Annotated in this window: 51 protein-coding genes and 4 pseudogenes (1 of these 55 running past the window's edge); 17 read left to right on the top strand and 38 right to left on the bottom strand. The window is 59.8% G+C overall.

All coding sequences use genetic code 11. The features are described from left to right. The 3 genes and pseudogenes from EKA13_RS05005 to EKA13_RS05015 all read left to right on the top strand — a co-directional run. Positions 1–568 (top strand): pirin family protein (locus EKA13_RS05005; protein WP_141685662.1); only part of this gene is annotated, 568 nt, incomplete at its 5' end. A 57-nt stretch (positions 569–625) separates the two neighbouring features. Beyond that, positions 626–1108 (top strand): annotated as a pseudogene (locus tag EKA13_RS05010) (isochorismatase family protein); the annotation flags it as partial. Positions 1109–1259: 151 nt separating this feature from the next. Continuing rightward, the gene (locus EKA13_RS05015) at positions 1260–1529 is read left to right on the top strand and encodes a DUF1652 domain-containing protein (RefSeq protein ID WP_065758303.1); all 270 of its coding nucleotides are present in this window, start codon (positions 1260–1262) and stop codon (positions 1527–1529) included. 173 nt (positions 1530–1702) lie between these two features. On the opposite strand, the gene EKA13_RS05020 is transcribed toward EKA13_RS05015, so the two are convergent. From EKA13_RS05020 to EKA13_RS05030, 3 genes are all read right to left on the bottom strand, one after another. Continuing rightward, positions 1703–2170 (bottom strand): hypothetical protein, encoded by a 468-nt coding sequence (locus EKA13_RS05020; protein WP_065758304.1) that lies wholly within the window; start codon positions 2168–2170, stop codon positions 1703–1705. A gap of 246 nt (positions 2171–2416) precedes the next feature. Then, a complete protein-coding gene (locus EKA13_RS05025) occupies positions 2417–3607 on the bottom strand; it encodes a hypothetical protein (RefSeq protein ID WP_065758305.1) in 1191 nt (396 codons plus the stop codon). Between the two features lie 126 nt (positions 3608–3733). Further along, positions 3734–5353: an NADP-dependent glyceraldehyde-3-phosphate dehydrogenase gene (locus EKA13_RS05030; protein WP_065758306.1), complete on the bottom strand. Its 1620-nt coding sequence runs from the start codon at positions 5351–5353 to the stop codon at positions 3734–3736. 435 nt (positions 5354–5788) lie between these two features. Here EKA13_RS05030 and EKA13_RS05035 point away from each other — a divergent pair. Continuing rightward, positions 5789–7735: pseudogene (locus EKA13_RS05035) on the top strand (bifunctional diguanylate cyclase/phosphodiesterase). A 63-nt stretch (positions 7736–7798) separates the two neighbouring features. Here the strand turns inward: EKA13_RS05035 and EKA13_RS05040 are convergent. The 10 genes and pseudogenes from EKA13_RS05040 to EKA13_RS28755 all read right to left on the bottom strand — a co-directional run. Next, complete coding sequence (locus tag EKA13_RS05040) at positions 7799–9076, bottom strand: transporter (protein WP_065758307.1); 1278 nt, start codon at positions 9074–9076, stop codon at positions 7799–7801. Between the two features lie 46 nt (positions 9077–9122). Continuing rightward, on the bottom strand, positions 9123–9866 hold the full coding sequence (locus tag EKA13_RS05045; protein WP_065758308.1) for a hypothetical protein: 744 nt from the start codon (positions 9864–9866) through the stop codon (positions 9123–9125). A 34-nt stretch (positions 9867–9900) separates the two neighbouring features. Continuing rightward, on the bottom strand, positions 9901–10581 hold the full coding sequence (locus EKA13_RS05050; RefSeq protein ID WP_065758309.1) for a C39 family peptidase: 681 nt from the start codon (positions 10579–10581) through the stop codon (positions 9901–9903). A 61-nt stretch (positions 10582–10642) separates the two neighbouring features. Beyond that, positions 10643–11701, bottom strand: coding sequence for a heme utilization protein (locus EKA13_RS05055; RefSeq protein ID WP_065758310.1), 1059 nt, complete (start codon positions 11699–11701; stop codon positions 10643–10645). 60 nt (positions 11702–11761) lie between these two features. Then, complete coding sequence (locus tag EKA13_RS05060) at positions 11762–12334, bottom strand: adhesin (RefSeq protein WP_065758311.1); 573 nt, start codon at positions 12332–12334, stop codon at positions 11762–11764. A gap of 1 nt (position 12335) precedes the next feature. Then, complete coding sequence (locus tag EKA13_RS05065; protein WP_065758312.1) at positions 12336–12794, bottom strand: hypothetical protein; 459 nt, start codon at positions 12792–12794, stop codon at positions 12336–12338. 281 nt (positions 12795–13075) lie between these two features. Beyond that, entirely contained in the window at positions 13076–13600 is a 525-nt protein-coding gene (locus EKA13_RS05070; RefSeq protein WP_065758313.1) for an AAA family ATPase, read from the bottom strand. After that, entirely contained in the window at positions 13597–14163 is a 567-nt protein-coding gene (pnuC, locus tag EKA13_RS05075) for a nicotinamide riboside transporter PnuC (protein ID WP_065758314.1), read from the bottom strand. Before pnuC ends, EKA13_RS05070 begins: the two co-directional genes overlap by 4 nt. 78 nt (positions 14164–14241) lie before the next feature. Continuing rightward, positions 14242–15030: a methyl-accepting chemotaxis protein gene (locus EKA13_RS28750; protein WP_371917174.1), complete on the bottom strand. Its 789-nt coding sequence runs from the start codon at positions 15028–15030 to the stop codon at positions 14242–14244. A 66-nt stretch (positions 15031–15096) separates the two neighbouring features. Continuing rightward, positions 15097–15876: pseudogene (locus tag EKA13_RS28755) on the bottom strand (cache domain-containing protein); the annotation flags it as partial. Between the two features lie 284 nt (positions 15877–16160). Between EKA13_RS28755 and EKA13_RS05085 the strand changes: the two are divergent. Beyond that, positions 16161–16991 carry an undecaprenyl-diphosphate phosphatase gene (locus tag EKA13_RS05085; protein WP_065758364.1) on the top strand — a complete coding sequence of 277 codons (831 nt, stop codon included), beginning with the start codon at positions 16161–16163 and terminating at the stop codon, positions 16989–16991. Between the two features lie 4 nt (positions 16992–16995). Then, positions 16996–17427 carry a DUF1294 domain-containing protein gene (locus EKA13_RS05090; RefSeq protein ID WP_245704304.1) on the top strand — a complete coding sequence of 144 codons (432 nt, stop codon included), beginning with the start codon at positions 16996–16998 and terminating at the stop codon, positions 17425–17427. 22 nt (positions 17428–17449) lie between these two features. Here the strand turns inward: EKA13_RS05090 and EKA13_RS05095 are convergent, their stop codons facing one another. Together EKA13_RS05095 and EKA13_RS05100 are read right to left on the bottom strand one after the other, a co-directional pair. Next, positions 17450–17794: an MmcQ/YjbR family DNA-binding protein gene (locus EKA13_RS05095; RefSeq protein WP_065758316.1), complete on the bottom strand. Its 345-nt coding sequence runs from the start codon at positions 17792–17794 to the stop codon at positions 17450–17452. After that, positions 17787–18695 carry a LysR substrate-binding domain-containing protein gene (locus EKA13_RS05100; protein ID WP_065758317.1) on the bottom strand — a complete coding sequence of 303 codons (909 nt, stop codon included), beginning with the start codon at positions 18693–18695 and terminating at the stop codon, positions 17787–17789. Before EKA13_RS05100 ends, EKA13_RS05095 begins: the two co-directional genes overlap by 8 nt. Positions 18696–18829: 134 nt before the next feature. On the opposite strand from EKA13_RS05100, the gene EKA13_RS05105 reads away from it, so the two are divergent. Together EKA13_RS05105 and EKA13_RS05110 are read left to right on the top strand one after the other, a co-directional pair. After that, positions 18830–19441, top strand: coding sequence for an FMN-dependent NADH-azoreductase (locus EKA13_RS05105; protein WP_065758318.1), 612 nt, complete (start codon positions 18830–18832; stop codon positions 19439–19441). A 129-nt stretch (positions 19442–19570) separates the two neighbouring features. After that, positions 19571–20602 (top strand): alpha/beta hydrolase family protein, encoded by a 1032-nt coding sequence (locus EKA13_RS05110; protein WP_065758319.1) that lies wholly within the window; start codon positions 19571–19573, stop codon positions 20600–20602. Here EKA13_RS05110 and EKA13_RS05115 read toward each other — a convergent pair. The 6 genes and pseudogenes from EKA13_RS05115 to EKA13_RS05140 form a co-directional block, all read right to left on the bottom strand. Then, the gene (locus EKA13_RS05115; protein ID WP_065758320.1) at positions 20596–21789 is read right to left on the bottom strand and encodes an MFS transporter; all 1194 of its coding nucleotides are present in this window, start codon (positions 21787–21789) and stop codon (positions 20596–20598) included. The two genes, EKA13_RS05110 and EKA13_RS05115, sit on opposite strands and share 7 nt — an antisense overlap. 168 nt (positions 21790–21957) lie before the next feature. Then, a complete protein-coding gene (locus EKA13_RS05120; RefSeq protein WP_065758321.1) occupies positions 21958–23547 on the bottom strand; it encodes an ABC-F family ATPase in 1590 nt (529 codons plus the stop codon). Between the two features lie 20 nt (positions 23548–23567). Further along, positions 23568–23801, bottom strand: a pseudogene (locus EKA13_RS05125) (site-specific integrase); the annotation flags it as partial. Between the two features lie 225 nt (positions 23802–24026). Next, entirely contained in the window at positions 24027–24473 is a 447-nt protein-coding gene (locus EKA13_RS05130) for a hypothetical protein (protein WP_065758323.1), read from the bottom strand. A 167-nt stretch (positions 24474–24640) separates the two neighbouring features. Then, positions 24641–25543, bottom strand: a complete 903-nt coding sequence (locus EKA13_RS05135; RefSeq protein WP_065758324.1) for a GGDEF domain-containing protein — start codon at positions 25541–25543, stop codon at positions 24641–24643. A 535-nt stretch (positions 25544–26078) separates the two neighbouring features. Further along, on the bottom strand, positions 26079–27071 hold the full coding sequence (locus EKA13_RS05140; RefSeq protein WP_065758325.1) for a TerC family protein: 993 nt from the start codon (positions 27069–27071) through the stop codon (positions 26079–26081). 904 nt (positions 27072–27975) lie between these two features. Between EKA13_RS05140 and EKA13_RS05155 the strand changes: the two genes are divergently transcribed. The 4 genes from EKA13_RS05155 to EKA13_RS05170 all read left to right on the top strand — a co-directional run bounded on the left by EKA13_RS05155 (position 27976) and on the right by EKA13_RS05170 (position 30619). Further along, complete coding sequence (locus EKA13_RS05155; RefSeq protein ID WP_065758326.1) at positions 27976–28416, top strand: hypothetical protein; 441 nt, start codon at positions 27976–27978, stop codon at positions 28414–28416. Positions 28417–28742: 326 nt separating this feature from the next. Further along, entirely contained in the window at positions 28743–29078 is a 336-nt protein-coding gene (locus tag EKA13_RS05160) for a hypothetical protein (RefSeq protein WP_065758327.1), read from the top strand. 201 nt (positions 29079–29279) lie between these two features. Continuing rightward, positions 29280–29975: a metallophosphoesterase gene (locus EKA13_RS05165; RefSeq protein WP_065758328.1), complete on the top strand. Its 696-nt coding sequence runs from the start codon at positions 29280–29282 to the stop codon at positions 29973–29975. A gap of 17 nt (positions 29976–29992) precedes the next feature. Next, positions 29993–30619 carry a LysE family translocator gene (locus EKA13_RS05170; protein ID WP_065758329.1) on the top strand — a complete coding sequence of 209 codons (627 nt, stop codon included), beginning with the start codon at positions 29993–29995 and terminating at the stop codon, positions 30617–30619. Positions 30620–30625: 6 nt separating this feature from the next. On the opposite strand, the gene EKA13_RS05175 is transcribed toward EKA13_RS05170, so the two are convergent. The 13 genes from EKA13_RS05175 to EKA13_RS05235 all read right to left on the bottom strand — a co-directional run bounded on the left by EKA13_RS05175 (position 30626) and on the right by EKA13_RS05235 (position 46753). After that, the gene (locus tag EKA13_RS05175) at positions 30626–33061 is read right to left on the bottom strand and encodes an autotransporter family protein (RefSeq protein ID WP_065758330.1); all 2436 of its coding nucleotides are present in this window, start codon (positions 33059–33061) and stop codon (positions 30626–30628) included. A gap of 132 nt (positions 33062–33193) precedes the next feature. Continuing rightward, positions 33194–33469, bottom strand: a complete 276-nt coding sequence (locus EKA13_RS05180; RefSeq protein WP_065758331.1) for a peptidylprolyl isomerase — start codon at positions 33467–33469, stop codon at positions 33194–33196. A 39-nt stretch (positions 33470–33508) separates the two neighbouring features. Next, positions 33509–35479, bottom strand: a complete 1971-nt coding sequence (locus EKA13_RS05185; RefSeq protein ID WP_065758332.1) for an acetoacetate--CoA ligase — start codon at positions 35477–35479, stop codon at positions 33509–33511. A 106-nt stretch (positions 35480–35585) separates the two neighbouring features. After that, positions 35586–36356, bottom strand: coding sequence for a 3-hydroxybutyrate dehydrogenase (hbdH, locus tag EKA13_RS05190; protein WP_065758333.1), 771 nt, complete (start codon positions 36354–36356; stop codon positions 35586–35588). Positions 36357–36366: 10 nt separating this feature from the next. Beyond that, positions 36367–37758 (bottom strand): GntP family permease, encoded by a 1392-nt coding sequence (locus tag EKA13_RS05195; RefSeq protein WP_065758334.1) that lies wholly within the window; start codon positions 37756–37758, stop codon positions 36367–36369. A gap of 267 nt (positions 37759–38025) precedes the next feature. Further along, positions 38026–39408: a sigma-54 interaction domain-containing protein gene (locus tag EKA13_RS05200; protein ID WP_065758335.1), complete on the bottom strand. Its 1383-nt coding sequence runs from the start codon at positions 39406–39408 to the stop codon at positions 38026–38028. A gap of 39 nt (positions 39409–39447) precedes the next feature. Further along, entirely contained in the window at positions 39448–40470 is a 1023-nt protein-coding gene (locus EKA13_RS05205) for an ABC transporter permease (protein WP_065758336.1), read from the bottom strand. Beyond that, a complete protein-coding gene (locus tag EKA13_RS05210; protein WP_065758337.1) occupies positions 40470–41528 on the bottom strand; it encodes a microcin C ABC transporter permease YejB in 1059 nt (352 codons plus the stop codon). The genes EKA13_RS05205 and EKA13_RS05210 overlap by 1 nt, the downstream gene beginning before the upstream one ends. Further along, entirely contained in the window at positions 41525–43381 is a 1857-nt protein-coding gene (locus EKA13_RS05215) for an extracellular solute-binding protein (protein ID WP_065758338.1), read from the bottom strand. Before EKA13_RS05215 ends, EKA13_RS05210 begins: the two co-directional genes overlap by 4 nt. Positions 43382–43526: 145 nt before the next feature. After that, on the bottom strand, positions 43527–43808 hold the full coding sequence (locus tag EKA13_RS05220) for a peptidylprolyl isomerase (RefSeq protein WP_065758339.1): 282 nt from the start codon (positions 43806–43808) through the stop codon (positions 43527–43529). A gap of 33 nt (positions 43809–43841) precedes the next feature. Continuing rightward, complete coding sequence (locus tag EKA13_RS05225) at positions 43842–44948, bottom strand: 3-deoxy-7-phosphoheptulonate synthase (protein WP_065758340.1); 1107 nt, start codon at positions 44946–44948, stop codon at positions 43842–43844. 549 nt (positions 44949–45497) lie between these two features. Further along, positions 45498–46163, bottom strand: coding sequence for a response regulator transcription factor (locus tag EKA13_RS05230; RefSeq protein ID WP_065758341.1), 666 nt, complete (start codon positions 46161–46163; stop codon positions 45498–45500). Between the two features lie 44 nt (positions 46164–46207). Continuing rightward, positions 46208–46753: a PQQ-dependent catabolism-associated CXXCW motif protein gene (locus tag EKA13_RS05235; RefSeq protein ID WP_065758342.1), complete on the bottom strand. Its 546-nt coding sequence runs from the start codon at positions 46751–46753 to the stop codon at positions 46208–46210. Positions 46754–46919: 166 nt separating this feature from the next. Here EKA13_RS05235 and EKA13_RS05240 point away from each other — a divergent pair, with 166 nt between their 5' ends. Next, positions 46920–47561, top strand: a complete 642-nt coding sequence (locus EKA13_RS05240) for a response regulator (RefSeq protein WP_065758343.1) — start codon at positions 46920–46922, stop codon at positions 47559–47561. Here EKA13_RS05240 and EKA13_RS05245 read toward each other — a convergent pair. Beyond that, the gene (locus tag EKA13_RS05245) at positions 47558–48211 is read right to left on the bottom strand and encodes a pentapeptide repeat-containing protein (protein ID WP_065758344.1); all 654 of its coding nucleotides are present in this window, start codon (positions 48209–48211) and stop codon (positions 47558–47560) included. The genes EKA13_RS05240 and EKA13_RS05245 overlap by 4 nt on opposite strands. 115 nt (positions 48212–48326) lie before the next feature. Then, complete coding sequence (gene exaA / locus EKA13_RS05250) at positions 48327–50198, bottom strand: quinoprotein ethanol dehydrogenase (RefSeq protein ID WP_065758345.1); 1872 nt, start codon at positions 50196–50198, stop codon at positions 48327–48329. A gap of 266 nt (positions 50199–50464) precedes the next feature. Here exaA and pedF point away from each other — a divergent pair, with 266 nt between their 5' ends. Genes pedF through EKA13_RS05265 form a run of 3 tightly spaced genes read left to right on the top strand, consistent with a single transcriptional unit; the run spans position 50465 to position 52597 of the window. Then, complete coding sequence (gene pedF / locus EKA13_RS05255) at positions 50465–50902, top strand: cytochrome c-550 PedF (RefSeq protein WP_065758346.1); 438 nt, start codon at positions 50465–50467, stop codon at positions 50900–50902. A gap of 3 nt (positions 50903–50905) precedes the next feature. Continuing rightward, the gene (locus EKA13_RS05260) at positions 50906–51661 is read left to right on the top strand and encodes a quinoprotein dehydrogenase-associated SoxYZ-like carrier (protein WP_065758347.1); all 756 of its coding nucleotides are present in this window, start codon (positions 50906–50908) and stop codon (positions 51659–51661) included. Positions 51662–51670: 9 nt separating this feature from the next. After that, complete coding sequence (locus tag EKA13_RS05265) at positions 51671–52597, top strand: quinoprotein relay system zinc metallohydrolase 1 (RefSeq protein ID WP_065758348.1); 927 nt, start codon at positions 51671–51673, stop codon at positions 52595–52597. 76 nt (positions 52598–52673) lie between these two features. Here the strand turns inward: EKA13_RS05265 and EKA13_RS05270 are convergent, their stop codons facing one another. Continuing rightward, positions 52674–53825, bottom strand: coding sequence for an acyl-CoA dehydrogenase family protein (locus EKA13_RS05270; protein WP_065758349.1), 1152 nt, complete (start codon positions 53823–53825; stop codon positions 52674–52676). A gap of 16 nt (positions 53826–53841) precedes the next feature. Further along, positions 53842–54921: an enoyl-CoA hydratase/isomerase family protein gene (locus tag EKA13_RS05275; RefSeq protein ID WP_065758350.1), complete on the bottom strand. Its 1080-nt coding sequence runs from the start codon at positions 54919–54921 to the stop codon at positions 53842–53844. A 338-nt stretch (positions 54922–55259) separates the two neighbouring features. Here EKA13_RS05275 and EKA13_RS05280 point away from each other — a divergent pair, with 338 nt between their 5' ends. Then, positions 55260–56285, top strand: the 5' portion of a protein-coding gene (locus EKA13_RS05280; protein WP_065758351.1) for a porin. 156 nt of this gene lie beyond the right edge of the window; only the first 1026 of its 1182 coding nucleotides appear in the window; its start codon is at positions 55260–55262; the stop codon falls past the right edge of the window.

Below are 56285 nucleotides of genomic sequence, written 5' to 3' on the forward strand. Positions count from 1 at the left end.
CGCTGCGACGTTTGCGGCCACCGGCGGTACCCTGGAAATGGTGCAGTTGTGGGTCAACCTTCCGGCACGCGACAAGCTCGCAGCGCCGGGCTACCAGACCCTGCTCAATGGCGATATCCCGCGTGTGCCATTGGCCAACGATGGGGGAAGCCTGCGGGTGATCGCCGGTGAGTACCTTAGCCATAAAAGCCCGGCCCGCACCTTCACGCCCATGAACGTCTGGGACATCCACCTGAACGCCGGGGCGTCATTGTCGCTGCCGCTCGAGGTGGGCCATAGCGCGGCGTTGGTAGTGTTGCGCGGCGAGGTGAGGGTCAACGGCGAGCAGGGCGCTGGTGCGGCACAACTGGTGCTGTTTGAGCGTGACGGCGATGAGGTGCTGCTGGAGGCAACTCAGGATGCCAGTGTGCTGCTGCTCAGTGGCGAGCCGATTGACGAGCCGATCGTCGGTTACGGCCCGTTCGTGATGAACAGCGAGGCCGAAATTGCCGAGGCGTTTGACGACTTTCATGCCGGTCGCTTCGGCCAGATGACCAAAGGCAAGGCCGGCGACCACAACGCCGACTAGTCTGGTGTATCCGTATTGCGATCCGCATGCCATACCTCAACGACAAGGAACAAGGCCATGAGCGTCCCTTGCAGCCGTCTGGACAAGCACAATGCAGCGGTTTTGTTGGTTGACCATCAGGCCGGGCTGCTGTCGTTGGTACGTGACATCGAACCGGACAAGTTCAAGAGCAATGTGCTGGCGCTGGGTGATCTGGCAAAGTATTTCAACCTCCCGACCATCCTCACCACCAGTTTTGAAAGCGGCCCCAACGGCCCTTTGGTGCCGGAACTCAAGGCTCAGTTTCCCGAGGCGCCGTACATCGCCCGGCCAGGACAGATCAATGCCTGGGACAACGAAGACTTCGTCAAGGCGGTCAAGGCCACCGGCAAGAAGCAACTGATCATTGCCGGTGTCGTGACCGAGGTGTGTGTGGCGTTCCCGGCCCTGTCGCCGATTGCCGAAGGCTTCGAGGTGTTCGTGGTGACCGATGCGTCCGGTACCTTCAATGAGATCACCCAGCCATTGGCCTTTTCGCGGCGCTGTGTCGGGGCTGTACAGGGTTGTACAAAGCAGTGAGTCAATGCTGTTGTTGTACAAGAATAATGGCGGTGCATGACGCTCCTGCCAGGCATCGTATTTATCAATTTGAAATGCGCGGAAAACAGGGGGATTACTGGGTTTTCAACCACCTTGTACGCAGGAGTTGATCATGTCATTACACGGCATTTGCAGCCTGGAATTACGTCAGGTCATCGAACAGGCTTTTTTGCCTTCTCACTGCGTGGTGTCCTGCCTTGATGACGGCTCGCTGACCATCCAGTTGGAGCAGGATGCGCACGGTCGTGCATTGACCGTCGCCGGTATTCGCGCCGATGAATTGTCCAGCAGTCGGGCCTTGGCGGAGCTGGTCGCTCATGTACAGTCAGAGCGGCAGCATTCGGGCCAACCGGTTGAAGCCGTACCGAAGATACACCCGTAGCGCACACCTGGGTGCGGTTGCTCCCGGGAAGGCACCACAGTGCCCGAACAAGTGTCCGCTGCGCGTGTTGCTGCGGGTAGCTGAGGGCTCATAAGGTCAGGAAGCTGTCAGGAACTGAGGCTCACATGCAGCAATGGGCTAGCCCTTGTGCACACCTGATGAAGAGTGCCGGGTTATCGATAGGGGTTGGCCAGTGCCTTGGACAGGCTTTTTTCAGCTGTTGACAGTTTCATCTCGTTTTCTGTCCGGCGTAACAGCTGGGTGGCCTTGTTCAGGTCGCTGGTCAGGCAGGCTAATACTGTTTGCAAACCATTGATTTTCGCCTCACGCGATTTTATCGGCAGCATGTGATCATTCATCACGGCCTTGAGCTCATCCATCGTCTTGTTGATCCGCTCCTGGATTTCCCGAACCGACTTCAACACCTTCTTCACGTTATCGGGCAGGTTGCTGGCGTCGATGTCAGCGTTCTTGGCATTCGCTTGTGCCGACTTGTTCGTGCCCGCTTCTGACAGGTTGACCTGCACACTTTCCAGCGTTGCGGGCCTTGCCGGGCTGGCAGCCAATCCGGCATGTACCGCTTGTGAAGTGATTTTCCCGTGGGCGATGGGGGGCAAGACGGCGGCGTTGATGGAAGCCATGTTCTCTCCTGTGATCAGTTGGCAGCATGAGTGCTGGTCGGTGCAGGAGGAAAGCATACCCTCGTGATTGGGCACATTCGGTCACGTCAGGCGGATTGGGAAAAATCCTACGCAGATTGAGGAATGCGTTACCGGTCGCTGGTGGCGGGGCTGTGTGAGTGTCCCATGTATGTTGCAGCAGCACCCAAGGCTGCTGGGCGTCGTAAAAAGATGGCGATCAGCCAATCACCGGTTCATGGCTACGCCTCAATCGCGTTCGCGCATGAAAAAGCCCGCCACGTACTTGCGGAAGGTGTCCAGGCTCTTGAAGTCGGCGTAACGCTTGAAGTGTTCGACCTCCGGTTCCGGGCCCAAGGGTTGTTCGGTCAGTGATACGGACAACACGCGGTCCTGGTCGGAGCTGAGCACCAGCTCATCCATGACCTCGGCGCCGATGACCGGTCGGCGCATGATGACCTTGACCCCCTTGCTGGCCATCCAGTCGATCAGCGACTGCAGCATCTTCAATGGCTCGCGCTCTTCGTCGCGGTAGATCGGAAACAACTGCCCGCGCGAGAGTACGGGTACGCTGGCGACATGGATCAGTTCGTAAAAGTGGCTGCCTGCACGGATCGGGGAATAGATCGCCAGCGCCAACAACGGCCCCGGGGTCTTGCTGCCACCCCAGAGCAGGTGATGCCCCTGGAAGTCGAAGCCGTCTTCGCTACGGTCGTTGAATACCTTGCGTGCCTTGATCTGGTTGACGCAATCGAGGATCAAACCATAGCGCCGGTGGTTGCCAAAGGCTGATGATTCTCGCAGGCGTGCCTTGAGCATCATCATGTGCTTCATGTCCAGGCGGGTTTCCAGGTAGTTGCTCGCCGGTACCCGCTCGACCAGCGGGTAACGGCTGGCGACTCCGCGCAGCTCGGCGAACTGTCCGCTCAGGTCTTTCTTCAGGTGTGTGGCATAGACGTTCAGGCCGCTGGCTTCGATCAGGGTCAGCAGCAGGGACAGCAGTTTTTGCTGTTCGCGTTTTTCGCCCGTGCCGCTTGCAGTGCTGGTGTCCTCGTCGCGAGGAAAGTCCCCGATCAAGCGCAGTGGCGTATCAGGGGGCAGCCATGCCGCTGGAAACTGAGTATGTTCGCTACGTGTGCTTTCACCCTCGCGTGCTGCCTTGCCGAATGGACAGTCGACAGCATGTTCGGGGGTGCCTGGGTTGTTCTTCAGAAACAGCGTGCCAGTGTTGCTATTGAGGGTGACATTGAGTATCGGCATCACCTGTTGCTGGCATCCGCATCCCAACCAATGGCCAGCGGCGCGCACCTTCATCAGGAACTGGTTGGCCTGTAACAGGCGATGACCTTCCAGGCTGCCTTCGACAAAGCGACAAACCAGGTCGTACTCGGCGGCGGTAAGGGTTCGCACCAGCGTAGTGTTTTTATCGATGATTCTCATGCACGGTCCTGGCCAGAAATCCTTTGTCGGCAAGGTAAGCGAAATGCACCGCAACGTCACCTGTCACCCACGCAAGGCAGTGATTCTCACGATGGGCAACGGGATTGTCAGCGGTGCTGCTGTCGTTCAGAAAATATAGTCGGTAGTGAGGAAGCTCGACTCGCGGTTACGGATAATGTCGCTGATCAGTTGCTTGTTGCTTTCTTGGAATCGGGTTGCAACCAGTGTACGGATCGAGAACACGCGTAGCGCGTCATGGACCGACAAGGTGCCCTCGGCAGAGTTTTTTCGGCCATTGAACGGGTAGGTGTCCGGGCCGCGCTGGCACTGGGCATTGAGATTGATACGGCCCACCTGGTTGGCAAAGGTATCGACCAGGCTGCCAATCTGCGCAGAATTATTGCCGAACAGGCTCAGTTGTTGGCCGAAGTCCGAGTCCAGTACATAGTCGATCACGGTCTGTAGATCACGGTAGGGCACAATCGGTACTACCGGGCCGAATTGTTCCTCGTGGTACACGCGCATGTTGGCGTTCACTGGGTAGAGCAGGGCCGGGTAGAAGAACGAACCGCGGCTGTCCCCACCATTGGGGTTGATCACCTCGGCGCCTTTGGCGAGGGCATCGGCAACCAGGCCATCGAGGTATTCGATTTTTCCCGGCTCAGGCAGTGGCGTCAGGCTGACACCGGCCTCCCAGGGCATACCGGGCTTGAGCGCGGCCAGTTTCTGCTGAAATTTATCGAGGAACTGCTCGACCACCTGTTCGTGCACAAAGAGGATCTTCAGTGCAGTGCACCGCTGGCCGTTGAATGACAGCGCACCAGTCACTGCCTCGCTGACGGCGTTGTCCAGGTCGACGTCCGGCAGCACGATCCCCGGGTTTTTCGCATCCAGCCCCAGGGCTGCGCGCAGGCGGTGCGGGCGCGGGTGAAGCTTTTTCAGGTCGCTGGCGGCCTTGTTGGTGCCGATGAACGCGAAGACATCAATCTTGCCACTGGCCATCAGCGCGCTGACGGTATCGCGGCCACGGCCATAGATGACGTTTATGACCCCGGCAGGGAAGCTGTCGCGGAACGCCTCAAGCAACGGGCGGATCAACAGCACACCGAACTTGGCCGGTTTGAACACCACGGTGTTGCCCATGATCAGCGCTGGAATCAGGGTGGTGAAGGTTTCGTTCAAGGGGTAGTTGTAAGGCCCCATGCACAGCGCAACGCCCAAGGGCGCACGGCGTATCTGCCCGAGGGTGTCCTGCTCCAGTTCAAAGCGGCTGGAGCGGCGGTCCAGTTCCTTGAGCGCGTTGATGGTGTCGACGATGTAGTCGCAGGTGCGATCGAACTCTTTCTCCGAGTCCTTCAGGTTCTTGCCGATTTCCCACATCAGCAGTTTGACCACGGCTGAGCGCTGTTCGCGCATGCGTGCCAGGAACGCTTCGACGTGCTGGATGCGTTCGGCTACGCGCAGTGTGGGCCAGGCGCCGCGACCCTTGTCGTAGGCGCGTACGGCGGCATCCAGCGCAGTCAGCGCGGTCTCGGCATCCAGTAGTGGCGCGCTGCCCAGAATCACCTGCTGTTCGCCGTCAGGGCCTTTCAGCCAGATCGGGCTGCGCACGGTCGCCAGCGGGCCATGCCACTGTTGCAGTTGGCCGTCGACCAGGTAATCGCGCTGCTCCAGCGGTTCACTCAAACGCCAGGCTTCAGGCACTTCGGTGGCGTTGGGGAACAGTGAATCAAGCAGATGGTTCATGCGTAGCACCTCTTGTTGGAATGTGGGTGAAACGATTCAGTTGCAGCATAGCGCCAGCCTGTAAAAAAAAGCCAGTACCGCTCAATGTTGTTCGAAAAAGGTCGATAAACTGTCGCCCCGTCAGTGAAAAGCAGGCGTATGACAACCAGAACCGTAACGTTTGCTCGTATCTGGAGTTGGCCCCGCAGCATGCGCATGCCTTTGTTCAGGCTATTACCGATCGGTTTCGCGGTGGTGGGCATCGGTTTGTCGGTGACATTGGGCTATCTGGATGTACAGCGCCAGGAAAGCGAGTTGATGGGCAATGCCAGTGCGCGGCTTTCAGGCTTGCGTGCCGGCCTTGAGGCTCAACTACGTTCTGCGTTCGGCGAAACCGAAGGGATTGCTCAGCTCATCAGCGCTGATGGCACCATCACGCCTGAACATTTCCACAACATGGCTCGTCAGGCCATCGCTTCAGTGCCCTATATACGGCACATCGCTGTGGCACCCTCGGATGTTGTCGCTGATGTCTTCCCACTGGAGGGCAATCAACGTGTCCTCGGTCTGGACTATCGGACATTGCCGACGCAATACCCGATGCTACAGCGTGCGCGGGACAGTCATCATGCGGTGCTGGCCGGGCCCGTTGACCTTTATCAAGGCGGGCGAGGGCTGATCTACCGGCGTCCCGTGTTTGTCGGTGGCCCGTCGGGCAATACCTATTGGGGCAACCTCTCGATCGTTGCCGATACCGACCGCCTGCTCAAGGCCGCGGGCCTGGATCAAGACGGCGCGTTTGAACTGGCCTTGCGGGGCGCCGACGGTCGCGGGGATCAAGGCGCGGTCATTTGGGGTCAGGCTACGTTGTTCAACGAGCCTGGCGTGACGCTCAACGTTGATGTGCCGGGTGGGCATTGGCAGTTGGCAGCAACCCCTCAGGGCGGTTGGCCGACGATGAGCCTGTTCGCTTCGCCGCTGTTTATGTTCTCCCTGGCCTGCACCGGCGTGTTCTGCTTGTTCGTAGCGCAGTTGATCCGTAGCAACCAGGTGATTCATCAGCGTAACGATGAGCTGAAGCGCTCGCAGGCTCAGCTTGAGCAGTCGGCGCATTATGATGCCGTGACGGGGCTGCCTAATCGGCTTTTGTTCCAGCAGCGCCTTGAACTCGCCATGGCCAACGGCGAGCGCTTGGGCGTGTTGATACTGGATATCGACGGTTTCAAACTGGTCAACGACAGCCTCGGTCACCCGTTGGGCGATCTACTTCTTCAGCAGACAACCCAGCGTTTCTTCGGGCTGCTCACGGCTCAGGATACAGCGTGCCGTTTGGGCGGCGATGAGTTTGCATTTGTGTTGTGTTGCCCGTAGGACGAGCAGGTCATGGCGCAGGTGCAAGGGTTGCTGCTGGCCATGCAGCAGCCCTTCGACCTCAAGGGTACGGCCGCGCTGGTCACAGGCAGTATAGGTGTCGCCTTCTACCCCGAGCACGGGCACACCTGTGACAGCTTGCTGCGCCATGCCGATACGGCGATGTACGCAGCCAAGGAGAGCGGTCGTAACACCTATCGCACCTACCATCCCGACATGACCCAGCAGTTGCAGCAGCGGATCTTTCTTGAAGGCGCGTTGCGCCGAGCGTTGCAGCAGAATGAATTCGAACTGTGGTACCAACCCAAGATCGACCTGTTCAGTGGTCGTGTCGAAGGTGCAGAAGCGTTGTTGCGTTGGCGTGATCCAGAGCGCGGCCTGGTGTCTCCGGCAGATTTCATTCCCCTGGCCGAACGTACTGGTCTGATCATTCCGCTCGGCGAGAAAGTGCTCGATCTTGCGTGCGCTCAGCTTGCCTGCTGGCGTGCGCGTGAACGCTTGCCCGGGCCGTTGGCAATCAACGTGGCGGCGTTGCAGATTGAGCGCAGCAACTTTGTCGAGAGCCTGTCTCGTGCCTTGCAACATTACGATCTTCCCGCAACATTGCTGGAGGTGGAAATTACCGAGAGCTTGCTCATGGAGAGCCCGCAGCACGCCTGCGAGATTCTTACGCAGTTGCAGCAGATGGGCGTGGCAACGGCTGTCGACGACTTCGGTACGGGCTACTCTTCGCTGGCCTACCTGAAAGTGCTGCCGATTGATCACCTGAAAATCGACCGCACGTTCATCAAGGACCTGCCTGATGATGACGATGGGGTTGCAATAACCCAGTCGATCATTGACCTGGGGCACGCGTTGGGCTTTCGCATTACGGCAGAAGGTATCGAGACACATGCCCAGTATGCATTTTTACGCAATGCCGGGTGTGACCAGGGGCAAGGGTACCTGATTGGTCGACCCATGCCGGCCGACAGCTTTGAGCGCTGGTTGGCCGAGCAGCCGAACAGTCAGCAACCGACGCTGCATTTTTGACTGCAGCGCTCAGGTTGGCCTTGTGGACGCTAGCTGCAGGCGACCACAAGGCGTGATTGATGCTTAGAAGTAGTACGGGAATTTCAGACTGAAGGTAAAGTCCGGGGCGTCGTCGGTCAGGCCGATCGACAGGTTGGGGACGATGGTCAGTTTATCGGTGGCTGCCAGGGTCATGCCAACGTTGAAGTAGGCGGCGTTGGCATCGCTGCTGGGCACAGTGACCCAGCCATCATTGGTATCCGTTTGATTGATTTTTGATTTTTTGACAATCAGGTCGGACACCGAGAATGACATACTCATTTTTTCGTTAAGCGCAAAAGCGATGCCCGCACCCAGCTGGAAACTGTCACCCAGCCTGACCTTGCCTGGGTGGCTCACGCCCACGGTAGAGCTGATATCGCTGAACGACTCCTCCAGGTTATGGGTGTAACTCAGGCTGCCGAACAGCACCGCCGGGTCGAATGTCTTGACCAGCGAGATGCCCGGTGTGATCGACCAGACGCCGTTGCCGGTCGGCAGGTCCTCGGGGTAGAACAGGCTGTCGTTGTTGGGATCCTGGAGTAGCTTGATACCAAAGGGTTCCTGGCCGGTTGGCGCTTTGACCCGAAGGGTAAAGACCGCATCTGGCAGGCTTTCCGATTCGTCGAGGAACTTGTACGCCACGCCAAAGTTGACATCACCGATGGTGGGGTCACGGGTAACGGTTTGTTCGGTAATACCTTGAGCGTTGTTTTGAGCACCACCGGATTGGTAGGTGGATTCGCGGTAGACCACGGGTACGTTCAGGTCGAATTGCCAACGCTGATTGAGGTTGTAGCGCCCGGTAACGTCGAGGGTCCAGTTGTCGGCCTTGATCCGGTCGAGGTTGATATTACCGAGGAAGATCGAGTCCAGCGCCAGGAAGCCGTTGAGAATCAGCTGTCGGGTATCGTAGCGCGCGTAGGTAATACCGGTTTCAACGCTGAACTTGCCGCCACCAAAAAAGCCGCTGGCTTCGTCATAGAGGTTGGAGACACTTTGCGCCGGTTGCGAATCGTCTTTCAGCGACTCACCGTAGGAGCTGCCAGTACCTGCAGCAGCAACGGTCTGGCCCGTGCTCGGTTGCGAGGCAGGTGAGCGTGTCAAGCGCTTGGGCGGCGGCGTCGCAGGTTGCTCTTCGACTTGGCGAACGCGTTGTTCCAGAACCATCAGCGCCTGCTGTTGTGCGTCATAGCGCTGGCGCAGTGCCTGCAGTTCCTGTTTCAACGCTTCTACCTGAGGGTCCGGCGCCGCCTGGAGGAACGTCGCCGGGATTAATGTGCTTAAACATACGGCAGCTTTCAGTGAAAACGAACGATGCATGGGTTACCCGTCCCTTTCAACTACGAATATTGAGACAGAGCGTAGTTCAATATCCTGAGATGCGAAGGCCCTTGAGTTGATCAAGGTTGCAGTTCAGCGCGCCAGCCGTGGGCATGTTGTCACGCAGGACCACATTGAGCTGGGTCATGTTGCTGACAACATTGTTCCCGCCCAGCAGCACTGCTGCCTGCGACAAGCCGCCTTGGGCCAGGCTCTGTACGGTATAGCCCTGATTGTTGCTGGCGTTGATGCCCATCTTGATGCCATTGGCGCCTGCCGAGATGTTCAGGGTGCCAGCGCCGTTGCTGCCGCTGATACTTGACCCGCCTGCCAGCACCTGTCCTGAGGGGGTTCCATTGGCTGTTGCTGCCTTGCCCTCTTTCACGTTGATGGAGACGTTGTTGTACGCGGTGTTGTAGTCACCGGCGGCCTGCAATGTCTGGGTAACGCCCTGGGTGTTGTTTAGCCCTGAACCACCGGACACGCTACCGGTACCTGGGGTCATGGAGTTGCCAGTGCCTTTGTCGTTGATGAGCGAGACGTAGAACTGTGGCTTGAAGGTGTTTTGCTGAACATGCAGTGTGGCCGTTGCACCGATGCGGTCGCCATTGGCATTCTGCCAAGTGCTGTTCATTACAACACCAAAGCTGATGATGCGGCCCGGCATTACATAGCGCCCGCGCAGACCGGCTAACTCGCTGTCTTTTACCTCGATCGGTTTAAATACCTGCGCCTGGGCAGGCAAACTGGCTGCCAGGCAGGCGGCAACCAGCAAGGTTGAAGTCTTCATCGGGTATCTCCCCAGAGCTTCATGCCCCTTGTCATTAGAAAAAGTCACTCTGAATGAAGCCGAACTCCATCAATTCCGCATCCTGGACCGGATGGAAGTTGTTGATGTGGTTCTTGGCACTCAGAGGTACGGGCGGGTCGAGCAGGGCGTTGGCCTTGTCGTACCCAGGGCCGATCACGGCGAAAATGATCCCGTTCCAACCCTTGATGAAGTCGTCGAACGCATAACGCTTGTGGCCAAGTACCGGGTCGCCAACGTATACCCAGTCTTTTTCGGTGCGCTGCAGCACCACAAAATGCTTGTAGCCACGAATGTCCATCAGCACCACAACGGGAATGCTGACACTTGAAAGGCTCTCTGGTGCGATGCGGTAACCACGGGCGCGCATGCCAATGCTCTCGACGTAGCGTTTCATGTCGAGCATCGAGAAACCTTGGGTTTTCACCAGTTCCTGATCGGAGTTGGCCAGCATGCCCTCAATGATGTGGGCCTCGTCCACGTCCAGCCAGTAGGCTTGCTTGAGTACGGTTGCCAGCGCTGCAGCGCCGCAGCTGAAATCGGTTTTCTGTTGCACCAGGTCCGCGAAGCGCCGCTCGCGCATGCTTTGAACCGGCTTGTAAATGACCGTACCACCGGGCAGGGCGGCGATGGGCATCTGTGCAGCTTCGGCCACGCTGGCCAAACCTAGCAGTGCCGCTAGCAGGGCAATTCGCATGGTATTCACACCCTGTGAAAGCAAGGAAAGGGGCCCCGAAGGGCCCCGTTCACTGTTGCGTCTACAGGCAAGCCTTGCAGCCTGCAGCGATGGACAGCGAGTTGCTTTGTTGGTTGGCCGAGCCAGCCGAGACGTTGGCACCGACGTTGCCCGACACGCCGTTCAGCGAGTTGGTCAGCGAAGCGCTGTTGGTCACAGGGTTGATCCAGCCGCTTGGGGTCAGCACTTGATAGGTGGCTACCCCACTCAGCACAAAGCTGCCTTCTTCATGGAACTTGAGCGGTTGTTTGTCGTTGTCATGACCACCGCCACCACCACGACGGTCGTCGTAGTTGTGGCCGCCACCACCATGATGGTCGTCGCCGCCGACCCAGCCTTTGCCGTCGCCTTGGTAGGTGCCCGAAGCGTAGAACGAAGAGTTGAGTGTTTTGGTGTCGTAGGTGCGGTCAGCTTCGTTGGTGACTTTCAGGCCAGTGGTGGTCTGAGTGGCATTCGCTGTGGCTGAGGCCACACGGCCCCCGGATACGGCGATCGCCATGTTGTTTTTCTGTTGGTTGAAGTCGCCAGCGGTTACGTTAATACCAATGTTACCCGAGCTGCCGTTGGCCGAGTTGTTGAGGGCGGCAGCGTTCTGGGTCGAGTAGTTTTTAACGGTGTTGCCGGTGTTATTTTGAGTCGCGGTGGAGTCGGCGATAGCGCTACCGAAGATGAAACGCTCATCGGCTGTGGCGATAGCGGCAACGTTGTCTTGTTGGTTACCGTCACCCGCGGCCACGTTAACGCCCAGGTTACCCTGAGAGTTGTTGGCCGAGTTGTCCATCTTGGCGGTATTTTCAGTGGCTTGGTTGGTGACACTGTTCCCATAGTTGTTTTGGGTGTCGCCAACTTTGGCCAGGGAGCCGGCATTGATCAGCAGGCCCAGCAGAACGTTATCATGGCCACCGTGGCCGCCGCCATTGTGACCACCGTTATGGCCGCCATTGTGACCACCGTTATGACCACCGTTATGGCCGCCATTATGGCCACCGTGGTCGTCGTTACGTCCGCCAGCGTGTGCAGCAACAGCCATGACCGCTGCGAGTGCGAAAACCAGAGGCTTAAGTGCCATTTTAGGTTTCATGGTGTTTCTCCGCATTTTTTTAGGTAGTTAAGTGTTGTTGTTACTCGGTTACCTGTCGGGTCAGTCCGCAACCCGTACGCTCAGGGTGTTTGCCATTCGGTTGCCCACCCCGGCGCTCTGATTCAACTGGATCACTCCACGGCTGCCGGTGAAGGCCCTATCGCTGTTCGCGATCTGGCGGCTGCCGGGTGCTTGATCAGTTGGGTCGGAGCCTTTTGTCAGCGCCACGTTCTGTTGATCGAGGACGCTGTCGTCGATGCGTTGCGGAACGGCACTGATGCTGACCCGAACGGCATTGACTTGTTGTGTATTGGCACCGGCCGACTGGTTGATACCCAGCGCGCCGCTGCCATTGCTGAATGAGTTGCCACCAATACCGGCCCGGGCATCACGTGCCTGGCTGGTGGCAGTGTCGATGTGCTGACGAATCTGGGTTGAGGCATTGGCGTTGGTGCCGATGGCAATAGCCCGACTGTTGTTCTGTTGCTGCTGATCGCCCGCTGCCTGGTTGACCGCGATATTGCCGCGGTAGCCTTGGCCGCTTGTGTCGATAGTGGCGTGGTCCTTGACTGGCGATCCGGCCAGCGCGAGGCCGCTGCTGCACAGGGCCAGGAACAGGAGTGAGTACCTCATTTCAGCGGCCTCCAGTCAGGATCTGCAGCGGCGCCATGCCACGCTGAACGTTTTGATTGACCTGATTGGAGATGCTGTTACCGCCACCGCTGCCCGCCCCGGAGCCGCCGGCCATGCCAGGCAGACGCACCTGTTGCGCTGCGCCCAGGCCGCGAACAGTGCCGGAGTTGTCTGGGGTCAGTACGCGCGTCATCAGTGATGAACCGCTGGCAACACTGGCGAAGTCGCCGTCACTGAGTTCATTATTGGTTTGGGCGATTACGCGTTTGGACGGATTGGCGCTGACGGTAGTCGGGTGCGGGTCTGGTGTACCGGTGGGACGTACCGCAGGGCGGGCCTGTACATCGCGTTGCAGAACGATGACTCCATTCCCGGCAGCCTGAACGGGCAGGCAGAAGGTGGCGCTCAATGCGCATCCCATCAGCAGAAGATGAAGCAGCTTGCTGTTCTGATTCCCCACGGCGGCGGTTCCTTCTTCAAGTTCGCTGGCCCTATCAGCGTTGCGAGAAGGAGAGCAGAAGGCGTGCCGCTTTTGGTTTCTTTCGAAATATCAAAGGGTTATGGGTGCGGGAGGACGGCGAGGGCAGAGCGTTGTAACGGTGGTGAGACAGATGTTGCCCCTCTGGGCACCCTGTACCCTGTTACGCCAGGTTTACACTGCTCGGCAATCAAGGAGTCAACCCATCAACCCCGGGGGTTAGCGCAGGTGGGAGTGTATCGCTGATGTAACAACCCAATGGCTTAGCGGGACAGCAAATCTGAAACCGCATCAATAACCGCGTTTTTTCGTCGGGTCCAGTCACCGTCGATGGTGATGAACGGTTGTTGATGTTGCTCCAGCCAGGCGCGGCTTTCCTCGAAAAATGCCAGGCGCTGGGCCAGTTCCGGTTGGCAGCGCTGTCCGTCATCTACCCATTCAACTGACGTTGGGCTGAGCAGCAGGTGCAGATCGTAGCGGCGCTCAAGCAACGCTGATTCGACCCAGTGTGGGCAGTCACCGAACAGCGTGCGGCTCCAGAGCAGGTTGCTCAGCAGATGGGTGTCGAGGATCAACAGCTCAGGCGCTCTGCCGCGCGCTTCATCCTCCCAGGCCAACTGGCCACGGGCGATGGTCGGGATGTCGGCGTAGCAGGTGTCACGTCGCTCGCGGTCAATGAAGTGGCGTACGTATTCGCCAACCAGTTCGCCACCGAAACAGGCCTGGATTTCGCTGCCAAGCCAGCTCTTGCCGCTGGACTCGGGGCCGCTCAGCACCAACACTTTCACGCGTTCACCAAGGCAGGGTCGCGTTGCCACTCACGCCAGCCCTGGACTGCGATCAGGGTGAACAGGGCATAGAGTGCTGCCGTCAGGTAAAGCGTCTTGTACATAAACAAACCGACGAAGATGACGTCCAGGACAATCCATAGCGCCCAGCATTGCAGGCGCTTTTGCGCCATCCATAATTGCGCCACCAGGCTGAAGGCCGTCAGCGTGGCATCCAGCCAGGGTTGCGCCGCATCTGTCCAGGTGGCCATGGCCGCACCCAAACCCAGGCTTGCCAGTGCGCCCAGGCCCAGACCAAACAGCAGCGGGGCAGGTTGCAGGGAGCTGACCTGGCGTGCCTCGGCGAGGCGCTCGGGGCGTGTCCATTGCCACCAGCCGTAGACCTGCAACAGTGCATACACCAGTTGCAGCAGCATGTCGGAGTACAGTTTCACCTCGTAAAAGACCACGCTGTACAGCAGCACCATCACCAGACCAATCGGCCAGCACCAGGGGTTCTGTTTGACGGTGAGCCATACGGCAATGACGCCGAGCACGGCGGCGAACAGTTCGAGGCCGGACATCGGCATTCCTTGAGGCGGGTTCGAAAGAGGCGGGGATTGTAACCTGTGGCGCAGAACACGCCACAGGTGCGCGGGGCTTTAGACGTGGAACTGGCGCAACAATTGTTCAAGGCGCTCGCTGAGCTGGCGCAATGCCAGGCCGGCACTGCTGGACTGTTGTGCTGCACTGGCGGTTTGCCGAGACAGGTCGGCAGTTTCGGTCACGTTGCGATTGATCTCTTCAACCACATGGGATTGTTGCAAGGTGGCGCTGGCAATCGAGGCGTTCAGGGCATTGAGGTTGAGTAGCACCTGGCTGATTGCATCGAGGCTGGCACCAGCTTCACTGGCCTGCTCAACCGTTTGGCGCGAAGCGGTGCTGCTGGCACCGATGGCCTTGACTGCCGCTTCGGACTGCCCCTGCAGGTGTTCGATCATGGTCTGGATTTCGGCGGTGGACTGCTGAGTGCGCTGCGCCAGCAGGCGTACCTCATCGGCAACCACCGCGAACCCGCGGCCTTGCTCACCTGCGCGGGCCGCCTCGATGGCCGCGTTGAGCGCCAACAGGTTGGTCTGCTCGGCAATGGCCCGGATCACTTCCAGAACGCTGCCAATCTTCGTGCTCTGGTTGGCCAAGGCCTGAATGACTTCAACGGCTTCATCAATGGTGCCGGAGAGTTCACCGATACGTTGCAGGCTGCCCTGGATGCTCTGCTGCCCCTGTTCTGCACGGTGCTGGGCGTCTTGCATCTCGGTGGAGGCTTGTTCGGCGTTCTTCGCCACATCCTGTACCGCGTAGGTGACCTCGTTGATGGCGGTGGCGACCAGTTCCATCTGCTGCGACTGTTGTTCACTGCGCAGCTCGGCCTGGTTGGCGTTGTCGCCCATCTCGACTGCCGAGTGGCCCAGCGCACGTGCAGCGTCATGCAATTGGCCGACCACCTGCTGCAGCTGTGCCGTGAAGCTGTTGAAGTGTGTCCCCAGTTGCGTAATCTCGTCGCGGCCATGGGTGTCCAGGCGGCGGGTCAGGTCGCTTTCGCCGCTGGCGATGGTGGCCATGGCATCGACTGCCTCCTGCAAGGGGCGGGAAATACTGCGGGCGATCACTGCGACCAGCAGTCCCATGATCAGCGCAATAGCCAACCCCAGCAGCGAGGCATCACGCAGTTGCCGGTTGAACTCGGCTTTCATGTCATCGATATAGATGCCTGAACCAATGATCCAGCCCCAAGGCTTGAACAGTTGGATATACGACGTTTTCTGTACCGGATCGCTCGCCCCGGGTTTAGGCCAGCGGTAATCGATGCTGCCAGCCCCCTTGTCCTTGGCCAGCGCAACCATGGCATTGAACAAGGCGAAGCCGTCTGGGTCCTTGATGCCTGAGAGTACCTGGCCGTCGAGCTTGGGGTTGGCCGGGTGCATGATCATCTTCGGCTCGAGGTCGTTGATCCAGAAGTACTCGTTCTGGTTGTAGCGCAAGCCGCGTACAGCGTTCAGCGCCTGTTGCTGAGCCGCATCGCGGGTCAGGCTGCCGCTTGCCTCAAGCCCTTGGTAGTAGGTCAGGATGCCCGCAGCAGTTTCGACCACATGGCGGGTTTTTTCGGCCTTGGCCTGGTACAGGTCACCGTGAATCTGGCGCAGCATCAACAGCCCCAGGGCAAATAACATCACCACCGCCACCACCAGGATGAGCCAAAGCCTGCGGCTGATCGACATATTCCGTAGAGTCTTCATGTAGGTCACTCAGGTATTTTTATTGTCTTGTGCATCCAAGCACGTTTTTACTGCCCTTACCTAGTCGACCAAGGGCTAAGTGCTTGATCCAGAGGCATCTGTTGCGTAGATCAGCAGCGTTTATCCGGCAGGTCTGCTAGCATTTCGGCGCCAAAGCGATAAACCTTGAGGAGCGTGAACCTTTTCCGTGGTTTCACGATCCACTGTCGCTGTGATTTACCGTGCATACACCACTCTAGAAAACATGAAGGGGCCTGCCTTGAGCAGCGCTTCACGGGGGAATGATGGATTTTTGGACCGCCATGCAGGCTGTAATACTTGGGATTGTCGAGGGCTTGACGGAATTTCTGCCCATCTCCAGTACCGGCCACCAGATCGTTGTTGCCGATCTGATCAATTTCGGCGGTGAACGTGCCATGGCCTTCAACATCATCATCCAGTTGGGGGCGATCCTGGCAGTGGTCTGGGAATTTCGGCGCAAGATCTTCGATGTGGTTGTTGGGCTGCCGCGCCAACGCCAGGCGCAACGCTTCACTGCCAACCTGCTGATCGCATTCACGCCGGCAGTGGTCCTGGGTGTGCTGTTTGCCGACCTGATTCATCACTACCTGTTCAACCCGATTACCGTTGCGACGGCGTTGGTGGTGGGCGGCGTGATCATGCTGTGGGCCGAGCGTCGGGAGCATGTGGTGTCTGTCGAGCATGTAGACGACATGCGCTGGAGCGATGCCTTGAAGATCGGTGTAGCCCAATGTCTGGCGATGATTCCAGGCACTTCGCGTTCAGGCTCCACCATCATTGGTGGTTTGCTGTTCGGGCTGTCGCGCAAGGCAGCGACCGAGTTCTCATTCTTCCTGGCCATGCCGACCATGGTGGGTGCAGCCGTGTATTCGGGCTACAAGTACCGTGCACTGTTCCAGGCCGGTGACTTCCCGGTGTTTGCGCTTGGCTTTGTGGTCTCGTTCATTTTTGCCATGATCTCGGTGCGTGCGTTGCTGCGGTTCATCGCCAGCCACAGCTACGCCGTTTTTGCCTGGTACCGGATTGCCTTCGGCCTGATCATTCTGGCCACCTGGCAACTCGGGCTGGTCGACTGGGCAACGGCGCAGAGCTGACAGGGTGCGTCAGGCTGCTATCAAGCCGCGCCCTGCCCCAGTCCGAGGCGCGGTTCAACACCTCAAGCTCAAACTGTCGTTGTTTGCCGGTATCTGCCTGTTGCCGTCCTGGGGTGTGCTGCAGATGCTGCTGGGCGGGCATTCCTGGTTGCCAGCAGTGCTCTACCCGGCAGCCAGCCTGCTCAGCGCCTTCCTCTATTGGAACGACAAACGCAAGGCGCGCAACAATACCTGGCGGACCCCGGAAAAATGGCTTCACGTCGTTGAGCTGTGTGGCGGTTGGCCAGGCGCCCTGGTGGCTCAGCAGGCCTTTCGGCACAAGACCCGCAAACTGTCGTTTCAGTTGATCTTCTGGGCAATCGTCGCCGCGCATCAGGTGTTCTGGCTCGATTATCTGGTGCTGGCGGGGCACGGGTTGGGCAGGCTGTTTCAGTAAGCGCTGAGCCTGCCTGCGCCAATCAGAGCAACAAGCCCGCTTGCAAACGCCTCGGTAAGCGTCGTACCACCAGTTGGTGCGACCGTTGCAACAGATCGCACAGTTCTTCACGACCCATGGGGTAGGGCTGCTCCATGCTGACCCAGTGCGCGCGAGCCAGATACGGTGCCGGGCGAATACCGGGCCTGTCCACATAGCCAAGGAACAGCTCGTTGTCGACCTTGAAGGCCAGGTCGGCTCGGCCCAGGTTGATCAGGGCGAACATCTTGTTGCCTGCCACAGAGAACACCCGGACGCCCCCCCATTTGTAATCATCCTGTACGCCCGGCAGGCTCAGGCAAAACTGCACCACGTCGTCTTCAGACATAACGCTCTCCACAGGCTTCAAATGAAATGATCAGGTGATCAATCCAGGCGCGTACGGCAGGTAGTACACCTCGCCTGTGCGGGTAGACCGCCTGCAGATAGCCGCTGGGTAGCGACCACTCGGGCAATAGACGGATCAGTTCGCCGCGGGCGAGTTCTTCTTCGCAATGCATGATTGGCAGGGCCGTGAACCCCAGGCCGGCAACGGCGGCGGATTTTCGTACGACAAAGTCATCAATTCCAAGCCTCGCCTCCAGCGCCAGGTCTTCGCGATTGCCCTTGGCATCCAGCAGGCGCAGGTGAACCAGACGGTCAGCCTCCAGCGCGCCCAGCACGGGGAGATTGATCAAGTCCTGTGGTTGCTCGATGACATGCTCGGCTGCGAAGTTCGGTGCTGCGACCAACAGCATTTGTGCCTGGCGCAAGCGCCGCGTGACCAGGGTAGGGTCTTCGTCGCCCTGGTCGCGTACGCGCAACGCAACGTCAATACCCTCGGTGATCACATCAACCCGACGATTGAGCAGCACCATGTCCAGCTGTACCTGTGGGTAGCGTGCCAGGAAGCTGCTGATGACGTCCGGCAAGAATGCATGGGCCAACGCAACTGGTGAGGACACGCGCAAGCGCCCGCGTGGTTCGCTGACCATGCTTGCAACCGCTTCGTCGGCCATCTCCGCCTCCAGCAGCATGGCCTGGCAATGACGCAGGTAGCGCTCGCCAACCCCGGTCAGCTTCAGTTGTCGGGTCGTGCGTTGCAGCAGGCGAGTCCCAAGGCGTTCTTCCAGTTCGGCAATGCGTCGGGATAACCGGGACTTGGGTATACCAAGCAGGCGCCCGGCCGCAGAGAAGCCTCCGGCCTCAACCACCCGGGCAAAGTAATAGAGATCATTGAGGTCTTGCATAGCTTGCCCTGCACTGTTCTGTATGTAGGACAAACTAACGCATTTTTGCCAACTAATCCTCTATTCGCTGTTTGGGTAGGATTCTCTCCATCGTGATCGCCGCCTCGCGGTCTTAAAAATCCAGGAGAACACCCATGAAACTGTTGCACATCGATTCCAGTATCCTCGGCGACAATTCGGCTTCCCGTCAGTTGAGCCGTGAAGTCGTGCAGGCCTGGCAGGCTGCTGATGCCAGTGTTGAAGTGACTTACCGCGACCTGGCCAGTGACGCCATCAGCCATTTTTCCGCGGCCACCCTGGTCAGTGCTGGTACGCCAGAAGAACTGCGCGATGCCGCCCAGAAGCACGAAGCTCAACTGAGCAGCGAAACACTGCAAGAGTTTCTGGATGCCGATGCCGTGGTGATTGCCGCACCGATGTACAACTTCAGCGTTCCCAGCCAACTGAAAGCCTGGATCGACCGTATCGCTGTTGCCGGTAAAACCTTCCGCTACACCGAGGCTGGCCCTGAAGGCCTGTGTGGTGGCAAGAAAGTCATTGTCGTATCCACCTCGGGTGGCCTGCATGTTGGCCAGCCAACCGGTGTCGGTCATGAAGATTTTCTCAAGGTGTTCCTGGGCTTTATTGGTATCACCGATGTCGAGTTCGTCCGCGCTCATGGCTTGGCATATGGCGATGAACACCGCAGCAATGCCATGAGTGCAGCGCGTGCTCAGATCGATAACGAGCTGTTTGCAGCTGCCTGATTTGGAGTAACCACCGCATAAGCCGACTGCCGGGGTAACCGGTAGTCGGTTTTTTCATTCAGTTTTCATCTGGCGCGCAGTGCGCCAGCCTATGCTGATCGCTGGCAATAAAGGGACAAGGTGTCAGCCATGCAGCGTCTGTCTGGTTTGTTCATCCTCGCGGTGATCGGGATCGTGTTGTCGCTGCCGGGCGAGGCGGGCGAGCGCTGGCATGTGGGGTTGCACCGGATGATCCTCGCCGACCCGCTGGACGAACAGCCGATGCAGGCGTTGGCCTTTTACCCGGCAACCGGGCCAGCACATTGGAGCCGGGTTGAAGGCTATCGGGTGGAAGCCGGTTTTGAGGCGCCCATTGCGATGGGGCGTTTCCCGCTCTTGATGCTTTCCCATGGCAATACCGGTACGCCATTGGCATTGCATGACCTGGCAACGGCACTGGCACGCAAGGGCTTTGTGGTGGTGGCGGTGGTGCACCCGGGGGACAATGCCCAGGATCACAGCCGACTGGGCACCCTGAGCAACCTCTATGGGCGTCCGCTGCAGATCAGCGCGGCCATCAGCGCAACCCTGAACGACAAGCTGCTGGCGCCCTATGTGAACGCCGAGCAGGTCGGGGTGATTGGGTATTCGGCGGGTGGTGAAACCGCGTTGATCCTTTCCGGCGCACGCCCGGAACTGGACCGCCTGCGCCGTTATTGTGAAGAACGCCCACTGGATGCTGACGCCTGCAAGATGCGCGGGCAACTGATCGCCGACCGTGACGACCTGCTGCCCGCCGCAGACTCAAGGATCAAGGCATTGTTGCTGATGGCACCGTTGAGCCTGATGTTCGGTCGTCATGCCCTGGCCGGGGTGAAAGTACCGGCGCTGATCTACAGTGGTGATCGCGATCAGCTGTTGGCAATCGACAAGAACGCCGCTGCGCTGGCGCGTAAACTGCCCCGCACTCCTGATTACCGGCTACTGGCCGGTGCAGGGCATTTCATTTTCATGGCGCCTTGCGATGAAGCCCAGCGTGTGCACATGGCCGCGCTATGCACCGACGCCGAGGGCGTCGACCGTGCCAGCATTCATCATTCGCTGCAGTCGGAGGCGGCGTTGTTTTTCAGTCAGACCCTTGGGCGAGCGGACCGTACGGGATGGCGTACGGCTGATCAGTGAGTCTGTGCGCTGCGCCGCGACAGCAGCAGTACCAGCCCGACTCCAAGTGATGCCAGCAATGACGCGATACCGAAGATCGATTCGTAGCCCAGATGTGCAGCTACCGCGCCCATCAGCGGCCCGGCGATGGCCAGGGCCAGGTCGAAGAACACCGCGTAAGCGCCCAAACCCGCGCCACGGCTGCTACTGGGTACTTGTTTGATGGCTTCAAGGCCCAGTGCCGGGTAGACCAGCGACAGCCCAGCACCGCTGAGGCCCGCGCCGAGCAATGCCAGTAGCGGGGAGGGCGCCAGCCAGAGCAACGCCAGGCCAACGGCTTCAGTCGCCATACAGACAACCGCAACCGGATAGCCGCCCCATCGATTCACCGCATTGACGAACAGCAAGCGGGACAGAATGAAGCAGACCCCGAACGCACTCAGGCACCAGGCTGCGCCGGTCCAGCCACGCTCACTGTAGAAAAGGGTCACGAAGGTGGTCAGGGTGCCATAGCCGATGGATGCCAACGTCAGGCCAACACCACAGGGCGCTACCCGCCCGAAGGCCGCCCAGAACGGCAGGCGCTCGCCGGCAACGACCGGGAGCGAAGGCTTGTTGCGGATCACCAGCAGGGCCAATGTCGCCAGGACAAACAGGACCAGGCCGATGCTTGCGAAGTTCAGCAACTGGTTCAGTTTCACCCCAAGCGGCGCACCAATGGCGATGGCGCCATAAGAGGCGATGCCATTCCAGGAAATTACCCGTGCTGTATGCGCTATTCCCACCTGGCTTATGCCCCAGCTCAAGCTGGCAACACCAATCAACCCTTGGGCAAGCCCCAGCAGCACGCGCCCGGTCAGCAATACCGCCAGGCTGACCAAGGGCAGGCTGATCAGCAGTACCGAGGCCGCCGTCGCCAGGCCGCTCAGGGCAATGGCGAGCAGGCCGTAGATGATTGCACGCTTGCCGCCCAGGCTATCAGCGACGCGCCCGGCCATCGGCCTGCTGACCAGCGTGGCGAAGTACTGCAAGCCTATGGTTATCCCGGCCACAACCGGACTGAAGCCCAACTGCTCATGCACGTAACCCGGCAGCACGGCAATTGGCAGCCCTACGCAGAGGAAGGCGATAAAGGTATAGAAGATGATCGAGACGATTTTTCGGGTAATCGTCGTTGCCGGCAGTGCGGCGGGTTCTAGCGCAGACATGGCTACACAGGATGGGCGTTTGGAAACGCCATCATCGCTGTATGCGAGGGAAAAAGAAAGCAGGCTAACGAATCTTGGCGGTCCGTTAGCCTGCTTTTATAGGCGTCCCGCTTGTGGCGACGGTGCCGGGTAGCACGCCATCGCCTTCAAGCAGGCTTTTTGCGGGTGTTAAACGATCACACCCTGGCTACGCAGGTAGTCATCGTAGGTGCCGCTGAAGTCCACGACACCGTTGGCGCTCAACTCGATGATGCGGGTGGCCAGCGAGGACACGAACTCACGGTCGTGGCTGACGAACACCAGCGTACCCGGGTAGTTCTCCAGCGCCATGTTGAGGGCCTCGATCGACTCCATGTCCAGGTGGTTGGTCGGTTCGTCCATCAGCAGTACGTTGGGCTTTTGCAGGATCAGCTTGCCGAACAGCATACGGCCTTGCTCACCACCGGAAATCACCTTGACCGACTTGAGGATTTCATCGTTGGAGAACAGCATGCGACCCAGCGTGCCGCGAACCAGTTGCTCGCCGCCCTGGGTCCACTGGCCCATCCAGTCGAACAGGCTGACATCGTCTTCGAAGTCCGAGGCGTGGTCCTGAGCGTAGTAACCGATCTCGGCGCTTTCGGTCCACTTCACTTCACCGCTGTCTACCGGCAGTTCGCCAACCAGCGTACGCAGCAAGGTGGTTTTACCGATACCGTTCGGGCCAATGATCGCCACGCGCTCGCCGGCTTCGACCTGGAAGCTGAAGTTCTTGAACAGGGTATTGCCATCGAAGCCCTTGGAGACGTTCTCGACGGTAACTGCCTGACGGTGCAGCTTTTTCGTCTGCTCGAAGCGGATGAACGGGCTGACACGGCTCGAAGGCTTGACTTCAGCCAGCTGGATCTTGTCGATCTGCTTGGCCCGCGACGTGGCCTGCTTGGCTTTCGAGGCGTTGGCCGAGAACCGGCTGACGAAGGTCTGCAGCTCGGCGATCTGGGCTTTCTTCTTGGCGTTGTCCGACAGCAACTGCTCGCGCGACTGGGTCGCGGCGATCATGTACTCGTCGTAGTTGCCCGGGAACAGGCGCAGCTCACCGTAGTCCAGGTCGGCCATATGGGTGCAGACACTGTTCAGGAAGTGCCGGTCGTGGGAAATGATGATCATGGTGCTGTTACGCGCCGTGAGGATGTTTTCCAGCCAGCGGATGGTGTTGATGTCCAGGTGGTTGGTCGGTTCGTCGAGCAGCAGCACTTCCGGGTCCGAGAACAGCGCCTGTGCCAGCAGCACGCGCAGTTTCCAGCCTGGTGCAACTTCACTCATCGGGCCGAAATGCTGCTCGAGTGGAATGCCCAGGCCCAGCAGCAACTCACCGGCACGGGACTCGGCGGTATAGCCGTCCATCTCGGCGAACTCGGTTTCCAGCTCAGCGACGGCCATGCCGTCCTCTTCGGTCATTTCCGGCAGCGAGTAGATGCGGTCGCGCTCGGCCTTGACCCGCCAGAGCTCTTCGTGGCCCATGATCACGGTATCGATCACGGTGAATTCTTCATAGGCGAACTGGTCTTGACGCAGCTTACCCAGGCGTACGTTCGGCTCCAGCATGACCTGACCTGCGGATGGCTCCAGGTCGCTGCCGAGGATTTTCATGAAGGTCGACTTGCCACAGCCGTTGGCGCCGATCAGGCCGTAACGGTTGCCGTTGCCGAATTTGACCGAGACGTTCTCGAACAGCGGCTTGGCGCCGAACTGCATGGTGATGTTAGCGGTGGAGATCAAAGGGCTTACCTATCAATAGCTTATGTCACTGGCAATGCGGCTGATACCGATTTGATACCAATTTGCAGCTTTTCCAGCTCGCTCCAGTCGGAGCTTGAGTTAATCCAACGCGCATAGGTTGACAGCAGCATCTGTACGCTGTGGCCAAGCTGTTGGGAGATAAATGCGGGGTTGAGGCCAGACATTGCCGCTATTGTCGCATAGGTATGACGGCAGTTGTACGACGGCCGATAACGAATCCGCAGTTCCTTCATCCAGAGCTGCTGTGTTTCCTGCTGCTAGGAAACGGCCTGGCACGTCTGCCTTTGTGCTGCAGCACTGGCATCAGACGGTTCACTTGAGTATGGATCGATCTCTTTCCACGAAAAGGCTTTTACAGGACGGGCAGATCACCCCTAGGCGGATTTTTCGCCCGAAGCGATGTTTGCACTTTTTGCAGATAAAAAAGTAGGGTGGGCCAGGATGGAAATGGGTCACCGCTATTTGCTCTTTCTGAGGGTCAAACTGAAGCTTCCCTTACCCTGCTGTGTCGTTGACGCGCCGGCACCCTCAGAGCCGCCGAGCGTGTTTTTTTGTTTGCCGCTGAAGTCGCCGTTAGTTTCAAGCTCGTAATCTTTTACCATGACCAGGTAAAGCGTACCGAGAAAGGTCAGCGCAGTGATTGCGGCAATCAGCACTCCGGCCGTAGCGCCTGACATGGCAGCGGTGAGCCCGGCAGCTCCGGCGATTCCCCATCCTAGAGGATTCCAGGCGCTTGCCACACCTATGCCCAAGACGGTCGCACAAGCAATGGCGGTTCCTTTTTTCGCGCTCTTTACTGTTTTGACGTGACGAGCCAGATCAGGGGCAGCGATGTGAATGACCTCAACACGATCCTTTAACGCCTTTTTCAGATCTTCCTTGGTTGTTACTACGCGACTGCTCATGCTGGGTCTTTCCTCCGGCGATTCACTTTGCCATCACCGTAGCTCAGGTCGAACAGGTAAGGCAATTCTCGGAGGTTGACCTATAAGTCCTTTCGTATGACCAGGCAGCGCATTGCTGAAGCTCGAAAATTCCGGCTCTGGCATCCCTCTGGCTTGGCCCAGGACTGTCATGCAGAAACCACCCTGTCTTTGCCCATGGCTTTGGCCTCATACAATGCGCGATCGGCACGCTTGAGCGTGTCTTCGTATGAGCGATCATCCGGCGCTATAGTCGTGACACCAATGCTTGCCGTGACGGCGATACCATCCGCCGAAAACCGGCTCAGCGTCTCTCTAAAACACGCCTGTAAACGCTTGGCGAACTGCACTGCTTGCCCATGGTTGGTATTGGGCAGAGCAAGCACAAACTCATCACCGCCCAAGCGGCATGCGGTATCAGTTTTTCGTAGCACGGACCTACAAATGTTGGCAGCGGCCATAATTATCTCATCCCCTGCATGGTGTCCTTTTGTGTCGTTGATTTTCTTGAGCCCATCCAGATCAAGCATCAAAATGGACGTCGGCACGGAGTGCCGCACTGATGATTCGTAGTGAAGAGCGAGGTCCTGCTCCAGTTTTCTTCGATTGAAAAGGCCGGTTAGCTGATCGGTATCGCTCAGCTCCCTCAGTCTGACCTCCAGGTTGTGCCTCTCCGAGATATTACTCGCGACCCAGAGCACAACTGCTTCCTCGTCAGCCAGGAAATTCAGGGCCTGGATACGGCCTTCAAACCAGATCGCTTCTTTTGGGCCTTCATCGGATAAGCCTTTCACATCCCTATTGCTCAGTTCGTACTCTTCGATCAATAGCTCTCGCGACTCGAGCGCCCTGTCGATCTGTTCGAGAAACCAGCTTGCCTTCTCAGGCTTGACCAAGTCTGAAATGTACTGGCCGACAAGGCAGCTTCCATCATGGTAGTAGCGATTATCACGGCCGCCGAACACGGCGACATACTTGCCGCTGCGGGACAGGATGAAAGCCGGGTCCGGCAAAGCCTCCAGAATCAAAGCCATTTGCTCAACATTGATCATGAAGCGTTTCTTCTAAGTCATTAGGTGGTAGCACATTAATATGATTGGAAAAATTTGGCACGGGTTTGAGCTTGGTCTGTCAGGCAGACTGCAGTTCAGGTCGAGAGGATCAACATACCTGGCGCCTTGGTGATTTATTGGTTTTTTCATCCGGGCATCATTAAAAAGAAAGAATCATTTTTTCTTATCTGCGGGATAGCTATAGCATCAGAACGAAAATGTGTTTTGGTTTAGTGGCCAACAGCTCGGCGTTTGAGAAGGCCTGATTAATCCCGGGTGACGATCGGTAAGGGGAGGGCGGTGTTCGTTCGGCAGGATGCCGCAGAGCAAGGCAGAGCGATACCAATGCTGATACCAAACTGTATGTTTTGATGGGGGCAGAGGGGGATTTGGCCCAGCAAAATCAACGCCTAGCCACCCGTTGTAAGGCTTCCGGTCGTGAATGCCCAGTTTGGCAAGCAGAGGTCGCCCTTGGTGGGGGCGACCTTCACAGGTCGAATTCCTGTTTCACGCGCTACACGCCCAGGCTCTCAATTCAGTGATCGCCTTCATTGCCTGGCCGCACTCGCGTCTTCCACAGTGACAACAATACCCCACCGGTGAGTAGCCCAAGTGTGACGCTTAGCGATAGTGCAGCAGGTACCTTGCCTATGATGTCGTGTAGAAAGATCTTCGCGCCAATGAACACGAGCACTAGAGCCAAGGCGTATTTCAGGTAGGCAAAACGATGAATCATCGCGGCAAGTGCAAAGTACAGTGCACGAAGGCCCAAGATAGCAAAGATATTTGATGTGTAAATGACAAAGGTATCTTGGGTGATTGAGAAGATGGCGGGAACACTGTCAATGGCAAATACCAGATCGGCACATTCAATCAGAATCAACGCCAGGAACAAGGGTGTAATCCAGAGCACCTTCTTGCCAGTCTTGTCCGCTTGACGAATGAAGAACGAATGTCCGTGAAGGCGCTCTGTTATGCGCAGATGGCTGCGCAGGAATTTGACGAATCGATTGTTCTCCAGATCGGGTTGATCGTTAACCGACGCAAAAAGCATTTTCACACCCGTGAACAGCAGGAAGGCGCCGAATATATAAAGAACCCAGCTGAACTCGGCGATCAAAGCTGCGCCCAAGGCGATCATGATGGCCCGGAGCACGATCACGCCCATGATTCCCCAGAACAGTACGCGATGCTGAAGTGCCCGAGGAATGGCCAGGAATCCGAAAATCAATGCGATGACGAAAACGTTATCCATCGAGAGCGACTTCTCGATCAAGAAGCCGGTCAGGTAATCCATACTGGCGTCGGCACCCTTCTGGAAGTTGACCCAGACGGAGAAAAGCAAGCCCATGGATATGTAGCCCGCTGACAGTAACAAACTCTCCTTTACATTGATTTCTCGGTGTTCGCGATGCAGGACGCCGAGGTCAAAGGCGAGTAATGCGATGACGATCGCAAGGAAAGTCAGCCAGAGCCAGGCGGCAGTGCCCAGCACATCAGCGAAGATGATCGAATGTAAGACAGTCATGAGCCTCTCCTGTTAGTCGTAGCTTTACCAACTATGACTCCGACATGGCGGCTGCATGCCGTCAGAGGGGCCCGGCGTCACTGATGACAGACTAGAAATAGCCGCTTTGATTCTTCAAGCGCTGTTTTTTTGCAAAGTGTATCCGTGGCGGATGATCGGTGGGTATACGGCACAGGAAGGCTTTCCAGGACCCAGGGGTACAGGGGCATTAGCGCCTAAATGCAGGGGGCAGTCAGATCGCTGCCTATACTCCAGACGAGCGAGCAAGCCTGGGGGTTGCACCATGGATCTGACCGAGATGATGAAGGCGGGTGAGCAGCTTCTAAAAAGAGCCCTTGAGGCTGTTTGCGCGTATCACAAAGCTAGAGATTCTTCGACGCCACCTGAAGAGGTTGAGCGTCTTCGCCTGGAAGCCGAGTCGCTGATGCGGGCCGTGCAACACTACCAGCAGCGCGCACTGGGGGTATCTGGGAAGGGGCCGTATCCTTCGCCGCGCTCCGGATCTGCGGCATCGTAACCAGGAATTATCAGCAGTTGCGAGGCTATAGTGTGGTGCTGATTAAGGGGATAACCATGAAGTGCTTGATCTGTTCTGCAGACGCGCGGGAAGTGGACTCTGAAATGGATGGCATTGAGCTCGTATGCCCGGAGTGCGGGCACTTCGGGGTTTCATCCCTGATCATGAAGCAGAGGGCCATGCGGGCGTTTGATGTCGAGAGAACTCAGACGTTTCTTCATTGTGAGCGTGAAATCAACCCTGATCGAATACCGTTAATCAATAGCGAGACGGTCATTTGGGCGTAGCGTGGGACCGGTCGTCGAAAGATAATCAAGCCGATGCTGGCTGGCTAGAATCTAGTGGGGGGATCACGTCAACGTAACCTGAAAAATCAGGAGGCTTACGATGAACAGAGTACCCTCACTGGCATTGCTGGTGACAGCCGTCTTGCTCTCAGGCGTGGCAACAGCGGGTGATCATCAGGTGGTCAACGTTGCTCTGAACGCCACTCAGTACAACACCGGCCATGTGGCATCAGCGTTGTTGTCGCCAACGACAGGAAACAGGACAGGGCTTTCGATTGTTTTGGGCGGGGTGCCAAGCGGTACGGCATTACCTGTGCACATCGACACGTACATCTATTCAGGGACGTGTGAGCGCATGGGGCCGAAGCCGGTCTATGAGATGAATCAGTCGATGACGACAAGGTCTATGTCGTCACCAATGCGGCTGTCCACCATAGCGCCTGTTTCACTCGCCGCGCTTCGCTCCGGTGGCTATGTCCTGGTCTTGAGGGCCGGCCCGATGGACGGGAGTGTCAATCTCTTCTGCGGCAACATCACATGATGCCTGAACCGGCAATCGCAATAACCTGATGCTGAACGGCAACGCTGTAACGCCGAATGCCTACCGCCAGTCTCCACACGCATTCAAGCCCTGGCGAGCAAAAAAAAGCCCGCTAGGGGAGGCGGGCTGATGTGGAGTTTCCAAAGGAGCAGTTGCGACCTTAGGCGTTGGGCTGTGAAGGCTGCGTGAAAGTGATGTAATCGAAAAGTCAGCAGTCACGCCGTGGGCTAATAGTCGCTGCCGCCTATCCGCCCTTGCTAGACCTTTGGTGAGGTCACAACCCCGCCGCTTTGATCTAAAGTGCCGGCTTTTGCTCAAGGTGCGCCATGCAGAAGACAGTCGTCGCCGCGATGATCAGCGTGCTCCTGGCGGGATGCTCATTGCCAGTGGCCCTCACGCCCAATTCCCCAACGATTTCAGAGCACTCGGCAAAGTCGCCTGACGACTATAGCGCGTGTGTCATGGGGCGCTGGCAGCAACAGCAGCATGCTCAGGTGGATCGCAAGGCGATCTCCAGAGGCTATGAGCTCAGCGTGTCAGGCAGCGTGACTGCCAGTGACTACCTTGAGGTTCATCGGCAAGGTGAGGGCAGCCTGATTTCCTTCTATGAGGGCGCGCCTTGGCATACGTCGGTTAAACGTGCTGTGTACGAGTGCCTGTAGTTCCCCGTTTGCAAACCTCCGTCACGGATTGGCTTGCCTGAGGCGTGAAGGCACGTGTTAAGGGCGGGCTATGCTTGAAGTAAATAGCCCCTTTCGGCCTTGGTCAGGTTCAGCTCGCGTTCGAGGAGCAGGTCATCGATTCTTTACCGTTCTGGATTGTCTTCGTGAAAACCTGAGCCTCGTATCAGCAGGAGGGGCGCGGTGGGACGCTTGCAGCGCGTTGCGCGTAATGAACGGGGCCGGGATTTCGCGGTCGGTGATATTCACGGCCATTTTCGGCGGTTGGAGCAGGCACTGGCATTGATTGGCTTCGATGCCAGCAGGGACCGTCTGTTCAGCGTGGGCGATCTGGTCGATCGCGGGCCAGACAGCGAAGAGGCGCTTGCCTGGTTGCAGCGCCCTTGGTTCTTTGCCGTGCAGGGCAATCACGAGGCACTTGCCGTGGCCCATGTTCAAGGACAGTGGCTCGATGTTGAATTGTATCGGGCCAATGGTGGTGCCTGGTTCCTGGACAGCCCCGCCGCAGAGCAGTCCCGATATGCCGAGCAATTTGCCCGCTTGCCGCTGGCGTTGGAGATCGACACGCTTGCTGGCCCGGTCGGTGTGCTGCACGCCGACTGCCCGAGTCCCAGTTGGCAGACGTGGTGTGATCAACTGGCTGTCGGTCCGGTGAAAGCTGCGCAGGACATTTGCCAGTGGTCACGTCGGCGCTTGCAGCAGAATGACCCGACACCTGTCGCGGGTTTGCGGGCGCTGATTGTCGGGCATACGCCAGGGCCATCAGTGCGGGTGCTCGGTAATGTCTGGCATATCGATACCGGCGGCTGGTTGAACGGGCATTTCTCTTTTCTGGAGTTGGCCACGCTTGACGTGAGGTCGGCCAGGCGAGAGTCTTGAGGTTTTTGGAGTGGCCCATGGACCTTTCGAGCCTCTTGCTGTTTGTGCCCGCCTGCTTTGCCTTGAACATGGCGCCGGGGCCCAACAACCTGCTGTCCCTTAACAACGCCAGCCGCTACGGTCTGCGTACCGCTTGCGTGGCGGGTGCCGGTCGCCTGCTGGCCTTTGCCGGGATGATCGCCCTGGCCGCGACCGGGCTGGCCGTGGTCTTGCACGCCAGTGAATACCTGTTCCTGATGATCAAGGTGCTGGGGGCGGCCTACCTGTTCTACATTGCCTGGCAGCTCTGGCGGGCGCCGGTCGGGCAAGACGGCGTGGCCGTCGAGCGCGATGCCGGTACCCTGCGCCTGGCGCGTCAGGAGTTCTGGGTCGCAGCTGGCAACCCCAAGGCCATTTTGATCTTCACCGCGTTCCTGCCACAGTTCGTCAATGTGTCCAGCGACACTGCAGTCAGTGAACAGTTTGCGGTATTGGGTGGCTTGTTCCTGCTGCTGGAATGGCTGGCCATTGCTATTTATGCCTGGTTGGGGGCGTACATGCAGCGCTGGTTCAGCCAGCCGGCTCGGCGCCGGCTGTTCAACCGGGTCAGTGCGTCGTTGCTTGCCTGCGCAGGTGTTGGTCTGCTGGCTGCTCGCCGCGCGTGAGGCCCGCTACCACCTCACACGCAGGCCGAGGTTGGCGCTGACCTGTTCCTGTTGGCGGCTGTCGAGGTTGTAGCCGTAATCCAGGCTGGCGTACACGCTGAGGGATGGGCTTGGCTGGGCGCTGAGGCCTGCGCCGACATCCATCCAGGTGCTTTTGTGATCTGTCTTGATCGCATCGGCAGCGTCGAAGCTGACGCTGTCGCGCCCGCCGAAGCTCTGCCAGATGTTACTGCGCAGGTAAGGTTGCACGGGTACTCGACCGGCCTGGAAATGGCCTTTAAGGCGTGCGCCCACGCGCGCGCTGATGTCGTGCTGGTTGTCGTAGCTGATCCGTGAGATCCCATCATTGGCACTGTGCAGGCTGACCGACTGGACGATCAGTTGCGCCTGCGGTTCCACCACCCAGCGGCTGTTCAGGGGCAATGGATAGCCGCTTTCCAGCGAGCCGGTAATCGTGTGGCCGTTCAGGTCCAATGTGACGCCGCGATCTGAGCGGGTGCGACCGTCCAGGTCGGTGTACTGCAGCACGCCATCCAGGTACCACCGTTGCGGGCCGACCAGCGTCCAATAGGCGCCTATGCTATCGCCATCCAGGCGCACGTCACCGACGTGATTGTCGGTGAAACCCAAGGCAAAACCGCTGATATCACCCGTGAGCCGGGCATGACCGAGGTACAGCCCCAGGTGGTGGCGGTAGCCGTCATTGTCGAGCGCGGCATACAGATCATGCCCCACCTGATAGCCGCGCAGATCGCCGTCAAGGCTCGGGGTAACCGTACCAGACCAACGTTGCCGCAGTTGATCACCAACAGTTCGCGCCCAACCGGCGGCAATCGGCCCGGTTTCGTTGAGCAGGTTCTGTTCACCCTGGCGCTCATGGAACGTACTCAGGGTCAGGCGCGGCAGCAGTGCAGCTGAACGGCTTGCTGCCGCATACAGTGGCACCTCTGCGCGGTACAGGGGGATGCTCTCACCGGCGATCGCTGTCGGTAATGCCGGGGTTCCAGGGGCCGCGACCGGCACACTCAGGGCTGGCGGCGCCTCACCCGGCTCCGCCGTTGTAACGGGGGCGATCACGCTCGAGCGCAGGTACCAGCTGTTCTCGCTGCCCGCCGTGACGCCGCCTTTGAACAGGTAGTACTCATACGCACCGGCAGACAGCGACGAGCCCAGGCGGAAGGCATCGGCGCTGCTGGTTGCGCCGGCTGTCGCCTCAACCACCTGTATCCCGTTTTGGGCAGTTTGCGCGCCAACGCCGTTCAGGTTGTTGACCTGCAAGGTTGTGGTGCCGGAAACGCTGCCTTCGCTGACGATCAAGCGGTCGGAATGGGCTGCATCGCTGGCCAGGACGCTGTTGAGTCTGAGAACTCCATTGAGCCCGATGTAATCGCCGGTCAGTGTCAGGCGCCCTTGCGCATCGCTGCCACCACTCAGGTCGACCAGCCCTGCATTGTTCAGCGTGGCGTGCTGCCCGGCGGCCAGTGGCGCTACGGCGCCGCTGTGTGACAGCAACTGGCTGCTGGAATCGATGTTCAGCACGCCAGTGCCACGGTTTGTATCGCCCAGCAAGAGGGTATCGTTCAAGGTGAGCGCTGAGCCACTATTCAATGACACGGTCTCCCATCCCACATAACGAGCGCCGTTCTCCGGGCTGCTGGTGTCGAAGATCAGGTGGTCATTGCCATCGCCGCCATCAATCAGCCGGGTAGTGGCCAGATGTGTTTCATCAAGGTTGATCAGCAATGCCTGATCATCATCAGGGCCGGTTTGCACGCTGCCGCGGATTACACCGCCGTCTTTCCAGATGAAGCGGTCGCTACCGAAACTCAGCAGTACGTCGCCACCGACCTCGCCGCCGCTGATGGTCACGTTGTCGGCACCCCCGCTGAGACTGATGTTGCCGCCGATGTTGCCATTGCTGAGGAGTATCGTATCGTTGCCGAAGCCGGCCACCAGGTTGCCGTCGATGCTGCCCCCGGACATGTCGAACAGGTTGTCGTCCAGTTTCATGTTCACGCGGCCAATCCGGCCACCCGTCATGATGGCGTAGTCGCCATCCTCGAACGCGCCGACGATGCGCCCACCGCTCATGAGAAAGGTATCGAGGCCATCGCCTTGGGTGAGTGATTGGATCTGTCCTCCGTTCATGACGAAGGTGTCGATACCGCCCCCTTGGCCGACGTTGCCCGCAATGGTGCCGGAATCAATCTGCACCCGATCACGTCCAGCGCCAAAGGTCACGTTGCCCGTAATACTGCCGGTGCCATCCGTGGGCATCAGCAGGCTGTTGTCGCCTGAGGTGTCGGACAGCGATGCAGCGATGCCACTGTCACACACGTAAGCATCGTCGCCACTCCCCGGGGCGAAGCTGCAGGCTGCAAAAGCGGCGTCACCCAACAGGGGCAAGGCCCCGAGGGTCATGAAGCAGCGAAATTTTCGCATGCTTGAGTACCTCAATGGCGCACGTCTGTGTGCTCCAAGGGGTATAACCCAATGGCCGAAACTGACAACTGACAGAAATGACAGGTGGTGAACGGTTACCGCGGCTCGCCGCTGGAGAAGCCCGGGCCGGGTTCAGTCGCGGAAGAACACCTGCACCAGGTGGTAACCGAATTTACTCTTGATCGGCCCGTGCACGGTGCGCAGGGGCTTCTTGAAAATGACCTGGTCAATTGCACCGACCATCTGCCCGGGGCGCACTTCGCCCAAATCGCCGCCGCGCTTGCCGGAAGGGCAGGTGGAGAACTTTTTGGCCAGCACGTCAAAGGCTTCGCCCTTGGCAATGCGTTGCTTGAGTTGCTCGGCCTCTTCGGCGGTTTTTACCAGAATATGGCGGGCCTGTGCTTTCATGGCTGTAGGTACCTCTGTGACGCCTGAGAAAAGCGCCGATTATGCCTCATCGCGCAGCTCTGCGCGGTCGCGAAAATGTGCCAGTGCTTCGGGGTTGGCCAAGGCATCGGTATTTTTCACCGGCTGACCGTGAACCACATTACGTACTGCCAGTTCGACGATCTTGCCGCTGATGGTGCGTGGGATATCGCTGACCGCCACAATCACTGCGGGTACATGCCGTGGTGTCGTGTTGGCACGGATGGTCTGGCGGATGCGTGTTTGCAGGGCATCATCGAGGACGATACCGTCGCGCAGCCGGACGAACAGCACCACCCGAACATCGTCCTGCCAGTGTTGACCGATGGCGACGCTTTCCAGCACCTCGTCGATCTTTTCTACCTGACGGTAGATCTCAGCCGTACCGATGCGCACACCGCCGGGGTTGAGTACGGCGTCGGAGCGGCCGTGGATGATAATGCCGCCGCTGGCTGTTTCCTCGGCATAGTCGCCCTGTGCCCACACACCGGGAAACTGGCTGAAGTAGGCCGCCTTGAAACGCTCGCCCTGCGGGTCGTTCCAGAACCCCAGGGGCATTGCCGGAAAGTGCCGGGTGCAGACCAGCTCGCCTTTTTCGCCAATCACCGGGTGGCCCTCATCGTCCCAGACCTCTACCGCCATGCCCAGGCTCTTGCACTGGATCTCGCCACGCCTCACGGGCAGGGTGGGGTTGCCGATCACGAAACAGGAGACGATGTCGGTACCACCCGACATCGACACCAGATGCAGGTCCTGCTTGAACGCGCGGTACACGTAGTCATAGCTTTGCGGTGACAACGGCGAGCCGGTGGACAGTAGCAGGCGCAAGCGCTCCAGGCGGTGGCTGAGTCGCGGTTGCAGGCCTTCATGCTCCAGTGCAGTCAGGTACTTTGCGCTGGTGCCGAACACGCTGATTGACTCGCTGTCGATCAGGTCGAGCAGGCGCCCCGCGTCAGGGAACAGCGGCGAGCCATCGTAGAGCACCAGCGTCGCGCCCAGGGCCAGGCCGCTGACCAGCCAGTTCCACATCATCCAGCCACAGGTGGTGTAGTAGAACAGGGTGTCGTCCGGGCCAAGGCTGTTGTGCAGGCCATGTTCCTTCAGGTGTTGCAGCAGCACACCGCCGGCCGAATGAACGATGCACTTGGGCACACCGGTAGTGCCACTGGAGTACAGGATGTAGAGCGGGTGGTCGAACGGCAGTGGCGTAAATGTCGGTGTACCGCCTGGCTGATAGAAGTCGTCCCACAGGCTGACCTTGGCCGCGCAATGGAAGTCTGCGGTCTGCGTTTGCGTGCGGGTGTACGGCAGCACCAGCACCTGCTCAAGGTTTGGCAACTGGGCCAGTACTTCGTTGATTTTATCGGTCTGGTCGATGTCTTTGCCGGCGTAGTGATAACCCGCGCAGACGATCAGCAGTTTGGGTTCGATCTGGCCAAAGCGGTCGACAATGCCATGGGTACCGAACTCTGGCGAGGAGCACGACCAGACGGCGCCCAGGCTGGTGCAGGCGAGCATCGCCACCAGGGTTTGCCAGGTGTTAGGCAGACAGGCCGCGACACGGTCGCCGACACCGATACCGATCGCCTTGAAACTGCGCTGCAGCCCTGCAACCTGGGCGGCCAGCTCCGTGTGGCTGAGGGTGAAACGGCTGCCGTCTTCGCGCAGAGACACCACGGCGCAGTTGTCACGGCGGAGGTCGTCGCGGCGCAACAGGTGCTCGGCGAAATTCAGGGTCGCGCCGCTGAACCAGCGAGCATCGGGCATGTGTGGGCCTTCCTCGAGCACTTGCCGCGGTGGCTGATGCCAGCGCACCTCGAACGTGTCGGCCAGGGCCTGCCAGAAGGCCTCGCGCTGCTCGATGCTCCAGCGGTGCAGGTCATGATAGTCGTCAAGGTGCACCCCATGGCGACGGTTGATCTGCCGACGAAAGGCATCCATCGGGCTGGCCTGGATTTGCGCCTCGGTCGGGCGCCAGAGCACCTCGTTCATGCCATGTCCTCTTTGTTATCGTCCTGAGAACAGTGTATTCGCGAACCTCGGGGCTGACAGCCAGAATTGCTGTGTTGGCCGCAGCCCGCCCGGCAAAGCGCCTGCCTTACTGGGCCAGCCAGCCGCCGTCGATGTTCCAGGCGGCGCCGCGAACCTGGCTGCCAGCCTCACTACAGAGGAACGCTACCAGCTCACCCAGCTGTTCGGGGGTGACGAAGGCCAGTGACGGCTGCTTCTCTGCCAACAGGTCGTGTTGCGCCTGCTGCGGATCGATGCCACCTGCGGCGCGGTCGTCGATCTGCTTTTGCACCAGCGGCGTCAGCACCCAGCCAGGGCAGATAGCATTGCAGGTGATCGGGGTCGTGGCGGTTTCCAGCCCAACCACCTTGGTCAGCCCGATCACCCCGTGCTTGGCTGCAACATAGGCGGCTTTACCCACCGAGCCGACCTGGCCATGCACCGAGGCGATATTGATGATCCGCCCCCAGTTGCGTTGGCGCATGCCCGGCAGTGCCAGCCGCGTGCTATGGAACACGGCCGACAGGTTGAGCGCGATGATCGCGTCCCAGCGCTCGGTGGGGAAGGCCTCAACCGGCGCGACGTGCTGGATGCCGGCATTGTTGACCAGGATATCGACACCCCCGAACTCGCGGTTGGCATAGGCGAAGAGGTCTTCGATCTGCTGCACATCACTCAGGTCGGCGGGGTGGTGGCCCACGCGGGTGCCGTGACGGGCAACCTCGGCGATGGCCGCACTGGCGTCACCGAAGCCGTTGAGTATGAGGTTGGCACCGGCCTGGGCCAATACCTGCGCGATCCCCAGGCCAATACCACTGGTAGAGCCGGTCACCAATGCGGTCTTTCCGTTGAAGTTCATGTTGTGCTCCTTAAACGATGCCCGTGGCGTAGAAAGTGGCGATAACCACGAATACCGCCAGGGTCTTGATCAGGGTAATGCCGAAAATGTCCTTGTAGGCTTCGCGGTGGGTCAGCCCGGTGACTGCCAGCAAGGTAATCACCGCACCGTTGTGCGGCAGGGTGTCCATGCCACCGCTGGCCATCGAAGCCACGCGGTGCAGGACTTCCAGCGGAATGTTCGCGGCGTTGGCGGCAGCGATGAATGTCTCCGACATGGCTGCCAGGGCGATGCTCATGCCGCCGGACGCAGAACCGGTAATGCCTGCCAGCAGGGTGACGGTGACGGCTTCATTGACCAGTGGGTTGGGAATGCTCTTGAGCGCATCGGCCAGCACCAGAAACCCCGGCAGCGAGGCGATGACTGCACCGAAGCCATACTCCGACGCGGTATTCATCGCGGCCAGCAAGGCACCGTTGACGGCGCTCTTGGTGCCCTCTGCCAGGCGCGTGCGAATGGCCCTGTAGCCGCACACCAGCACCATCAGAATGCCAATCAGCAACGCGGCTTCTACCGCCCAGATTGCGGTGAGCTTGGCGATATCGCTTTGTACTGGGGTGCTCATGCCGGGCAGGCTCAAGCTATGGGTCTTGCCGTACCAAGCGGGAATCCAGTGGGTAAACAGCAGGTTCATCACCCCCACCAATACCAGTGGCGACAGGGCCAACAGTGGGTTGGGCAGGGTCAGGTCGGTGGCGGTTTCGGGCTCGTTGCGCAAATCCGTGCCGTAACCTTCGCCGGCTCTTTGGGCCTTGTTGCGTTGGCGTTGCAGGTAAAGCATGCCGGCACAGAAGACAAACACCGTACCGATCAGCCCCAGCCACGGCGCTGCCCAAGCGGTGGTGTTGAAGAAGGTACTGGGGATGATGTTCTGGATCTGTGGGGTGCCGGGCAAGGCGTCCATGGTGAAGGAGAACGCGCCCAGGGCAATGGTGGCCGGGATCAGCCGCTTGGGGATGTTGCTCTGGCGAAACATCTCGGCCGCGAACGGGTAGACGGCGAAAACCACCACGAACAGCGAAACGCCACCATAGGTCAGCAGGGCGCAGACCAGTACGATCACCAGCATTGCCTGGCGGGTACCGAGGACGCGTATGGCTGCAGCGACAATCGAGCGGGAAAAGCCGGACAGCTCAATCAGCTTGCCGAATACGGCGCCCAGCAGAAACACCGGGAAGTAGAGCTTGATGAACCCGACCATTTTCTCCATGAACACCCCGGTAAAGGCGGGCGCAACGGCAGAAGGGTCTGTCAGCAACACCGCGCCAAGGGCTGCGATGGGGGCGAACAGGATAACGCTATAACCACGGTAGGCAGCCAGCATCAGCAGCGCAAGCGCTGCCAGGGCGATGATTACACTCATCGAGTGTCTCCTTGAGGCATCTTGTTTTTGTTGATGCGACGGAGATAGCGGGATTCGTGCCAGTTTTACAAGGTATTGAAATATAAGGGTTTTATTGTTTTTGAGCGCAATGCGAGGCGCTATTTTCTCTGAACAGAGACAAGTAATTGGCCTGAGTGCGCTGTGGCGCTGGAAATCAGCCGGATTAGCGCTGTATAGCTTATGTCTCTATAAAGAGACGGTGTTTCTCCTTATGGAGACAAGCGCTGCGCGCAAGGCCGGCGACGATCACAACCCCAGCGCAACCATTTTCTTGTACAGGGTCGAACGGCCAAGGCCCAGTTGCCTGGCGGCTTCTGGCACGTTGCCTGCGCACTGCGCCAACGTATCGGTCAGTAACTGCCGCTCGAAATCTTCGCAGGCCTGTTTGTAGGTTTTCTGTGGCGCTTGTTGCGCCAGCGGCGCCAAGGTGCCCAAGGCGGCCTGGATGTCGCTCGCGCCGAGTCGTGGATGATCGGCCAGCAAGGTCGCTCGCTCCAGTACGTTGCGCAGTTCACGTATGTTGCCCGGCCAGGCATGCCGGAGCAGCAGTGCCTGGGCCTCGCCATCCAGCTCATGCTGGCTACCCAGGTCTTCCAGAATCGCCTCGCTCAGGGCCGGCAGATCTTCCAGCCGTGCGCGCAGCGGTGGCACATTGATCGGCAAGACATTGAGCCGGTAGTACAGGTCGGCACGGAAGCTGCCATTGGCCATGGCAGCTTCCAGGTTTGTCGATGTGGCGGCGATGATCCGTACGTCACTGCGCATCACCTGGTTGGAGCCAACGGGTTCGTACTCTTTCTCTTGCAGTACACGTAGCAACTTGCTCTGTAGCGGCAACGGCATGTCACCAATTTCGTCGAGGAACAAGGTGCCGCCCTGGGCGATCTGCAGTTTGCCGGGGCGGCCCTTGCGGTCTGCACCGGTAAAGGCGCCTGGCGCCGTGCCGAAGAACTCGGCTTCCAGCAAGGCTTCCGGGATGGCCGCGCTGTTGATGCTGACAAACGCCTTGTGCGCACGCGGTGAGGCCGCGTGAATGGCATGGGCCAGGAGTTCCTTGCCGGTGCCGGTTTCGCCGAGCAGCAGCACCGGTGAATCGCTGCCTGCACCGCGTCGGGCACGGCGTTTGATCTCAAGGGTTGCCGCGCTGGTGCCAATGAACTGGGCGAAGCTGTACTTGGCCTGGCGCGCCTGCAGCAGCGAGCGGGTCGAGGCCAGTTCCTGCTGCATGCTCGAGTAGCGCTTGAGTAAAGGCGAGAGGCTGCGCAGCTCATCAAACAGGGCGAAGCCAATGGCGCCGATCACGCCGCCTTTCGCATCCTGAATGGGCAGGCGCATCACCACCAGCGGCTCCTTGGGGGTGTCGAGCATGTCGAGCAGTATGGGGCGCCCGTTGCTGACCACTTCACGCATCAGGGTGCCGGGGATTACCGCTTCGCACGGTTGGCCGATGGCGCTGCTGGCATCCTCCAGGCCGAAGCGGCGGGCATAGCGCTCGTTCATCCAGACGATGCGTGCATCGCGGTCAACGATCACCGTGCCTTCGCTGGATTGCTCGATGATTTCGAACAGCGAGCGAATCGCCAGTAAGCGTACCCGCTGATAGTCCTTGAGGTTGTCGCTGTCGTGCATGAACCGCTCCTTGGGGCCGGGTCAGGAATTATGCACCGCTCAGGCCCGAGGATCGAAGGCTTCGCGCAACGCATCGCCAATGAATACTAACAGTGACAGGATCAGCGCCAGGGCGAAGAAGGCGGTGAAGCCCAGCCATGGTGCCTGCAGGTTCTGTTTGCCCTGGTTCACCAATTCGCCCAGCGAGGCGCTGCCGGCAGGCATGCCAAAGCCAAGGAAGTCCAGGGCGGTAAGGGTCGATATAGCGCCGGTGAGAATGAATGGCAGGTAGGTGAGGGTGGCACTCATGGCGTTGGGCAGGATATGCCGGAGGATCACCAGCCGATCAGGCAGGCCCATGGCCCGTGCGGCCAACACGTATTCCAGGTTGCGCCCACGGAGGAATTCGGCACGAACGACATCCACCAGGGCCAGCCAGGAGAACAGGGCCATGATCCCCAGCAACCACCAGAAGTTCGGTTCGACGAAACCAGAGAGAATGATCAGCAGGTACAGCACCGGCAAGCCCGACCAGACTTCCAGCAGGCGTTGACCGATCAGGTCGACCCAACCACCGTGATAGCCCTGCAGTGCGCCAGCGGCAACGCCAATCAGCGTACTGACGGCGGTCAGCGCCAGGGCAAAGAGGATCGATACTCGCGTGCCGTAGAGCACCCGCGCCAACACATCGCGGGCCTGGTCGTCGGTGCCTAGCCAGTTGTCTGTCGACGGCGGGCTGGGGGTAGGTTGCAGCAGGTCGTAGTTGGGGGTGTCGGCGCTGAAGGGGATCGGCGCAAAGAGCATCCAGCCACCCTGTTGCGCGATCAACTGGCGCACGTACTGGCTGCGGTAGTCGGGCTGAAAGGGCAACTGCCCGCCAAAATCCTGTTCGGTGTAGCGCTTGAGGGCCGGGAAATACAGGTCGCCTTTGTAGCCCAGCAGCAAGGGCTTGTCGTTGGCGATCAGTTCAGCCCCCAGGCACAGGGTAAAGAGGCCGATGAACAGCCAGAGTGACCACCAGCCACGACGGTTGCGCCGAAAACGCTGGAAGCGCCGAAGGGCAAGCGGTGAGGGTTTGAACATCATGCGTTCCTCGTCGCGAAATCGATGCGCGGGTCGACCAGGGTGTAGCACAGGTCGCCCAGCAGGCGGATCAGCAGGCCGAACAAGGTGAAGATGAACAGCGAGCCGAATACCACCGGGTAATCCCGAGATACGGCGGCTTCGTAGCTCATGCGGCCCAGGCCATCGAGGGAGAAAATCACCTCGATCAACAGCGAACCGGCGAAAAATACCGTGATCAGTGCCTGCGGAATGCCGGCCACCACCAGCAGCATGGCGTTACGGAACACATGGCCATACAGCACTCGCCGCTGGCTCAGGCCCTTGGCCCGGGCGGTGAGTACATAGTGGCGGGTGATTTCGTTGAGAAAGGCGTTCTTGGTCAGCAGGGTCAAGGTGGCAAAGCCGCCGATCACCAAGGCGCCGACCGGCAATACCAGGTGCCAGAAGTAGTCGGCCACTTTGCCCAGCAGGCTCAGCTCGGCAAAGTTCTCCGAGACCAGGCCGCGGACCGGGAACCAGTTCAGTGAGGTTCCGCCGGCGAACAACACGATCAACAGCAGGGCGAAGAGAAAGGCCGGCAAGGCATAGCCAATCACGATCAATGTGCTGCTCCAGGCGTCGAAGGCACTGCCATGATGCACCGCCTTGCGAATGCCCAGGGGGATGGAAACCAGGTAGGTAATCAAGGTCGCCCAGAAGCCCAAGGACAGCGTGACCGGCATTTTCTCGAGGATCAGGTCGGTGACGTTTGCGCCGCGAAAGAAGCTCTTGCCGAAGTCCAGCCGGGCGTAGTTGCTCAGCATCAGCCAGAGCCGTTCGGGCGCCGATTTGTCGAAGCCGTACTGGCGCTTGATGTCATCCAGTAGCTTGGGGTCCAGGCCACGGCTGGCCCGCGAGCCGCTGTGCAGGGTTTCGCTGCTGGAACCCGGGGCGCCAGCACCGATGCCCTGCAGGCGGGCGACAGCTTGTTCCACCGGGCCGCCAGGTGCCGCCTGGATGATGACGAAGTTCACCAGCAGGATGATCAGCAGGGTTGGCACGATCAGCAGTAGGCGTCGCAGGATGTAACCGGTCATGGGGTGCTCCCGGCCACGGTGCCCTTGCCAAGCCGTTCAGCCATCTGTGCGTTGGTCAGTGGTGTGGGGCTGATTTCCCACCAGGTGTCCAGCGCCTCGTCGTTGCTGGCCTGCACCTTCGGCTGGCCGAAACGGTTCCACCACACGGTAGAGGAGCCCGGTGGATAGTAGTTGGGAATCCAGTAGTGGTTCCATTGCAGCACCCGGTCCAGTGCATGTGCGTGGCGCAGCATGTCCGCCTGGGTTGCGGCTTTTACCAGGCCGTCGATCAAACGGTCCACGGCCGGGTCGCGCAGCACCATGTAGTTGTTTGAACCTGGGTCGTCGGCGGCTGCGGAACCGAAGTAGTTGTACAGCTCAAGGCCTGGGGAGGGCGATACGGGGTAGCCGGTGACGATCATGTCGTAGTCGCGTTCCATCACGCGGTTGATGTACTGCGAGGCGTCGATACGACGGATGTCCAGGGTAATGCCGATCTGTGCCAGGGTTCTCTTCCACGGCAGCAACAAGCGCTCAAAGCCGTTTTGGGCATTGAGGAAGGTGAAACTCAGGGGTTCGCCCTGGGCATTGACCAAGTGGTCGCCTTGAGCTCGCCAGCCCGCCGCGTTCAGCAACGCCAGGGCCTGGAGTTGCTGGGCGCGGATCAAGCCTGAACCATCGGTTTTCGGCGCCTCGAACACCTGGCTGAAGGCTTCATCGGGAATCTGCCCGCGCAACGGTTCGAGCAAGGCCAGCTCTTCTGCATCTGGCGGTTTCGTTGCCGCCAGTGCTGTATTGGCAAAGTAGCTGTTCTGGCGGATGTACAGGTTTCGCATCATCTGCCGGTTGCTCCACTCAAAGTCCCAGAGCAGGGCCAATGCCTGACGCACGCGCCGGTCCTGGAACACGGGCCGTTGCAGGTTGAAGACAAACCCTTGGGCGCTTTGTGGCGCTTCTCGGGCCAGGTGTGCGCGCTGCAGGCGACCGTCGTCCAGTGCCGGGCCGTTGTAGCCCAAGGTGTAGCCGGTGGCAGAAAACTCACGGTTGTAGTCGTAGCCGCCACCGCGCAGCACCTGCCGTGCAACATCGGTATCGCCAAAGTACTCGATGCGGATCTGGTCGAAGTTGTAGCGTCCGCGATTGACCGCCAGGTCTTTGCCCCACCAGTCGCGATTGCGCTCGAAGGTGACGCTGCGGCCATTGTCGATGTGTGCAATGCGGTAGGGGCCGCTGCCCAAGGGCGCTTCAAAGCCGCCACCGGCTGCGAACTCGCGGGTTTTCCACCAGTGTTCAGGCAGCACGGGCAGGGTTGCCAGGTCCAGCGGCAGGGTCCGGTTCTGATTGTTCTTGAAGAGGAAGCGCACCTGACCTGGCTGTTCCACTTCGACCGCGGCAACATCGGCAAACTGTGTGCGGTACTTCAGGTTGCCCTCACGCATCAGCAGCGCGAAGGTGTACTTCACGTCTTCAGCGCGAATCGGCGTTCCATCGGCAAAGCGCGCGCGCGGGTCAAGGTAGAAACGCAACCATAAGCCATCCGGGCCACGCTCCATGCGCTCTGCGACCAAACCATAGACGGTATAGGGCTCATCTTCGCTGCGCACCGCCAAGGGGGCGTACAACCAGCCGTCTACCTGGCTGACGCCGATGCCCTTGTCGATGTAGGGCAACACATGGTCGAACTGGCCGATTTCCAGCGCGGAGCGGCGCATCGTCCCGCCTTTCGGGGCATCGGGATTGGTGTAGGCGAAATGCTGGAAGCCGGTGGCGTAGCGGGGGGCTTCACCGTAGACGGTCAGCGCATGTGAAGGCGCTGCCAATGCGGCGATTGGCACGAAAAGCAGGGCGAGGACGTAGCAGAATGCTGACCGCATGGAAGGTAGGCCTGATCGTTTGGCGGTGTGTGTCTGTTCGTTCTGACAGTGTACGCAACGACGGCGGGGCAACGCACTGCGATCCTTCCAGGTCCAGTGCCAGGCGCACGACCCACAGGGGCCGTGCGCTGGATGCCGATGACGTTTAGTCCTGGCGGCTGGTGACTTCCAGCAGGTGGTAACCGAACTGGGTCTTCACCGGGCCTTGTACGGTATTGACCGGTGCGCTGAAGACCACGGTGTCGAACTCCTTGACCATCTGGCCAGGGCCGAAGCTGCCCAGGTCGCCGCCTTGGCGGCTGGACGGGCAGGTGGAGTGCTTCTTCGCGATTTCAGCGAAGTCGGCACCGGCTTCGATTTCGGCTTTCAGTTCGTTGCACTTGGCTTCGCTGGCAACCAGGATGTGACGGGCAGTGGCTTTGGCCATGATACAGGGCTCCTTGGCGTTAAAATGGCGAGCCTACAGGATTGCGCCGGGTTTTTCCCGCGCATTCTCGCGCAGTGCGTCGGCGGCATTGGTGAGCAACGTCTCGGTGCTGTTCCAGCCCAGGCAGCCGTCGGTGATCGATACCCCATAGCGCAGTGGTTGCTTGCCCAGTGCCTGGCAGCCGTCGAACAAATGGCTCTCCAGCATGACCGCAACCAGCGCACGGTCACCCTGCAGGCGCTGCTCCAGCACCTCGTTGAACACCTGTGGTTGGCGGGCCGGGTCCTTGCCGCTGTTGGCGTGGCTGCAGTCGACCATGATACGCGGCACCAGGCCGACGCTTTCCAGCCCTTTGCGCGCCTGCTCAATGCTCTGGCGATCGTAGTTGGGGCCCTTGTGACCACCGCGCAATACCAGGTGGGTATCCGGATTGCCCAGTGTCTCGATGATCGCCGGGTGCCCTTGGGCATCGATGCCGAAATGACGATGGCCATGAGCGGCGCTGCGAATGGCATCGCAGGCAATCCCGATACTGCCGTCGGTGCCATTCTTGAAGCCCACTGGCAGGGCCAGGCCACTGACCATCTCGCGGTGTACCTGTGACTCGGTCGTGCGGGCACCGATGGCGGCCCAGCTCAGCAGGTCGTCGAAGTAGCCTGCGGCCATGGGTTGCAACAACTCGGTGGCAATCGGCAAGCCCAGCGCAAGCATGTCCAGCATCAGGCGCCGTGACAGGTTCAAGCCGCCGTGCATGTCATCGCTGCCATCCAGCTGCGGATCATAGACCAGGCCTTTCCAGCCGACCGTAGTGCGTGGCTTTTCGATGTAGGCGCGCATCACCAGCAGCATCTGGTCATCGACGCGTTCGGCCAGATGGGCCAGGCGCTCGGCGTATTCCAGTGCAGATTGCGGGTCGTGGATGGAGCAGGGGCCGACGACGACCAACAGGCGTGGATCGCGGCCTTCGAGGATGGCTTTGACGGCTTGGCGGTGCTGCTCGACCTGTGCGCTGAGCGCATTGGATAGCGGCAGGTGCTGCTTGAGCATGTGGCTGCTGGGCAGGCGCTGGCTAACAGCGGTATTGGCGGCAACCTGAGGTTGCGGGTGAGTCAGGGGCAGAGCGAGGCTGGACGATTGCATATTCGGGAATCCTTGGCGAAGAGCGGGTTCTGGCCCGCGCAGCCGGCCCTATCGAGGTGTTCGACAGTGGGCCGGATTAAGATCATCTGTGTCGTTGCCACCTGTGTTTGACCGATCGGCGGCGGCTGGCAGGCCCGAACGGAACTGGCTAAATCGCCACGCGATGCAACCTGGGTAACGGTAATAAGTGCTGTAGTTCATGTGCTGTTCCTCAATGTGTGTGGTGTACGACGCCCAAAAACAAAACCCCCGGTCGGGGAGCCGACCGGGGGTTGAGTATTCTCTGTGCCTGGCGTCCCCTTGGAAGTGGGCGCCGGTGTAGGTATCAGCGGCGCCGTTGGCTAAACCAATACCCAAAATAAAAGCTGGCTGGAGCGCAGCTACCGCACTCGGCAATAGCCAGCAGCGGCTGCGCGAGGCGACCGGTGTGACGTGCTTGAGTGAGGGTGGTAAGTGACATGTCTGGCTCCAGTTGATGTTCCCGAGCTTACTGTAGGGCGGCCCGCGGATTCAATAGTCTTTTTGCATGAGTGCGATAAACCTGCCCGCTCAGCGTCGCAGGTAGGCGGTAAAGTCGATGTCGCCGGCACTGAGAATCGCCTGCACCCGGTTATGCACGTTGAGCTTGCGCAGAATGGCCGAGACATGGGCCTTGACCGTGGTTTCGGCGATATCGAGGTTGTAGGCGATCTGCTTGTTCGACTCACCCTTGGTCATTCGTTCAAGCACCAGCAGTTGCTTGCGGGTCAGTGCCTGGAGCAGCTCAGGGGCAAACCCCTGAGGCTCGTTCTGGCTACGCCGGCTGGTGTTTTTCTGGGTGCGGATGATGTCAGGCGGCAGGTAGACATTGCCGTTCAGGATCTGCTCGATGGCTTCGGTCATTTGCGACCGTGGTGAGGATTTGGTGATGAAGCCCACCGCGCCATAGGTGATGGCCTGCAGGACCACTTGTTTATCCTGTTCAGCCGAGACAATGACCACCGGCACCGTAGGGGCCTCGTTACGCAGGTTGATCAGCCCGCCGAGGCCGTGCATGCCCGGCATGTTCAGATCGAGCAGGATCAAGTCGAGGTCATCGGCGCTCTGAGTGAGCTCCAGGGCGCTATCCAGGTCGGCGGTTTCCAGCACTTCACTGCCAGGGAAGCCGTCACTGATCACATTGTGGATGGCCTCGCGAAACAGCGGGTGGTCGTCGGCGATCAGAATCTTGTACATGGCTTTGCACCTTATTGTTGTGGTCATGCTCGCAGGCAGGAAACTCAGGGGAAGACTTCGGGTGTTGCAGCGCTCAGTGGCAGCCCGGCGGCCTCCCACGCGTCGATGCCGTCACGGTACCAGTACAACCGGGTGTAGCCCAGCCTGGCAGCACGTTTGACCGCGTTCCAGCTTAACCAGCAGTCAGAGCGGCAATAGAACACCAGTGGGCGTTGCCGGTCACCAGCGCTCAGGCGTTGCAGGTGTTTCTGGAAGTAGGCCGCCCAGTCCGCGCTCAACTCGCCATCTCCGGTATTGGCCAGCCAATGGCTACCGGGCAGGTTGGCATGCGCTTCGCTATCGATGAACTGGCCGTGTAACCAGGTGCGGCGGTAGACATCAATCAGGACAGGGCCCGGTGTTTCCCGAAGCAGACTTTGCAACTGCTTGGTGTCGAGGGTTTGCGCCGGTTCAGCGTGGGCAGGGGTGGGGCTTCGATACAGGGCAATGCGGTAGCCATCGCTGGAAAACAGCGGCGTTTCGGCAAGCACCGGCAGTGCCACGACGGCAGATAGCGTCAGGCAGACGAGGGCGGACATGGCACGCAACATGGTCGGCAGTCTCATTTTTGTTATGCCTTCATTACAGGCCAGTCGTGACGCTTTGTGAATGCGACCATCGACAGCTAAAGCAGTACCAAAGTATTAGATTGTGCGCGTTGTGGCAGCTCTAGCATGAAGGCCTGCGACGACCAACCCACTCACTGCCGGAGGCTGTATGGAGATCTTGCTGGTCGACGACCACCCGATGGTCCGCCTTGGCCTGGCACACACCTTGCGCGAGGCGTTGCCTGAGCTGCCGATTGCCGAGGCGGCCAGTGGTGAGGAGGCCCTGCAGCGGGTGCAGGAGCAACTGCCAGGGTTATTGATCATGGATTTCGACCTGCCCGGTATCAGCGGCCTGGAAACCACCCGGCGCCTGCGTCAGCGCGTACCGCAGTTGCGAATCCTGTTTTTCAGCGAACACACCGAATTGAGCCTGGTGCGACAAGCGCTTGATGCCGGCGCCTGCGGCTTCCTGTCCAAAGCCGTGCAACCTCAGGTACTGGTGGAGGCGGTTCGTCGGGTGCTGTCCGGGCACGCCTACATCGAACAGTCCTTGGCGACCCAACTCGCCTGCCAGTCTCACCATATGCAGGCAGGCGACGCACGTCTTCGCGGCCTCACGCAGCGTGAGACGGAGATCTTCCTGATGCTGGCTAAAGGTACGCCGAGCCGGCTCATTGCCGAGCAGTTGTGTATCAGCGCCAAGACCGTTTCCAACTACCTGACCTTGCTCAAGAGCAAACTGCAGGTCAGCTCGCAGGCCGAGCTGGTGCACTTGGCAATCGACGCCGGCCTGCTGCGGATTGCCGCTTAGTCCCACGAAACCGGGCAGCCCTGACAGGCCTCCATGTTGCTGTCCTGAAAATTCGCATAGTGCTGGCGGCTACCGCGCAGGTCGGCCTGTTCCAGGTTGCTCTCACCCAGCTTGGCTTCTTGCAGGTTGGCATCGACCAGGCTGGCGCCCCTGAAGTCGGCTTTGCTCAGCCAGGTCATTTCCAGGTCCGCAGCTTGCAGGTTGGCCTTGTGCAGCTTGGCACCGGAGAGTCGACCAAACTCCAGGTAGGCTGCGCTGAGGTTGGCATCGTTGAAATTGGCACCCTGAGCAAAAACCCCCCAGGCTTGCGCCGCTATCAGGTTGGCGCCGCTCAGGTCAGCCAGGCGCAGGTTGCTTTGTTGCAGGCTGGCGCGGGTCAGGTTGGCGCCTTGCAGGTTGGCTTTTTCCAGGTTGGCCAGGTCGAGGCGGGCGTGCCGCAGGTTGGCCCCGCGCAGATCCGCGCCCGCCAGGTTCATCTTGCGCAGGTCCTGATTGCTCAGGTCGGCATTGCGCAGGTCGGCATTGGGGCATTGGCTTTCGGGCTGGATGACGCAGCCGTTGATCGTCAACGGCGTGTCGTCGCCGGTGTCGCTGCTGGCGGCGAAGACGGGGCTCATGGCCACGACGAGCAGCAGTGGAAGGTACTTCATGGGAGTCTCCTGGGGCAGTGAGAGGGCTATCGCTGGCAAGCCGGCAGCTACAACGCGTTGCGCTAGCTGCCGACATTGCTGGCGATGGGCGCCAGAGGCGCCCCTGAGGTTCACATCAGCGCTGAGCGGTCTTGGTGTCCCAGGCCGGGATCTTGAACACCCAGAACGAACCACCCTGTGCCACCGGCTTGGTCAGCTCGGCCATGTCGCCACCCCACAGTGGTACCGCGCCGCCATAGCCGACGGTTACGCCAATGTACTGCTCGCCGTCTTGCTCCCAGGTAATGGGCGGCGAAACGATGCCGCTACCGGTCTGGAATTTCCACAGCTCTTCACCGGTCTTGGCGTTGAAGGCCTTGAAGAAACCGTCACCGGTACCGGTAAACACCAGGTTGCCCTTGGTGGCCAGCACACCGGCCCAGAGCGGCAGGCGCTCTTTGTGTTCCCAGACCATCTTGCCGGTGGTCGGGTCCATGGCTCGCAGCGAGCCGACGTGGTCTTCGTACATGCGCTTGATACGGAAGCCCATGCCAAGGTACGCCGAGCCTTTCTTGTAGTTGACCTCTTCGGTCCAGTATTCCTCTTTCCACTGGTTGGACGGCACGTAGAACAAACCGGTGTCCTGGCTGTAGGCCATTGGGTTCCAGTTCTTGCCACCCAGGAACGGCGGCGAGACTTCGACCGGCTTGCCCTTCGTCTGGCCTGGCTCAGGCTTGGCTGGACGCTGCCCCGGGTTTTCGACCGGGCGACCGGTCTTGAGGTCGATATGGCTGGCCCAGGTGATGTTGTCGGCGAACGGGAAGGCGTTCTTCAGCTTGCCGTTGGTGCGGTCAACCACGTAGAAGAAACCGTTACGGTCGGCGTGGGCGGTGGCCTTGTACTGCTTGCCATCCTTGTCCTTATAGTCAAACAGCACCAGTTCGTTGTTGCCGGAGAAGTCCCAGGCGTCGTTCGGAGTGTGCTGGTAGAACCATTTCACTTCGCCGGTGGTGGCGTCGACGCCTACCTGGCCGGAGGTGTAGAGGCTGTCGTAGTCGTGCGGGTTGCCGTCTTTTGCGGTACGTGCCCAGGTGTTCCACGGGCCAGGGTTGCCGGCACCGACGATGACGGTGTTGGTTTCGGGATCGAAACTGGCGCTCTGCCATGGGGCGCCGCCGCCATGGCTCCAGGCTTCGACCTTGCCGGTTTCGGTGGTGGGGTCGTTCGGCCAGGACGGCGCCTTGACGTCACCGGTCGGGGTGCTGTCCTTGCCGTTCAGGCGGCCCATATGGCCTTCAACGAACGGACGCATCCAGACTTCTTCACCGGTGTCCGGGTCGCGGGCGAACAGTTGGCCGACCACGCCGAATTCATCGCCAGAGCTGCCGTGAATCATCAGGACCTTGCCGCTTTTCTGGTCTTTGACGAAGGTCGGCGCACCGGTCATGGTGTAACCGGCGCTGTGGTCGCCGAACTTCTTGTTCCAGACGACCTTGCCGGTGTCCTTGTTCAGTGCGATGACCCGGGCGTCGAGGGTGCCGAAGTAGATCTTGTCGCCGTAGATGGCGGCGCCTCGGTTGACCACGTCGCAGCACGGACGGATGTTGTCGGGCAGGCGGTGGTTGTAGGTCCACAGACGCTTGCCGGTCTTGGCGTCGAGGGCGAATACCCGCGAGTATGAGCCGGTCACATAGATCACACCGTCGTTGACGATGGCCTGGGATTCCTGGCCCCGCTGCTTCTCATCGCCAAACGAATAGGACCAGGCGGGGGTCAGCTTGAACACGTTCTTGTCGTTGACCTGAGCCAGCGGGCTCCAGCGCTGAGCGTTGGTGCCCATGCCGTACTGCAATACGTTTTCGGTGGTCGTGTGGTCGTTGGCGATGTCTTCCCAGCTCACGGGCTTGGCATGGGCGGCCGGGGCCAGGGCAAGGCTGCCGACCAGCAGGACGGTCTGCACGGCGATGGACAGTGGCGAAAGCGCGGCGGGTAACGATCTTATTGTCATGGTGAGTGTTCCCAATGGAGGTTTTGGCCTGCATAGACTGGAACGCTGCTGCGCTGCGTGATACGGAAAAACTCCCGCCTGCCCCGGGAAAACTTCCCACCCCGGATATGATTTGGCACTGCCCCACAAGCCCTACTACCAAGGGAGTAAGGCGCGACCACCAAAGCAGCATGGGGGCACCTCTGCGGCCTTCCTAAGATGCCCGGCAGAACCTTTCAGTCGAGAGGTTTTCGCGTGCATCGTGCAGAGAAGTCGAGGGCAGAACAATGAAAACAGCAAAGAAAGCCTGGTTGAGCCTGATTGTGACGGGCAGCCTGTTGAGTGCGGGCGCAGTCTTCGCCCATGGCAACGTCGTTCCCCAGGCGGTCAAGACCGACGGTCTGGAGCAACTGGGCAGCGAATGGCGCACGGAAAACCCTTATCGCAACACCGAACAACAGGAAAAGGCGGTCTCGATCGGCGCGTCTGCCTATAACCAGAACTGCGCCGCCTGCCACGGTCTGGAGGCCAAATCCGGCGGTATTGCACCGGACCTGCGCATGCTCGATGCCGGCGTGAACGGTGATGAATGGTTTGTTGAGCGCGTGCGCAACGGCGCGGTGCGCGACGGTCGTGTGTACATGCCGAAAATGGCAGATTACCTGAGCCAGGAAGCGCTTTGGGCGGTACGCAGCTACCTGGACAGCGTGCACGTCGAGGAGTGAGCCATGAGCCGCGGGCCGTTGCTGCTGGCGCTGCTGATGCTCGGTATGCCTGTGCAGGCCATTGAGCCAGGGCCGGACCCGGTACCGTCGGTGATGTGGGAGTTCTACCGTAAACAGTGGATCAAGGACGACCCCTATCTTTTTGATGCGCGGGTGCGTGTGATTGCCCCGCCATTTGCCGAGGACGCCCGCCAGGTACCGCTGCAAATCGATGCGCGTGACGTGCCGGGTAAGGTTACGCGCATTATTGCCTGGGCAGAGCTCAACCCCTTGCCGACAATCGTCGACTTTCAACCGGGGCCTCATGTGTTGCCTTGGCTGGCGATCCGTATCCGTATTGAGCAGGCCACGGCCTTGCGCGCAGCCGTGCAGACCGAAGACGGCGTCTGGCATGTCGGCTCGACCCTGATCGATGCGGCGGGTGGCGGCTGTACGGCGCCCAGCGTGGTGCGCAGCCAACCTGACTGGGAGCAGCGCCTGGGCCAGGTACTGGGTGGCCGCTACCCGCGAGAGGGGTTCAGTCGCCTGCGCGTGCACGTTGCGCACCCCATGGACAATGGCCTGGTGGCGGGCACGCCGGAGTTTTTCATCGAGCAGGCTGAACTGTTCGACGTCGCCGGCCACTCGTTGGCGACCCTGGTGTTGTACCCGGCGGTGAGTGAGAACCCCAGCCTTTCTTTCGATCTGCGCGATACCGGCCCGGTACGGCTACGCTTGCGCGACAACAACGGCAATCAATTCGATGCTGCCCTGGAGTGAGACCCACCCATGCGCTTGATAGTGCTATTGCTGGCTGCGTTCAGCCTGCCGAGCCTTGCCGATCTGGACTACCGGCTGATGCCGCGCCAGATCGCCACCGACACCTGGATGCTGGAGGGCAGCACCGAAAACTTCTCTCGCAGCAATGGTGCAAACATCGTCAACAGCGCGTTTATTGTCACAGAAGCCGGCGTCGTGGTGATCGACACGGGGCCGTCGCTACGTTACGGCCAGGCCTTGCGCCAAGCTATTGCCCGTGTGACCGACAAGCCGGTTGTGCAGGTGCTGTTGACCCACCATCACCCCGACCATGCGCTGGGTAACCAGGCGTTTGCCGATGTGCCTGTCGGGGCCCTGGCCGGGACGGGTGTGCGGCTCAAGGAGCAGGGCGACGCCCTGGCCGAAAACATGTACCGGCTGGTGGGCGACTGGATGCGCGGCACTCAGGTGCGCTTGCCAGACCAGGTGCTTGAGCCCGGCCTGCAGGTGTTTGGCAGCCACCCTTTGCGTCTGTTGGCGTTCAGCGGCCACAGCGGTGCGGACCTTGCGGTATTCGATGAAAAGACCGGGGTGCTGTTCGCCGGTGATCTGTTGTTCTATCAACGCGCCCTGACCACACCGCACAGCCCGGGGCTGGACGTCTGGCTGCAGGACTTGCAGCAGTTGAAAGGCTTGCCCTGGACGCTGCTGGTACCTGGCCACGGTCCGCTGGCCAATGACTCGGCGCCCTTTGAACAGATGGCGGATTACCTGGGATGGCTCGATGGGCTGCTGCACGACAGCGCCCTGCAAGGGCTTGAGATGAACGAGGTATTGGCAACGCCGATCCCTGAGCGCTTTGCCGGGATCAGCCTGACCCAGTATGAATTGACCCGAACCGTCAGCCATCTGTATCCGCAGTATGAACGTGACGTGTTGCGCCGGGTGGATCGCTGAGGTTTGGCCGTGAGTACGCGGCGATTGTAGCGCTGGCAAGCCAGCCTCTCACAGCAGAGGCTGGCTCTTGTAGCGGTCAGAGCGGGTAGTGCTTCAATTCCCGCGCAATCAGCATCCGCTGGATTTCGCTGGAGCCTTCATAGATCTGGGTGATCCGCGCATCGCGGTAGTAACGCTCAACCGGGTAGTCTTCCAGGTAGCCATAGCCGCCATGCACCTGAATCGCCTTGGAACATACCCGCTCGGCCATTTCCGAGGCGAACAGCTTGGCCTGGGAGGCTTCCGACAGGCACGGCAAGCCAGCGCTGCGCAGGCGCGCGGCGTGCAGGATAAGCAAGCGTGCAGCGTTGATCTGCAACTGCATGTCGGCCAGCAGGTTGGCGATGCTCTGGTGTTCGTTGATCGGCTTGCCGAACTGGATACGGTCGCGGGAGTAGGTCAGGGCCGCTTCAAACGCAGCGCGGGCGATGCCCAATGCCTGGGCAGCAATGCCGATACGCCCGCCTTCAAGGTTGGACAGCGCGATGGCCAGGCCTTTGCCGCGCTCGCCCAGCAGGTTGGCTGCAGGAATACGGCAGTTGTTCAATGTCACGGCGCAGGTGTCGGAGGCACGGATACCCATCTTGTGCTCGCTGCGATCGACGACAAAGCCTTCGTTGTCGGTAGGCACCAGGAAGGCTGAGAGGCCTTTCTTGCCCAACTCTGGATCGGTCACGGCAAAGACAATCGCCAGGCCAGCGCGGCGGGCATTGCTGACGAACTGCTTGGCACCGTTGATGACCCAGTGATCGCCTTGCAGCTCGGCGCGGGTGCGCAGGTTGTGGGCTTCCGAGCCGGCTTGTGGTTCGGTGAGGCAGAAGCAGCCGATGACCTTGCCCGTGGCCAGTGGCTCAAGCCAGGTCTGTTGTTGCTCGGCGCTGCCATAGGCCAGCAGCGGGCCGCAGCCGACCGAGTTGTGAATACTCATCAACGCGCCTGTGGCGCCGTCACCCACGGAAATCTCTTCAACCGCCAGGGCGTAGGCGACGTAGTCGGTGTAGCTGCCGCCCCATTGTTCCGGCACGACCATGCCGAGCAGGCCGAGTTCGCCCATCTTCGCGACCACACCATCGTCGATCCAGCCGGCTTTTTCCCAGGCTTGGGCGTGGGGGGCAATTTCGCCTCGGGCGAAGTCGCGCGCCATGTCGCGGATCATGATCTGTTCTTCAGTCAGTTCCAGGTCTTGCATGTGCGTACTCCAGCCCTCAGAGGCCTTCGAAGAATTGGTCGACGCGCTTGGATTCCAGTGCCGCCAGGGTCGGCGGGTTCCAGCGCGGTTGTTTGTCCTTGTCGATGATCAGCGCACGTACGCCTTCGATCAGGTCGCCGTGCTCGAACCATTGCCGGTCCAGATGCAGTTCCATTTTGAAGCAGTCTTCAAGGCTTAGCGTGCGACCCCGACGAAGCATCTGCAAGGTGACCGCCATGGCCAGCGGTGAGCGACTCTCGAGGATCTCTACGGTTTTCAAGGCCCACTCGCGGCTATCGGCGACGCTCACGCTGCGCAGTTGCTCGATGATGCTCGGCAGGTCGGGCTGGGCGAAGAAGTGGTCGATGGCAGGGCGCAGGCCTGCCAGTGGCGGATTGTCCAGCGCCTGGGTGCCGAGCTTGGCCAGTACGCCTTGCAGGTCCTTGAGTGGGTTGGCACTCCAGTTCAGCTTGTCCAGGCGCTCGTCCAGCACGGCCAGCTGGTTGCTCTCGACGTACCAGTCGGCCAGCCCGCAATAGAGTGCATCGGCGGCCTGCACCTGCACGCCGCTGACACCCAGGTAAATGCCCAGCTCGCCGGGGATGCGCGAGAGGAAGTAGCTGCCGCCGACATCCGGGAAGTAGCCGATGGCGGTTTCCGGCATGGCCAGGCGGCTGCGTTCGGTCACGATACGCAACTCGGCGCCTTGCGCCAGGCCCATGCCGCCGCCCAGTGTGAAACCGTCCATCAAGGCGAGGATCGGTTTGCGGTAATGATGGATCGCCAGGTCAAGGGCATATTCCTCGACGAAGAAGTCCTTGTGCAGGCTGTCACCGGCTTTGTAGCTGTCATAGAGCGAGCGGATGTCACCACCGGCGCAGAAGCCCTTCGGGCCTTCGCCACGCAGGACGACAGCGCGTACCTGAGGATCGCTGCTCCAGGCCTTGAGGTGCTGGTGCAGGCTGCGCACCATTTCCAGTGTGATGGCATTGAGGCCGGCGGGGCGGTTGAGCGTCAGGTAACCGATATGGTTGCGGACCTCCGCCAGTACTTGGGTCGTGTCGACAGAGACCGGAGGGTGGGCTTGCGCGGTCATCGCTATCTCCCTGCTTTGTTATTGATTTTCCACATGAATTGTCACGCTGTGGATGAGCCTTCAAGGATTGCCGGATCGTAGCAGTGCAAATTTGCCGAATACAATCCGCAAAACTGCAGTCCTAATTTGCATTTTTGCATGGCGAACCACGCCTTATGCCTACAGTACTGGCACTTTAGCGTTGTGGCACCGCCGTACGCGGTACTAGTGCCCTTGGCCCACCGCCTGTCACGCCGGGCCAAAGCAGCAGCACTTTGCCTCCAATGCAGTGTAGGGCAGCCAGCGCAGGCTTCTGATAATCGCCTCCGACACCTGTCCCCCTGCTTGCGGAGAGCGCCATGCACAACAATAACAACGCCAATGCCCGTTTCCTGCCCTTGCTCGCCAGCGTCGCAGCACTGGGCCTTTGCCCCTTGGCCGAGGCCGAAATCATGCTGTACGACAAGGACCAGACCACCTTCGCTACCGACGGCTACATCAACGCCTTCTACGTCAACAGCGATGTCGACCGTGCGGGTGAGCAGTACGATCGGCGCCAGTCACGGGTGAAGATGGGCTTTCTGCCCAACTACCTGGGTTTCAACATGACCCGTCAGGTCGATGACCTGAAGCTGGGCGGGCGTGCTTCGTTCTGGGTGACCATCAACGACAGTGAGACCAACGGCACTGACACAGCCATCGACGTCCGACAGTTCTACGGCACCGTGGCCAACCCCGAGTGGGGCGAAGTGTTGATCGGCAAGGACTTCGGTCTGTTTGCCCGCTCCAACATCCTGCTCGACGAGTTGCTTGCCGGTTATGGCCAGGTCAGCGACACCCTGGGGCTGGTGGACGGTGGCGGGGTATCGTTCGGCAACATCGGCAGTGGCTATCCATACCCGTTCCCGACCTCACAGATTACCTACCGCACGCCGCTGATGGACGGGCTGCGCGTGGCGGTGGGGATCATGGACCCGGTTGATACCAACGATGACAGCGATGTGGGCAAGGCCTATCAGGAAGCCCCGCGTACCGAGAGCGAGATTACCTATCAGTTCGACCTCGGTGGCGCGCAGATCTACAGTTGGCTCAACGGCTCCTACCAGACTTCGGAGAACACCGACAGTACGGTCGATACGGTGACCTCCAAAGGGCTCGGCTACGGTGTGCAGGCCAAAATGGGCAGCTTTTCGCTGACCGGCTCCGGCTTTACCGCCAAAGGGATCAACCCGTTTTTTACCAACAATGCCGGGGAAGCGACGCTGCGCGAGGTGGACAGCAAGGGCTACCTGATGCAGGGCTCGTACCGGTTCGGCAAGAACCGCGTGGCATTGTCCTATGGCAAGACCAACGACGATGGCAACGGTGCGGTCAATACCGGGGCG

This window comes from Pseudomonas defluvii (genome assembly GCF_001695625.1).
GTDB classification, from domain to species: Bacteria; Pseudomonadota; Gammaproteobacteria; order Pseudomonadales; family Pseudomonadaceae; genus Aquipseudomonas; species Aquipseudomonas defluvii.

Bases quoted from the DNA above. Each gene is read 5' to 3' on its own strand.
- EKA13_RS05015 (WP_065758303.1), top strand. From the start codon at position 1,260: ATGTCATTACACGGCATTTGCAGCCTGGAATTACGTCAGGTCATCGAA.
- EKA13_RS05020 (WP_065758304.1), bottom strand. From the start codon at position 2,170: ATGGCTTCCATCAACGCCGCCGTCTTGCCCCCCATCGCCCACGGGAAA.
- EKA13_RS05025 (WP_065758305.1), bottom strand. From the start codon at position 3,607: ATGAGAATCATCGATAAAAACACTACGCTGGTGCGAACCCTTACCGCC.
- EKA13_RS05030 (WP_065758306.1), bottom strand. From the start codon at position 5,353: ATGAACCATCTGCTTGATTCACTGTTCCCCAACGCCACCGAAGTGCCT.
- EKA13_RS05040 (WP_065758307.1), bottom strand. From the start codon at position 9,076: ATGCATCGTTCGTTTTCACTGAAAGCTGCCGTATGTTTAAGCACATTA.
- EKA13_RS05045 (WP_065758308.1), bottom strand. From the start codon at position 9,866: ATGAAGACTTCAACCTTGCTGGTTGCCGCCTGCCTGGCAGCCAGTTTG.
- EKA13_RS05050 (WP_065758309.1), bottom strand. From the start codon at position 10,581: ATGCGAATTGCCCTGCTAGCGGCACTGCTAGGTTTGGCCAGCGTGGCC.
- EKA13_RS05055 (WP_065758310.1), bottom strand. From the start codon at position 11,701: ATGAAACCTAAAATGGCACTTAAGCCTCTGGTTTTCGCACTCGCAGCG.
- EKA13_RS05060 (WP_065758311.1), bottom strand. From the start codon at position 12,334: ATGAGGTACTCACTCCTGTTCCTGGCCCTGTGCAGCAGCGGCCTCGCG.
- pnuC (WP_065758314.1), bottom strand. From the start codon at position 14,163: ATGTCCGGCCTCGAACTGTTCGCCGCCGTGCTCGGCGTCATTGCCGTA.
- EKA13_RS28750 (WP_371917174.1), bottom strand. From the start codon at position 15,030: ATGGGCGACAACGCCAACCAGGCCGAGCTGCGCAGTGAACAACAGTCG.
- EKA13_RS05085 (WP_065758364.1), top strand. From the start codon at position 16,161: ATGGATTTTTGGACCGCCATGCAGGCTGTAATACTTGGGATTGTCGAG.
- EKA13_RS05095 (WP_065758316.1), bottom strand. From the start codon at position 17,794: ATGTCTGAAGACGACGTGGTGCAGTTTTGCCTGAGCCTGCCGGGCGTA.
- EKA13_RS05100 (WP_065758317.1), bottom strand. From the start codon at position 18,695: ATGCAAGACCTCAATGATCTCTATTACTTTGCCCGGGTGGTTGAGGCC.
- EKA13_RS05105 (WP_065758318.1), top strand. From the start codon at position 18,830: ATGAAACTGTTGCACATCGATTCCAGTATCCTCGGCGACAATTCGGCT.
- EKA13_RS05110 (WP_065758319.1), top strand. From the start codon at position 19,571: ATGCAGCGTCTGTCTGGTTTGTTCATCCTCGCGGTGATCGGGATCGTG.
- EKA13_RS05115 (WP_065758320.1), bottom strand. From the start codon at position 21,789: ATGTCTGCGCTAGAACCCGCCGCACTGCCGGCAACGACGATTACCCGA.
- EKA13_RS05130 (WP_065758323.1), bottom strand. From the start codon at position 24,473: ATGAGCAGTCGCGTAGTAACAACCAAGGAAGATCTGAAAAAGGCGTTA.
- EKA13_RS05135 (WP_065758324.1), bottom strand. From the start codon at position 25,543: ATGATCAATGTTGAGCAAATGGCTTTGATTCTGGAGGCTTTGCCGGAC.
- EKA13_RS05140 (WP_065758325.1), bottom strand. From the start codon at position 27,071: ATGACTGTCTTACATTCGATCATCTTCGCTGATGTGCTGGGCACTGCC.
- EKA13_RS05155 (WP_065758326.1), top strand. From the start codon at position 27,976: ATGAACAGAGTACCCTCACTGGCATTGCTGGTGACAGCCGTCTTGCTC.
- EKA13_RS05160 (WP_065758327.1), top strand. From the start codon at position 28,743: ATGCAGAAGACAGTCGTCGCCGCGATGATCAGCGTGCTCCTGGCGGGA.
- EKA13_RS05170 (WP_065758329.1), top strand. From the start codon at position 29,993: ATGGACCTTTCGAGCCTCTTGCTGTTTGTGCCCGCCTGCTTTGCCTTG.
- EKA13_RS05175 (WP_065758330.1), bottom strand. From the start codon at position 33,061: ATGCGAAAATTTCGCTGCTTCATGACCCTCGGGGCCTTGCCCCTGTTG.
- EKA13_RS05180 (WP_065758331.1), bottom strand. From the start codon at position 33,469: ATGAAAGCACAGGCCCGCCATATTCTGGTAAAAACCGCCGAAGAGGCC.
- EKA13_RS05185 (WP_065758332.1), bottom strand. From the start codon at position 35,479: ATGAACGAGGTGCTCTGGCGCCCGACCGAGGCGCAAATCCAGGCCAGC.
- hbdH (WP_065758333.1), bottom strand. From the start codon at position 36,356: ATGAACTTCAACGGAAAGACCGCATTGGTGACCGGCTCTACCAGTGGT.
- EKA13_RS05195 (WP_065758334.1), bottom strand. From the start codon at position 37,758: ATGAGTGTAATCATCGCCCTGGCAGCGCTTGCGCTGCTGATGCTGGCT.
- EKA13_RS05200 (WP_065758335.1), bottom strand. From the start codon at position 39,408: ATGCACGACAGCGACAACCTCAAGGACTATCAGCGGGTACGCTTACTG.
- EKA13_RS05205 (WP_065758336.1), bottom strand. From the start codon at position 40,470: ATGTTCAAACCCTCACCGCTTGCCCTTCGGCGCTTCCAGCGTTTTCGG.
- EKA13_RS05210 (WP_065758337.1), bottom strand. From the start codon at position 41,528: ATGACCGGTTACATCCTGCGACGCCTACTGCTGATCGTGCCAACCCTG.
- EKA13_RS05215 (WP_065758338.1), bottom strand. From the start codon at position 43,381: ATGCGGTCAGCATTCTGCTACGTCCTCGCCCTGCTTTTCGTGCCAATC.
- EKA13_RS05220 (WP_065758339.1), bottom strand. From the start codon at position 43,808: ATGGCCAAAGCCACTGCCCGTCACATCCTGGTTGCCAGCGAAGCCAAG.
- EKA13_RS05225 (WP_065758340.1), bottom strand. From the start codon at position 44,948: ATGCAATCGTCCAGCCTCGCTCTGCCCCTGACTCACCCGCAACCTCAG.
- EKA13_RS05230 (WP_065758341.1), bottom strand. From the start codon at position 46,163: ATGTACAAGATTCTGATCGCCGACGACCACCCGCTGTTTCGCGAGGCC.
- EKA13_RS05235 (WP_065758342.1), bottom strand. From the start codon at position 46,753: ATGTTGCGTGCCATGTCCGCCCTCGTCTGCCTGACGCTATCTGCCGTC.
- EKA13_RS05240 (WP_065758343.1), top strand. From the start codon at position 46,920: ATGGAGATCTTGCTGGTCGACGACCACCCGATGGTCCGCCTTGGCCTG.
- EKA13_RS05245 (WP_065758344.1), bottom strand. From the start codon at position 48,211: ATGAAGTACCTTCCACTGCTGCTCGTCGTGGCCATGAGCCCCGTCTTC.
- exaA (WP_065758345.1), bottom strand. From the start codon at position 50,198: ATGACAATAAGATCGTTACCCGCCGCGCTTTCGCCACTGTCCATCGCC.
- pedF (WP_065758346.1), top strand. From the start codon at position 50,465: ATGAAAACAGCAAAGAAAGCCTGGTTGAGCCTGATTGTGACGGGCAGC.
- EKA13_RS05260 (WP_065758347.1), top strand. From the start codon at position 50,906: ATGAGCCGCGGGCCGTTGCTGCTGGCGCTGCTGATGCTCGGTATGCCT.
- EKA13_RS05265 (WP_065758348.1), top strand. From the start codon at position 51,671: ATGCGCTTGATAGTGCTATTGCTGGCTGCGTTCAGCCTGCCGAGCCTT.
- EKA13_RS05270 (WP_065758349.1), bottom strand. From the start codon at position 53,825: ATGCAAGACCTGGAACTGACTGAAGAACAGATCATGATCCGCGACATG.
- EKA13_RS05275 (WP_065758350.1), bottom strand. From the start codon at position 54,921: ATGACCGCGCAAGCCCACCCTCCGGTCTCTGTCGACACGACCCAAGTA.